General features: G+C 44.6%; 49 protein-coding genes and 1 tRNA gene (2 of these 50 only partly in view). 19 read left to right on the top strand and 31 right to left on the bottom strand.

The features are described 5' to 3' along the window. From K7A41_RS19360 to K7A41_RS19330, 7 genes are all read right to left on the bottom strand, one after another. Positions 1–330 carry the 5' portion of a molybdenum cofactor biosynthesis protein MoaE gene (locus tag K7A41_RS19360; protein ID WP_265715002.1) on the bottom strand. It extends 111 nt beyond the left edge of the window, so only the first 330 of its 441 coding nucleotides appear in the window; its start codon is at positions 328–330; the stop codon falls past the left edge of the window. Further along, positions 323–1,429: a HesA/MoeB/ThiF family protein gene (locus K7A41_RS19355; RefSeq protein WP_265715001.1), complete on the bottom strand. Its 1,107-nt coding sequence runs from the start codon at positions 1,427–1,429 to the stop codon at positions 323–325. Before K7A41_RS19355 ends, K7A41_RS19360 begins: the two co-directional genes overlap by 8 nt. A 3-nt stretch (positions 1,430–1,432) precedes the next feature. After that, a complete protein-coding gene (locus K7A41_RS19350; protein ID WP_265715000.1) occupies positions 1,433–1,660 on the bottom strand; it encodes a MoaD/ThiS family protein in 228 nt (75 codons plus the stop codon). A 110-nt stretch (positions 1,661–1,770) separates the two neighbouring features. Continuing rightward, a complete protein-coding gene (locus K7A41_RS19345; protein ID WP_265714999.1) occupies positions 1,771–2,505 on the bottom strand; it encodes a sulfite exporter TauE/SafE family protein in 735 nt (244 codons plus the stop codon). A gap of 5 nt (positions 2,506–2,510) precedes the next feature. After that, a complete protein-coding gene (gene glp / locus K7A41_RS19340; protein WP_265714998.1) occupies positions 2,511–4,280 on the bottom strand; it encodes a gephyrin-like molybdotransferase Glp in 1,770 nt (589 codons plus the stop codon). After that, positions 4,277–5,257, bottom strand: coding sequence for a GTP 3',8-cyclase MoaA (gene moaA / locus K7A41_RS19335; protein WP_265714997.1), 981 nt, complete (start codon positions 5,255–5,257; stop codon positions 4,277–4,279). The genes glp and moaA overlap by 4 nt, the downstream gene beginning before the upstream one ends. A gap of 3 nt (positions 5,258–5,260) precedes the next feature. After that, complete coding sequence (locus K7A41_RS19330) at positions 5,261–6,397, bottom strand: XdhC family protein (protein ID WP_265714996.1); 1,137 nt, start codon at positions 6,395–6,397, stop codon at positions 5,261–5,263. 204 nt (positions 6,398–6,601) lie between these two features. Here K7A41_RS19330 and K7A41_RS19325 point away from each other — a divergent pair, with 204 nt between their 5' ends. From K7A41_RS19325 to K7A41_RS19305, 5 genes are all read left to right on the top strand, one after another. Further along, positions 6,602–7,072 (top strand): (2Fe-2S)-binding protein, encoded by a 471-nt coding sequence (locus tag K7A41_RS19325; RefSeq protein WP_265714995.1) that lies wholly within the window; start codon positions 6,602–6,604, stop codon positions 7,070–7,072. 25 nt (positions 7,073–7,097) lie between these two features. Next, complete coding sequence (locus K7A41_RS19320; RefSeq protein WP_265714994.1) at positions 7,098–9,389, top strand: xanthine dehydrogenase family protein molybdopterin-binding subunit; 2,292 nt, start codon at positions 7,098–7,100, stop codon at positions 9,387–9,389. A gap of 96 nt (positions 9,390–9,485) precedes the next feature. Further along, a complete protein-coding gene (gene fdhD, locus K7A41_RS19315; RefSeq protein WP_265714993.1) occupies positions 9,486–10,361 on the top strand; it encodes a formate dehydrogenase accessory sulfurtransferase FdhD in 876 nt (291 codons plus the stop codon). A 147-nt stretch (positions 10,362–10,508) separates the two neighbouring features. After that, positions 10,509–10,859 (top strand): DUF7009 family protein, encoded by a 351-nt coding sequence (locus K7A41_RS19310; RefSeq protein WP_265714992.1) that lies wholly within the window; start codon positions 10,509–10,511, stop codon positions 10,857–10,859. A 39-nt stretch (positions 10,860–10,898) separates the two neighbouring features. After that, complete coding sequence (locus tag K7A41_RS19305; RefSeq protein WP_265714991.1) at positions 10,899–13,301, top strand: FdhF/YdeP family oxidoreductase; 2,403 nt, start codon at positions 10,899–10,901, stop codon at positions 13,299–13,301. Here K7A41_RS19305 and K7A41_RS19300 read toward each other — a convergent pair. The 7 genes from K7A41_RS19300 to K7A41_RS19270 all read right to left on the bottom strand — a co-directional run bounded on the left by K7A41_RS19300 (position 13,289) and on the right by K7A41_RS19270 (position 24,403). Next, a complete protein-coding gene (locus tag K7A41_RS19300) occupies positions 13,289–13,894 on the bottom strand; it encodes an NTP transferase domain-containing protein (protein ID WP_265714990.1) in 606 nt (201 codons plus the stop codon). The two genes, K7A41_RS19305 and K7A41_RS19300, sit on opposite strands and share 13 nt — an antisense overlap. A 125-nt stretch (positions 13,895–14,019) precedes the next feature. Then, the gene (locus K7A41_RS19295; protein WP_265714988.1) at positions 14,020–15,507 is read right to left on the bottom strand and encodes a rubredoxin domain-containing protein; all 1,488 of its coding nucleotides are present in this window, start codon (positions 15,505–15,507) and stop codon (positions 14,020–14,022) included. Next, positions 15,497–19,018: a nitrate reductase gene (locus K7A41_RS19290; RefSeq protein ID WP_265714987.1), complete on the bottom strand. Its 3,522-nt coding sequence runs from the start codon at positions 19,016–19,018 to the stop codon at positions 15,497–15,499. The genes K7A41_RS19295 and K7A41_RS19290 overlap by 11 nt, the downstream gene beginning before the upstream one ends. Positions 19,019–19,028: 10 nt before the next feature. After that, on the bottom strand, positions 19,029–20,339 hold the full coding sequence (locus K7A41_RS19285; protein ID WP_265714985.1) for a NarK family nitrate/nitrite MFS transporter: 1,311 nt from the start codon (positions 20,337–20,339) through the stop codon (positions 19,029–19,031). A gap of 546 nt (positions 20,340–20,885) precedes the next feature. Continuing rightward, entirely contained in the window at positions 20,886–22,472 is a 1,587-nt protein-coding gene (locus K7A41_RS19280) for a discoidin domain-containing protein (RefSeq protein WP_265714984.1), read from the bottom strand. Positions 22,473–22,815: 343 nt separating this feature from the next. Then, complete coding sequence (locus tag K7A41_RS19275; RefSeq protein ID WP_028070819.1) at positions 22,816–23,259, bottom strand: VOC family protein; 444 nt, start codon at positions 23,257–23,259, stop codon at positions 22,816–22,818. A 334-nt stretch (positions 23,260–23,593) separates the two neighbouring features. Beyond that, complete coding sequence (locus K7A41_RS19270; protein WP_265714982.1) at positions 23,594–24,403, bottom strand: class I SAM-dependent methyltransferase; 810 nt, start codon at positions 24,401–24,403, stop codon at positions 23,594–23,596. Between the two features lie 361 nt (positions 24,404–24,764). Here K7A41_RS19270 and K7A41_RS19265 point away from each other — a divergent pair, with 361 nt between their 5' ends. Together K7A41_RS19265 and K7A41_RS19260 are read left to right on the top strand one after the other, a co-directional pair. After that, the gene (locus K7A41_RS19265; RefSeq protein ID WP_265714981.1) at positions 24,765–25,124 is read left to right on the top strand and encodes a response regulator; all 360 of its coding nucleotides are present in this window, start codon (positions 24,765–24,767) and stop codon (positions 25,122–25,124) included. A gap of 686 nt (positions 25,125–25,810) precedes the next feature. Continuing rightward, entirely contained in the window at positions 25,811–26,344 is a 534-nt protein-coding gene (locus K7A41_RS19260; protein WP_265714980.1) for a hypothetical protein, read from the top strand. Positions 26,345–26,547: 203 nt separating this feature from the next. Here K7A41_RS19260 and K7A41_RS19255 read toward each other — a convergent pair. Together K7A41_RS19255 and K7A41_RS19250 are read right to left on the bottom strand one after the other, a co-directional pair. Further along, positions 26,548–26,620: transfer RNA gene (locus K7A41_RS19255), tRNA-Lys, on the bottom strand. Between the two features lie 131 nt (positions 26,621–26,751). Next, the gene (locus K7A41_RS19250; RefSeq protein ID WP_265714979.1) at positions 26,752–28,671 is read right to left on the bottom strand and encodes an ABC-F family ATP-binding cassette domain-containing protein; all 1,920 of its coding nucleotides are present in this window, start codon (positions 28,669–28,671) and stop codon (positions 26,752–26,754) included. Between the two features lie 60 nt (positions 28,672–28,731). On the opposite strand from K7A41_RS19250, the gene K7A41_RS19245 reads away from it, so the two are divergent. Next, positions 28,732–29,766 carry a quinone-dependent dihydroorotate dehydrogenase gene (locus K7A41_RS19245; RefSeq protein ID WP_265714978.1) on the top strand — a complete coding sequence of 345 codons (1,035 nt, stop codon included), beginning with the start codon at positions 28,732–28,734 and terminating at the stop codon, positions 29,764–29,766. Continuing rightward, a complete protein-coding gene (locus tag K7A41_RS19240) occupies positions 29,766–30,545 on the top strand; it encodes a TIGR02757 family protein (protein WP_265714977.1) in 780 nt (259 codons plus the stop codon). Before K7A41_RS19245 ends, K7A41_RS19240 begins: the two co-directional genes overlap by 1 nt. 51 nt (positions 30,546–30,596) lie before the next feature. Here K7A41_RS19240 and gap read toward each other — a convergent pair whose 3' ends face one another. The 6 genes from gap to K7A41_RS19210 all read right to left on the bottom strand — a co-directional run bounded on the left by gap (position 30,597) and on the right by K7A41_RS19210 (position 38,349). Next, positions 30,597–31,604, bottom strand: a complete 1,008-nt coding sequence (gene gap / locus K7A41_RS19235; RefSeq protein WP_265714976.1) for a type I glyceraldehyde-3-phosphate dehydrogenase — start codon at positions 31,602–31,604, stop codon at positions 30,597–30,599. A gap of 5 nt (positions 31,605–31,609) precedes the next feature. Continuing rightward, the gene (locus K7A41_RS19230) at positions 31,610–32,230 is read right to left on the bottom strand and encodes a redoxin domain-containing protein (protein ID WP_265714975.1); all 621 of its coding nucleotides are present in this window, start codon (positions 32,228–32,230) and stop codon (positions 31,610–31,612) included. 203 nt (positions 32,231–32,433) lie between these two features. Further along, entirely contained in the window at positions 32,434–33,528 is a 1,095-nt protein-coding gene (locus K7A41_RS19225; protein ID WP_051606741.1) for an AI-2E family transporter, read from the bottom strand. Positions 33,529–33,822: 294 nt separating this feature from the next. Next, positions 33,823–34,017 carry a hypothetical protein gene (locus K7A41_RS19220; protein ID WP_265714974.1) on the bottom strand — a complete coding sequence of 65 codons (195 nt, stop codon included), beginning with the start codon at positions 34,015–34,017 and terminating at the stop codon, positions 33,823–33,825. Between the two features lie 83 nt (positions 34,018–34,100). Then, positions 34,101–37,139 carry an AAA family ATPase gene (locus K7A41_RS19215; protein WP_265714973.1) on the bottom strand — a complete coding sequence of 1,013 codons (3,039 nt, stop codon included), beginning with the start codon at positions 37,137–37,139 and terminating at the stop codon, positions 34,101–34,103. Between the two features lie 4 nt (positions 37,140–37,143). Further along, positions 37,144–38,349, bottom strand: coding sequence for a metallophosphoesterase family protein (locus K7A41_RS19210; RefSeq protein ID WP_265714972.1), 1,206 nt, complete (start codon positions 38,347–38,349; stop codon positions 37,144–37,146). Between the two features lie 275 nt (positions 38,350–38,624). Between K7A41_RS19210 and K7A41_RS19205 the strand changes: the two genes are divergently transcribed. Further along, on the top strand, positions 38,625–39,284 hold the full coding sequence (locus K7A41_RS19205; RefSeq protein ID WP_265714971.1) for a prolyl oligopeptidase family serine peptidase: 660 nt from the start codon (positions 38,625–38,627) through the stop codon (positions 39,282–39,284). Between the two features lie 84 nt (positions 39,285–39,368). On the opposite strand, the gene K7A41_RS19200 is transcribed toward K7A41_RS19205, so the two are convergent. Beyond that, positions 39,369–40,127 carry a murein L,D-transpeptidase catalytic domain family protein gene (locus tag K7A41_RS19200; RefSeq protein WP_265714970.1) on the bottom strand — a complete coding sequence of 253 codons (759 nt, stop codon included), beginning with the start codon at positions 40,125–40,127 and terminating at the stop codon, positions 39,369–39,371. A gap of 81 nt (positions 40,128–40,208) precedes the next feature. Further along, entirely contained in the window at positions 40,209–41,228 is a 1,020-nt protein-coding gene (locus K7A41_RS19195) for a L,D-transpeptidase (RefSeq protein WP_265714969.1), read from the bottom strand. A gap of 102 nt (positions 41,229–41,330) precedes the next feature. Between K7A41_RS19195 and K7A41_RS19190 the strand changes: the two genes are divergently transcribed. Both K7A41_RS19190 and K7A41_RS19185 read left to right on the top strand, forming a co-directional pair. Continuing rightward, positions 41,331–41,738, top strand: a complete 408-nt coding sequence (locus tag K7A41_RS19190) for an NUDIX hydrolase (protein ID WP_282636671.1) — start codon at positions 41,331–41,333, stop codon at positions 41,736–41,738. Positions 41,739–41,807: 69 nt separating this feature from the next. Beyond that, entirely contained in the window at positions 41,808–43,175 is a 1,368-nt protein-coding gene (locus K7A41_RS19185) for an OmpA family protein (RefSeq protein ID WP_265714968.1), read from the top strand. Between the two features lie 232 nt (positions 43,176–43,407). On the opposite strand, the gene K7A41_RS19180 is transcribed toward K7A41_RS19185, so the two are convergent. Further along, the gene (locus K7A41_RS19180) at positions 43,408–44,460 is read right to left on the bottom strand and encodes an outer membrane beta-barrel protein (protein WP_265714967.1); all 1,053 of its coding nucleotides are present in this window, start codon (positions 44,458–44,460) and stop codon (positions 43,408–43,410) included. A gap of 257 nt (positions 44,461–44,717) precedes the next feature. Between K7A41_RS19180 and K7A41_RS19175 the strand changes: the two genes are divergently transcribed. Further along, positions 44,718–46,022, top strand: coding sequence for an ammonium transporter (locus K7A41_RS19175; RefSeq protein WP_028069487.1), 1,305 nt, complete (start codon positions 44,718–44,720; stop codon positions 46,020–46,022). A gap of 168 nt (positions 46,023–46,190) precedes the next feature. Next, positions 46,191–46,496, top strand: a complete 306-nt coding sequence (locus K7A41_RS19170; protein ID WP_265714966.1) for a hypothetical protein — start codon at positions 46,191–46,193, stop codon at positions 46,494–46,496. A 15-nt stretch (positions 46,497–46,511) separates the two neighbouring features. Here the strand turns inward: K7A41_RS19170 and K7A41_RS19165 are convergent, their stop codons facing one another. Beyond that, positions 46,512–47,048: a lipocalin family protein gene (locus K7A41_RS19165; RefSeq protein ID WP_265714965.1), complete on the bottom strand. Its 537-nt coding sequence runs from the start codon at positions 47,046–47,048 to the stop codon at positions 46,512–46,514. A gap of 97 nt (positions 47,049–47,145) precedes the next feature. Here K7A41_RS19165 and K7A41_RS19160 point away from each other — a divergent pair, with 97 nt between their 5' ends. The 3 genes from K7A41_RS19160 to K7A41_RS19150 all read left to right on the top strand — a co-directional run bounded on the left by K7A41_RS19160 (position 47,146) and on the right by K7A41_RS19150 (position 50,490). Continuing rightward, a complete protein-coding gene (locus tag K7A41_RS19160) occupies positions 47,146–47,607 on the top strand; it encodes a DUF4268 domain-containing protein (protein WP_265714964.1) in 462 nt (153 codons plus the stop codon). Between the two features lie 17 nt (positions 47,608–47,624). Beyond that, positions 47,625–48,419: a S1/P1 nuclease gene (locus K7A41_RS19155; RefSeq protein WP_265714963.1), complete on the top strand. Its 795-nt coding sequence runs from the start codon at positions 47,625–47,627 to the stop codon at positions 48,417–48,419. A gap of 283 nt (positions 48,420–48,702) precedes the next feature. Further along, positions 48,703–50,490, top strand: a complete 1,788-nt coding sequence (locus tag K7A41_RS19150; RefSeq protein ID WP_265714962.1) for an ABC transporter ATP-binding protein — start codon at positions 48,703–48,705, stop codon at positions 50,488–50,490. A 24-nt stretch (positions 50,491–50,514) separates the two neighbouring features. On the opposite strand, the gene K7A41_RS19145 is transcribed toward K7A41_RS19150, so the two are convergent. Beyond that, positions 50,515–51,453, bottom strand: coding sequence for a multidrug resistance efflux transporter family protein (locus tag K7A41_RS19145; RefSeq protein ID WP_265714961.1), 939 nt, complete (start codon positions 51,451–51,453; stop codon positions 50,515–50,517). 160 nt (positions 51,454–51,613) lie between these two features. On the opposite strand from K7A41_RS19145, the gene fabV reads away from it, so the two are divergent. Beyond that, positions 51,614–52,816 carry an enoyl-ACP reductase FabV gene (gene fabV, locus K7A41_RS19140; protein ID WP_265714960.1) on the top strand — a complete coding sequence of 401 codons (1,203 nt, stop codon included), beginning with the start codon at positions 51,614–51,616 and terminating at the stop codon, positions 52,814–52,816. 133 nt (positions 52,817–52,949) lie between these two features. Here fabV and K7A41_RS19135 read toward each other — a convergent pair whose 3' ends face one another. Together K7A41_RS19135 and K7A41_RS19130 are read right to left on the bottom strand one after the other, a co-directional pair. Then, positions 52,950–54,134 carry an MFS transporter gene (locus tag K7A41_RS19135; RefSeq protein WP_265714959.1) on the bottom strand — a complete coding sequence of 395 codons (1,185 nt, stop codon included), beginning with the start codon at positions 54,132–54,134 and terminating at the stop codon, positions 52,950–52,952. A 52-nt stretch (positions 54,135–54,186) separates the two neighbouring features. After that, on the bottom strand, positions 54,187–54,438 hold the full coding sequence (locus K7A41_RS19130) for a hypothetical protein (protein WP_265714958.1): 252 nt from the start codon (positions 54,436–54,438) through the stop codon (positions 54,187–54,189). Positions 54,439–54,590: 152 nt separating this feature from the next. Here K7A41_RS19130 and K7A41_RS19125 point away from each other — a divergent pair, with 152 nt between their 5' ends. Beyond that, positions 54,591–55,001 (top strand): OsmC family protein, encoded by a 411-nt coding sequence (locus K7A41_RS19125; protein WP_265714957.1) that lies wholly within the window; start codon positions 54,591–54,593, stop codon positions 54,999–55,001. 664 nt (positions 55,002–55,665) lie between these two features. Here the strand turns inward: K7A41_RS19125 and K7A41_RS19120 are convergent. Further along, entirely contained in the window at positions 55,666–56,838 is a 1,173-nt protein-coding gene (locus tag K7A41_RS19120) for a tetratricopeptide repeat protein (protein ID WP_028069497.1), read from the bottom strand. Positions 56,839–56,840: 2 nt separating this feature from the next. Beyond that, positions 56,841–57,671: the 3' portion of a tetratricopeptide repeat protein gene (locus K7A41_RS19115; RefSeq protein WP_265714956.1), read on the bottom strand. Its footprint extends 270 nt past the window's final position; only the last 831 of its 1,101 coding nucleotides appear in the window; the start codon falls outside the window, past its right edge — the gene reads right to left on this strand; its stop codon occupies positions 56,841–56,843.

Raw genomic sequence — 57,671 nt, 5'->3', positions numbered from 1 at the left:
TTTGCGCCGCGTCGAGGAAGTGAATACAAAGAAACAGATTTCGCCGGCATGAACGATACCCTCGCTGTGGTAGACATGCATGCAGCTAAGATCATACTTTGCAAAGATCTGTGAACGGATGCTGTCCATTTGTTGCAGTGCCAGTTCTTTATTGTTGGTATATTCGATCGAGCGGACTGTTTTTCCCGCCACCTCGTCGGCCCTGATCTGTCCCAGAAACAGGCTATGGGCGCCAATATCGGTTCTGGATCCGTGTTTGGTAATTGTATCGGCGATTACCGTTGCGGGAATGGCACCCTGAATAAATATGTCGCTTTTTGTTTTATGCATGGAAATAAAGTTTAAGGTGGTCAATGCCACCCTCCAAATTAAAAATCTGATGGTCTTGGTGATCTTGTGCTGCGACAAACTGCGCCGCGGCCAAGCTCCTTTTTCCGCTTTGACAGATAAAGACTAACTTGGGCCGGACTAGTCTGTCAAGCTGCCTGGGCAGCTCAGCAAGCGGTATGCGGATATGATCGACGGGCAGCTCAGGTACCTCAACAGCTTCGCGTACGTCAATAAGCAGGACATCCTCTGCATGCCAGTGGCTAACAAGTTGTTCCGCCCTAAGACTTTGGACCTGTTGGTCAATTGCTGTGCAAAAATGATCGTACTTAAATTTTTCCAGGCCCTCCAATGTCGTCGGATAGCTATTGTCGTCTGGCAAATCGTTAGGGATCGTAACTGTGTAAGAACTATTGTCAAGGATATTAATTGTCATGAGCTGATTGCTTAATACAGTGCCGATGCCCGTCAGCAGTTTGATGGCTTCGGTCGCCTGCAGGGTACCGATGAGTCCGGGTAAAACACCGAGTACACCGGCAGTATTGCAGTCGGGCGCTTCCAAGGGATCGGGTGGGCTAGGGAAGAGATGCCTATAGGTAGCTTTCAACCCATTATCATCAGCGACGTTGAATACGGCGAGTTGCCCCTCATATTGGTATATCGCACCGAAAATAAGTGGTTTGTCTAGCAAGCGACAGGCGTCGCAAAGCAGGTAACGTGTAGCAAAATTGTCTGTACAGTCGATCACAATGTCATAAGGCCCCAGCAGCGACGCGGCATTCTGCGGCTGCAACATATAGCTATAGGTATAGATCGTCACATCAGGGTTTTGCCGGCGCAGTTTTGCTGCGGCCACCTCCGCCTTTGGATGTCCGACGTTGTCGCTGTCATACAGCACTTGCCGGTGCAGGTTACTGATATCGACCGAATCGTGGTCAACAATGCCTAATGTGCCAATCCCCGATGCGACGAGATATTGTAGAGCAGGGCAACCCAGCCCGCCGGCACCGACGACCAGTACCGCTGCTTGCTGTAGCTTCATCTGGGCCACTTTGCCGAAACCCTTGAGTGCGTAATGTCTTGAATAGCGATCGTCCGTCATTTGTTATCCTCCTGAATAGGGTGGCATCAATGCAACAATGTCATCGGCCGCCAAAGCTGTTGTTTCTTTAACCAATATATTATTGACAGCGATCAACAGACTGCGGTTGGCTAGTGCCGGCTGCTGCGCTCTCAACGTAGCTACTAAATCAGCCGTGTCCACAGCTGTTATATAAAATTCTTTTTCCAATAGCTCTGTCAGTGAACCAAATGTTTTTACTTTCACTTTCATGGGTGTACTCATTTTATTTTAATTTGCGCCGGTATATATTATCTTAACCACATAGGGCTACGTTGATAAATAAAAGCGCGTTGTCGTATATGTTGCTCTTTTGTTATGCTTTAAGCCTTCGTAAACAGTAATTTATATGCTGCAACCAGAAGCACAGTTGCAAGTACATATTTTAGTGCATCCTGTTTTAATTTCTTCGATCCTAGATAGGCGCCCAGCAGTCCGCCTAAAAATGCAACGCCTACGTATAGCCACATGTGGGCGTTGAATGCGATACCCCGCGTCAGCATACCACTCAGACCTGACAATGAATTTACGAAAATAAATGCAGCACTGATAGCAGCAGTTTGTTTTTGATCGGTCCATTTTAACAAAATGAGCAAGGGCGACAGGATAATGCCACCACCTATTCCGATCATACCAGAAAGCAATCCTACAACAGCTCCGATGATTATTGAGCCTGTAGTGTTGTGTGGTTTCAGTTCGTCCGCTGCGGGACTTTTGAAGAAAAAAAAGCGGAAGACCGGAAAAAGCAGAAGGGCGCCCAGCAGGCGTTTGTAAAGCTGGTCCTCCAAGGTAATCATGCCACCGATAAATGCCATGGGTACCGAAGCCGCAGCCACTATCAAAAACAAGTTTCGCCTGAAATAATGCCCTCTATAATACTGAATAAAAGAAGTCAGCGAAACAAAAAGATTAAGTACAAGTGCGGTAGGCTTCATCTCCTGTGGAGCAATTCCATAGAGCGCCATGATGGCTAAATATCCGCTAGCCCCGCCATGTCCGACTGCGGCATAAAGAAAGGCAAGAATAAACAGAAAAACATAAAAAAAATCAAACGGCATAGCTACTACGTTAGAAGGTATATAAGGACTTCGTCACCAGTTTGGCATCCTGTCGAGCTTTCATCCAGAATCAATAGACAATTGGCCTGTGCGTATGACTGCAGCCGATACGATTCTTGGGCATGCAAAGGCTTTACCGACTGGCCATCATAAGTTGCTTTCAGAAAATGCGTGAGCCCCGGCTTTTTGGCGTAGGCTTGCGCGGCGTAGGTTTTTATGATACGGTTGCGGTGTGGAAGCTGCATGATCTGTTCGAGGGCGGGAGCTACATACAGGTAAAAGCAGGTGAGTGCTGACGAAGGATTGCCGGGTAGTCCAAACACAAGCTTGGTATCTTTGGTGCCAAAAAATAAAGGCTTGCCCGGTTTCTGCCGTATACGATGGAAGCGTTGCCTGACACCACAGGCCTTAGCTGTGTCGACAACATAGTCGTAGTCACCGACACTCACACCTCCGACCAAAAGAACGATATCTGCATGAGCGAGCGCATTGTTGAGCGTTGTCTTCAGGGCCTCCCGGTCATCTTTGACATGTTGCATATGGACCTGCTGTATTCCAAGCTGCCTTAAGGCAGCGCCCAGCTGAAAAGAGTTGGACTCGTATACCTCGCCATAATGTAAGGGGCTTCCCAAGGGTTTGAGTTCATCGCCTGTAAGGAGGATATGGACCTTGGGCGCAGCAAAAATATCAACTTCAGTACAGCCTATACCGGCAAGATAGCCAATCGCAGCAGGGCTCAGAAAGGTGCCTGGAAGCATGGCAGTTGTGCCCGCTTCAACTTCGGAACCCTGGGGCCGCACATGGTCTGCGAAGCGGAGTGTGTCGTCTTTAATGACAATATGGTTATTTTGTAGCCGCTCTACTTTCTCCTGCATCACGACAGTATCAGCGCCATCGGGTACTGGTGCTCCGGTATAGATACGCATCGCCTGTTCGGGTAAAAGTGTTTTCATCGTCTTGCTGCCTGCAGGGATTTTATCCATCACCGGCAGTGTTTTAAACCGGTCCGCATAGCGGATGGCGTAGCCGTCCATGGAAGATTGAGGGAAGCCCGGTATCGGTTGTGTGGCAGTCACGCTTTGTGCCAGTGTGTAGCCAAGGGCTTGCTGGATCGAAACATGCTGTTGGCGTGCTGTTGGTAAAAAATGATTTATAATCGCCGTGGCTTGCTCCACAGAAATCAGCTGATGAGGCAGATCAAAGTAATCCTGCGCAGTGTCGATGTCGAATTTCGCTGCATCGAAATCGAAGACAATTCGGTCATCAGGATATTGGCTGGCAATTTTCTTTGCGCCCTCATGTCCTTCTAATGCGATCAGTTGTCGAAAATACTTTTTGTCAAATAATGTCGGTGGCCCCCAGGTGCCGTCGAATCCAGTTACAACTATTCCTTTGCCGCTTTGGTCGGCGAGGTTATCCAAGGCTAGGAATACATGCTGATCAACGAAAGGCTGGTCGCAGAGGCTGATGATGCACCGGTCGATCCCGGGATGTATGGTCAGAAGCTTTTGTAGACCTGTGCGGATAGAGGACGAGAGGCCGCTTTGCCAGTAGGGATTGATGCTTATGCTTATGGGCAGATGGGCGACGGCGGTCCGTACAAGATCTTGGAAAGCACCGACAACGATACAGACGGCAGCATCCGGAACGTCGAGAGCGGCCATACTGATCCGTTTAATTAAGCTGCTTCCTTCAAATTCAAGTAACTGTTTGGGTCTTCCGAGACGGGACGAGCTGCCCGCTGCCAATATGATTATGCCTGTTTTTGTTTTCATCCGCCAATAGTGATCATACTGCGATTTTGTAAGAAATCGGTTTCTATCTGTTCAAAGTTTTCCGCCAGTTGTCCACCCAGAGCCTGTGCTTTGGATAGAATATTTTGCTGTATCAAAGGGAGGACATCCCCGCCAGTCCGTAATGTGGAGAGGAGGTCTGTCTCTCCAGCAGAGAAGAGGCAGTTTTTTAATTTTCCATCAGCCGTGAGCCGTATCCGGTTGCAACCGGCACAAAAAGGGGCTGTCATCGTACTGATGATTGCGATACGCCCGAGGTGGCCAGGGATCGAAAACGCTTTGGCTGTGTCATGCGGTCTGGCCGTTACAGGCTGTATTGTGTACGCTTGTTGCACCGTATTCACGATATCGTCATAGGTAAGCACCTGATTGCTGCTCCATTTATTACCGCTAAACGGCATGAATTCAATAAAACGGATTTCCACTGGTTTGCTTTTGGTAAGTGCCACAAAGTCCAGGATTTCGTCATCGTTGATGCCTTTCATGACAACCACGTTAATTTTCGTGATGACGTTGTATTTTAGCAGGAGGTCGATGTTTGCGCGTACCCTTTCAAAATAATTCCTTCTGGTGATCTTTATGAAGCGCTCTGGACGCAAAGTATCCAGACTGATGTTGACGCTTTTAAATCCGGCGCTTACGATTTCCCCGAGCATGTCATCAATCCTGATGCCGTTAGTGGTCATATGCAGTTCAACGGGAAGCTGGGATAGCATGGCAATGATTGCGGGGGCGTCTCGCCGTACCAGAGGTTCACCTCCCGTGAGACGGATTTTGCTTACGCCGTGAGCCACAAAAAGCCTGGCCAGCTGCTCGATTTCGTCCACCTGCATGAGCTGTGCATGAGGTGTAAAAGCATAATCTTCCTCAGGCATGCAATAAAAGCAACGGAGGTTGCAGTTATCTGTCAACGATATACGCAGGTAAGTATGGGATCGTCCGTATTTGTCTGTGAGCATAGGCTAAAGTATTAAAGGGCTAGCAGCATGAATTTTTGTCGGTAAGTACTTTAACGGAGTGCCAGGCCTGCCGCTAAGTACAGCTTTGATTTCCGCGAGGACCGCAATTGCTATTTCGGCCGCGTTTTCGGCACCAATATCGAGTCCAACAGGCCCATGAATCCGCCTCCTATCACTTTCGGTCAGCACCAGGCCTAACTGCTCAAGATCCTTGAACATGCGTTCCAATTTTATTTTTGGCCCCAAAGAGCCAATATAAGCGGTATTGGTGGGAATGAGCTGGCTGAGTACCTGCAGATCGTATTGATAGTTGTGCGTCATAAGAACAAAAACGGTCCAGGGATCTATTTGAATTTTCGGAATGACATGGTCCGCAGGAGTCACGATTATTTGCTTTGCCGCCGGAAAGCGTTGTTCGCTGGCATGTGTTGCACGTCCATCCACCACGGTGATCTCCCAGCCCAGGATGTCGGCAGTCTCTACGAGAGGCTGTGCGTCGTTGCCGGCACCCACCACAACGAGATGGACTGTAGGGGCCAGGTATTCGACAAGCGCTTTACATTCCATTTTCTGATGTTTGTAGGATGTTAGGACAGACTGTCGTTTTGATTTAGCAAGCGCGATGGCTTCCGACAGCCTAGGATCGACAGCGTCATCTGAGGGCGCGGACTGTGCGCTGCCACAAGCATCTGTCAACAGCATGCTACCTAATTGAAGTTGGCGTCGGTCCTCCGAAAAACAAGTCACCAATATGGCTTCGCGGCGATGTTGCAAGACGTTTTCCAATAAGGTTATCGGATGCATGGATTTGGTGAAATCAATGTATTCAAACAAGATATGGACAATGCCATTGCAGCCCAGCTGTAGGCCGATCGCATTACCTTCATCGCTGCTGGTATCATAGGTCACCAGACGATTTTGGCGCTGCTGTATGGCTAACAGTGCTTTTTTTAGAGCGTCGCCTTCTAGGCAGCCTCCGCTTATGGCGCCGGTCATGCGCCCATCTGCTGTTACCAGCATCCTTGCTCCGGCCCGCCGATAAGAAGAGCCTTCGACTTTGACAACCGTCGCCAGCGCCATTTCCATGTGTTGGGCTGATGCTTGCTCTGCGGCGAAAATAATGTCTTTGATCTCTTTCATGTTCTTAGGGTGCTGCTGCAGATAGCCTCTACCAAATTTAGTGATTTATGCGTTAAAATACATCAAATCTGTAATAATGGTAAAAAATACAGTGAAATATATAATTATTTACTTAATTTAATTACTGATTTTGCAGATGAAAAGACTGAGCCAGTGTTTGTAGATGAGAGACTGCAGATAATAGGCAATAAAAAATTAACAATTATGGCAAAATACTCAATTCAGGTAAATGGGAAGAAGCACGAGGTCGATGTGCTTGACGACATGCCGTTATTATGGGTGCTACGGGATATCATGAATCTCAAAGGAACTAAATTCGGCTGTGGAAAAGCGCTCTGCGGCGCGTGTACAGTACATCTCAATGATACTGCAATACGGTCGTGCTCTTTTCCGATTTCAGCGGTGGGTGAAGGTAAGATCACCACTATAGAAGGATTGTCTGCGGATGGAGACCATCCGTTGCAGGAAGCGTGGGAAAAATATGTGGTGCCCCAATGCGGATATTGCCAGACTGGACAAATTATGAACGCGGCCGCATTGCTGAAAAAGAATGCCAAACCTTCGGAACAGGAGATCGAGGAAGCGATGAAGGGCAACCTGTGTCGATGTGGTACGTACAATAGAATCAAAGCGGCTATCTTGGACGCGGCCGGTACACCGGTAACTACCGGTTAGTCTTTCATTATAATGCATGCAAATCATGAAAATATTAGCTCCTTTTCAGAAAAAAAAGACCACAACGGTCGCGTCTGAAGTTTTTGGTGTCTCCAGAAGAGATTTTATAAAAGCTAGCGGCCTGCTGACTGGAGGTCTGCTGCTGGGTGTCAGTTTTTTTAGCTGCGATGATAAAGGGAAAAAAGTCGCTACCGTGGCTCCGAATGTGTATCTAAGTATTGGCTCAGATGGTAAGGTCACCATCATTGCACATCGCTCGGAAATGGGGCAGGGTATACGTACGTCACTGCCATTGATTGTGGCCGATGAACTGGGCGCCGACTGGAGCAAGGTCGAAATTGTTCAGGCCGAAGGCGATGAGAAGAAATATGGTAACCAGAATACCGACGGTTCGTTTTCCGTGCGGATGTTTTATAAACCTATGCGTGAAGCCGGTGCTATAGCGCGCCTCCTATTGATCCGCGCAGCGGCAAAGGAATGGCAGGTAGGCGTAGAGGAATGTGACACCCAGAAAGGGCAGGTCGTCCATTCGCCTTCAGGTAAAAAGAAAAGTTTTGGAGAATTGGTAGAAATCGCACAGTCGCTGCCCGTGCCGAAAGTAAGTGAAGTGAGGCTTAAGGATAAAAAGCAGCTCACGATGGTCGGAAAAGAGACACCGATTATTGACCTACATAATATCGTTACTGGGAAGGCTGTGTTTGGCATAGATGCCGAGGTTGAGGGAATGAAAATTGCGGTCATCAAACGCTGTCCAGTCGTCGGTGGTACAGTTAAATCCTTCGATGACAGCAAAGCGCGGAATGTGCCCGGAGTCCTTAAAGTGGTCGTTATCAAAGGCGCAGGCCTGCCGGCTACCTTAAAAAAGCCATTAAGTGGAGTTGCTGTCATTGCTGAAAATACCTGGGCGGCTATCAAAGCCCGGGATCTGCTCGAGGTGGAATGGGATCTGGGGCCAAATGCGGACTATGACTCTGCCAGACAGATTGAAGAGCTCAGACAGGAGATGGCCAAAGAGGGTACCATCCGACGTCAACGGGGCGACTTTAAGGCGGCGAAGGCTGGTGCAAAAAAGGTTATCGATCACACATACGTTGCGCCCTATCTGGCGCACGCCACCATTGAACCGCCTTGTGCCCTCGCAGTTGTGAAAAATGGAAGCTGTGAAATCTGGGCCTGTACCCAAAATCCACAGGGTGCACGCGACGCGGTCGCTGAAGAGATCGGTATTCCTGTTGAGAAGGTAAAAATGAATGTTACCTTGCTGGGCGGAGGCTTTGGCCGGAAATCCAAACCCGATTTTATTCTGGAGGCAGCGATTCTTGCCAAAGAATCCGGGTTTCCGGTGAAAGTGCAGTGGACGAGGGAAGATGATATCCGGCATGATTATTACCATGCGCTTAGCGTACAGCGTATTGTTGCCACTATAGACAGTCAGAACAAGTTAAGCGGATGGTCGCACCATATTGCCAACCCTTCGATTTCGGCGACGGACGACATGAAGGTCGTGCAGCCAAGCGACGGGGAATTGATGTTGGGTGCTTCCGATTTTCCGTATGATGTGCCTGCCATTAGTCTCGAAACACACGACGCGAAGGCCCATTTGCGCATTGGCTGGTTACGGTCTGTTCGCAATATTCCTCAGGTTTTTGCCATTGCGACCATGATGGACGAAGTCGCGGAAGCGCGGGGGATGGATCCCATTGCTAATGCACTGGAACTTTTGGGAGAAGACCGTCATATTACCTTTGATCAGGAACTGGTCAAAACAACATATCCTAATTATGGTGAGAACATTGCGGATTATCCCTGGGATACGGGGCGTATGAAGAGGGTGATTGAACGGGTGGCTAAAGAATCTGGTTGGGGCAGATCGTTGCCGAAGGGCAGCGCACTTGGCTTCGCAGCCCACAAAAGCTTCCTGACGTATGTGGCCTGCGTGGTGGAGGTGCAGGTAGATGCTAATCAGAATATAAGTATTCCGAATGTTTATTACGCTGTCGATTGCGGTTTGCCAGTGAATGTCGACAGGATTAAATCACAATTTGAAGGCGGGGCGCAGTTTTCTGCCAGTCTGGCGCTTAAAAGTACCATTTCCGTTAAGCAGGGTCAGGTCGAGCAAAGTAATTTTGACGGTTATCAGATCGTCCGGATGCCTGAGTCGCCTAAGCAGATCCATGTATACATTATGGAAAGTGATGCCAAACCGACGGGAGTGGGCGAACCGCCAGTTCCGCCTTTTACTCCCGCATTATGCAATGCAATCTATGTGGCTACAGGTAAGCGGATCCATACATTGCCAATAGATCTGAAGGCCTGATGACTAACAAACAAGAGCTGATCATGAATTGGCTCTTGTTTGTTTTTGCGCTTTTCGGGCCTAAAAACGTTACTTTTAAATAAACCAAAAGCTTTTATGGAAACCAGGGCATTGGAGAATAAGGCGATTCAACAAGTTAAACTTGTCAGGTTTAGAGACGGTTCAAGTTGTTCAGATGATGATGATGTGTCAGTGGAAGAGCCGCTGGAAATCAGCATCTCTGCATTTGAGGAGGGGAGCAGTACGATCAAGAACATTTCTGTGACCATGCGCACACCGGGTCATGATACCGAACTGGCTGCCGGCTTTCTGTTCACCGAGGGAATTATTGACAGGGCCAGCCATATCCGACGAATACAACATGTGGTAGGTACCTGTGATCGCAATAGTAGCAATCGGATTCTTGTCGAACTAAGTCCGGGGGTCGTCCCGCGTCTACATAATGCTGACCGCAATTTTTACACGACGTCGAGCTGCGGCGTGTGCGGGAAGGGATCCATTGAAGCGATCAAGACGGTCAGCATCTTTCGTTGCCAAGCGAATGAGCCCATAGAGATAGCGTTGGACACCTTGTACCTGTTGTCAGAAAGACTTCGGAGCAGCCAAAACAATTTTTCCGCAACCGGCGGTATTCATGCAGCGGCTATTTTTGATCTGCAGGGTAGGTTGGTTGCCTTACGTGAGGACGTCGGCCGGCACAACGCACTGGACAAGCTCATTGGATATGCCCTGTTGGAGGAGATGCTGCCATTGAAGTGCCATATACTTCTGTTGAGCGGCAGGGCGAGTTTCGAACTGATTCAGAAGGCTGCAATGGCCGGCGCTAAACTTGTTGTGGCGATTGGAGCGCCTTCCAGCCTGGCCATATCAACAGCAGCGGAGTTTAATATCACGCTGCTTGGGTTTTTGCGTGGTCATAGTTTTAATATTTATCATGCGGGAGACTATTTCACATTAAAGGACCCGGAGTAAATCTTATCGTCAGAAGCTAATAGCATGTCCGGCGCTTGTGCTGCTATATGATACAAGTTAAAACGATGTGTACAGTCTGAAGGATGTGGTTTACCTAACAGCGGATGGTAATAAAGGACAGATGATATAAAAAAAATAAGTTTCATAATGAAAATAAGAATCAAAGACAACTCCGTCCGGCTTCGCCTTACGCAATCTGAGATTGCTAAACTGGGAAATACCGGAATGGTTGAAAGCACGACTGCTTTTGTTGGCAGACCGTTTATATATGCTGTTCAGAGGACCATCGGTGGGCAGCTTGATGTCGCGTTTGTGGATAACAGAATTGTACTCAGTATTCCGGCAAGCATGATTCATGAATTGGTGACGACCCAGAGAGTGGGTTTTGAAGGTATGGCGGGGTCGGTGAAATTGCTCGTGGAAAAGGACTTTGCGTGCCTGGATAATACTGTGGAAGATCAGAGTGATAATTATCCGAATCCAAACCTACAATGCTGATCTGCTAGAACTAGTACCTACATTCAATATTTGACGGTTATGGAAGAGAACAATAAAAATCGGACGGATATGCAGAATTTGGATCAGCAGCCCAATGCGGAGAATCCATTTAAACTCTTAAACCTAAAACTTGGTCCCGTAGAAAAATGGGCTGCTGGTGTTCCGGCGGTAGTGGCTGCATTTTCGGACCTGATTGAAGAAAAAACAGTATTCCGGGGCACGAAAGCACTTTTCAGTATGAATCAGGCGGGTGGCTTTGATTGTCCGAGCTGCGCCTGGCCTGATCCGGACGACGAGCGTTCGCCGCTGGGCGAATATTGTGAAAATGGGGCCAAGGCGCTTGCGGAAGAGGCAACGACCAAACGTGTGACGCCCGACTTCTTTAAAAATAATTCCGTGTATGACTTAGCCAAGCTCACAGACTATGAAATTGGCAAAATGGGCAGACTTACAGATCCAGTGTATCTGGCAGAAGGGGCAACACATTATCAGCCGATTTCCTGGGATGAAGCTTTTCATAAGATTGCTGCGCATCTCAATGCTTTGGGATCGCCTAACGAGGCTGCGTTTTATACCTCCGGCCGGACGAGCAATGAAGCATCCTTTGTCTACCAGCTCTTTGCAAAGGAATTTGGGACCAACAATATGCCCGACTGCTCCAATATGTGCCATGAAACGTCGGGATCGGCACTCCGGCCGACGATTGGGATTGGCAAAGGAACGGTAAAGCTGGATGACTTTTATGAAAGCGAGGTCATCGTTATTATCGGTCAGAATCCGGGTACCAATGCGCCACGGATGATGAGTGCGCTGGAGAAAGCCAAAAAACATGGCGCTAAGATCATTGCGATCAATCCCTTGCCCGAAGCCGGTCTCATGGGCTTTCATAACCCGCAGCAGCTCAATGGAATCTTTGGTAGGGGGATAAGTCTTGCGGATCTTTATCTTCCCGTCAGGATCAATGGAGATATGGCCTTGTTAAAAGCACTGGAGATGTTATTGTTAAAACTCGAAAGTGAAAACCCCGGAGCTGTTGTTCATGCTGATTTTATCAAGCATAAGACAACTGGGTATGAAGAGTTTTTAATGCAATTTAGCAGCGGGCGGTATGATCTTGCGCAGCTGAGCGAGCTCAGTGGCGTAGCTGTTGAATCCATTCAGAAAGCGGCCGAGCTGCTGGCTTTTAACAAGAAGATAATTTTCTGCTGGGGAATGGGATTGACGCAGCAGCCCAATGGTGTAGATATGATCCGGGAGATTTTGAATATTTTGCTGTTAAAAGGCAGTATCGGCATTAAAGGTGGAGGTGTTTGTCCAGTCAGAGGGCACAGCAATGTACAGGGCAACCGGACCATGCTGATCGACGAGAAGCCAACTGCGGAGCAGCTGGACCGCTTGCAGCAATACTTCGGATTTGATCCACCGAGGGAGCATGGTTATGATGTGGTCAGGGCAATTAAAGCCATGCATGCAGAGCAGGTCAAATTGCTGTTTTGTATGGGTGGTAATTTTCTGTCGGCAACACCGGATACCAGCTATACGGCCAATGCTCTTCGGAAACTTAATTTATTAGTCTGTGTGTCAACCAAGTTGAATCGGGGGCATCTCATCCATGGCAAGGAAGCACTGATTTTGCCCACATATGGACGCAGTGATAAGGATATTGTGAATGGTGAGGTGCAGATCGTTAGTACGGAAAATTCCATGGGCGTTGTGCAATCTTCGAAGGGAGTGCTTGATGCTGTCTCCAACAATTTGCTCAATGAGACACAGATTGTATGCCGTATGGCAATGGCGACATTGGGCGCGCGCAGTGTTGTGGATTGGAAGCGATTTCACGACAGTTATGATGCGGTGCGCGATGCCATTGAACGGTGCATACCGGGGTTCGAAAACTACAACGTCAGGGTCCGCCAGAAGGAGGGTTTTTATTTGCCCAATGCTGCCCGTGATCAGCAGGTGTTTGCAGGACAATTTGGCGGACGGGCTCCGTTTACACAGACTGAGTTGCCGGTAAACAAGCTTGAAGAAGATGAATATATGATGGCGACGACAAGGACTCACGATCAGTTCAATACGACGATTTATGGATTGGATGACCGTTATAGAGGTATTAAAAACGAACGGCGTGTGGTGCTTATGAATCAACGAGATATAGACAAAGCTGGTTTTAAGGTTGGCGATAAAGTTGATCTATTTAATTATGATGATGATATAGAACGTATAGCGCCATTATTTGTGATTGTGCCTTATCAGATTCCGGAGAAAAATGCAGTCACCTATTTTCCCGAAACAAATGTGCTCGTGTCGGTCAACAATGTGGTCAAGGAAAGCAATATGCCAGCTTCAAAATATGTGAAAATTAAGATCAAAAGACACGACCCGCAGATTTATCATAAGGTGGATGAAACGTTATATCTAGCAGCGAATCAGCGTCCCTGACGGGTAGCGGCGATCAGGGGTACCTGTTTTGCTTCTTGCGGTGTATTGACATTGAACAGTATTGTCGGATCGGCTGGTGTAAGCATTTGTACGGGCATGTTGTCGAGTGCTTGTCGGAGGGCGTAATTGCCTGCTGTCGCAACTTCCTGTAGGGTTCGATAGCTTCGCGGTTCCCAGATAGCTATCAGCGGCTCAGGCAGTCCATTTATTGGGTTTCGGAATGCCGTCACCATTTTGCTGCTGTCACGATGTGCGATGAGCTGTTTCAATGCCTGTTCATTTACAAAGGGTAGATCACAGGCCAGTACCAGCCAAGCGGAATGGGTATCGGATTCAAATGCACTTAAAATACCTCCCATAGGTCCTATATCCAGATGTGCATCAGGTAGCGCAGGAAAAGGTTGCTGCCCCAGTTCGGCGCATTGTTCGGGACGACAGGAAAAACAGACTTGAGCACAATAAGGGGCCAGCAAATCTGCTAAGTACTCACGCTGCAACTTGTCATGCCAGACCATTTTCTCTTTTGGGGTTCCCATACGCCGGCTCTTTCCGCCGATGAGTATAAGGCCATTTAAAGAAGCTGATTTTTCCATATTGATACCATGTTTACTTCATTTTTTTTCTTCACGCTGCCGTAGGTATGCACGCGAAAATGCGATACTATTCCATCAAAACGAAATTTAAGCAATTTTACTGAATTTGCGTGTGAATTAGCATCTTATTTAACAATCGAAACAGCTTGGAAATCATTTATGCTGGCGTCACATACGCTACAGCAATAATGGGGTGGGAGATCGCCAAACGCCGTTTGTGCCGGAATATTTTGTGTACTGTCGCCCCATTGAGGGTCGTAAATCGTCTTACAATAAGGACATTGATGCAGTTCTGTTGGCAGGCTCTGCTCTTCAGCTGGCGGCTCCGGAAGGGCTGTCGGCCGCAATGATGTCAGCTGTCCCTGTAGTTGATAAAAGTCTTCGCATAAAGCCAAGATAACATGAATAAGGTTATCGCGGTCCACGCGTTTTCGGTAGGTAATGAGGTCTTTTGAATTGGGGTTGAAATTACGTGTATGCTGTACCTGAAACCAGGAGCGCTTTCCCCGGGACATCATAAAGCGGAGAATGACGGAACCCCAGATACCACTTTTGGAATGCATTTTTACACCGAAACAAAGTTTATAAGTACGTGTGTCCAGCCAGTTCATCTGATGGACAAGCTCCTGCTTTAAGACGAGTCCGAGCGAATCGTAATCCTCTGTCTGCCAGTTTAGTTCGTTGAGCGCATGACGGAGATTGATTCGATGTTTGTCTAATACGGCATCCCAATCGGGTCGGGTGTTGTGCTGTATATCTTTGATGATGATTGATTTCCATGGTGTGCTATACACCTGGCCGATCCTATGTTTTAAGCATACATGACAGATGTCCTTTAAGAGTGCAATGGAGAATGTTTCGGAGCGGCGATACATTCCGAGCCAGAGGCGATCGTGATAGTGATTAAATCCCTCGTAATAAGGTAATTTAAACGCTGGTTCTATGAAAGCATTTGTGATCGGTTGAAACAGAAATTTTCTCGAGACCAAGGCAAGTTGCTCCAGATGTTGTCCAAGCTGCTGTCCTGCAGCTGTATTGTCGACCCGGATGTCGGTCAGCAAAGGTTCCAGAAAATGGCAGAGCTCGGCTATATCATCCGTATTTACTAATGAAGACCAGTTGTGGAAAATATTTGAACCGGGAAATCGTATATGTAAGTACCAGTAGCTGCTGATGTCCGCTGTGATAAAATTTAGATTACCTGTATAGTAAGGCACGAGTGACTGTGTGCAGTCGACGATATTGATTTTAAGTTTAGGGACAAATTCAAAACTGTCAAGTATATCCTTATATACCCCTTCACGGATCCAGGTGGACTGACTAAAGATGCCGTCCGCCACGTAGGAACTCACGATATTCGGACAGCTGTCGCCGTTGATTTCGTATGTCAGTTCCTGATTGAGCAGTACATATTCAAGATCTTCCAGCTGTGTTTGCGAGACATAAAAATAAATCTGCTGGCGGCTGCCAAATCTGAGTTCATGAATTCCGATCTGCTCGAGTGGCTCAAGAAGGCCTGCCAGCTCGCCTGTGGAAATGGCGCCGCCAGGAAAATTGACTTTAACAAAAAGGTCGTCTGAAGGGGCTTTCCCTGTATGTATATTACTGGGCATAAGTTTCCGTTTCTTTTGAATAATCTGTTTGATACTGTTCTAGAATGCGTTTTACTTCGGGTTTGCAGGAACCACAGCCGCTGCCAGCTCCTGTCGCTTCGCATAGCTGGGCCATTTCAGTGCACCCGCTTTCCATTCTTTTCTTCAGATTACCTTCGCCTACCTGACTACAAGAACAGATGAGTCTGCCGACAACAGGTTCTCTAGATTCACCGCTTCTTAGGAGCTGGAGACGTTTTTCGCTGAGCTCAATTTTATTCGCAATCAGATTTTTGAATTCCAGAAATTCATTTTTATCGCCAATTAAAATGGCCCCGACCAGTTTGTCCTGATGGATGATACATTTCTTATAATATCGTTTCGCTTTATCAATAAAGATGATTTCTTCGTAGCTTTCATTAGGCGCTTCCGACAGGCCGATACTACATAAATCAAAACCCTGTATTTTGATGATATTCATCAATAAACTGCCTTTGTAATAACGGCTAATGTCACCTTGATGGTAGTGAGCAACCACTGCGGCCTGTTCTTCAGCAGCAGCTGTGATACCGTAACTGGCGCCTTCAAATTCGGCAATTTCGCCAATAGCATAAATCGAAGGGTCGCTTGTCTTCATATAGTGATCTACGACCACGCCACGTTGGCACAGCAAACCTGCGTCTTTCGCAAGCTCGATATTTGGTGTGGTTCCGATAGCAAAGAGCAGAGCATCGCATTTGATTTGCCGGCCACTTTTTAATTCAATCTTAGTCAGCTTATGTCGGCCATAATAGAGCTGTACCTCATCGTTGTAAAATATGTCGCAACCTTGATCGATCATCTCCTCGTGTAACAGCTGGCTTCCTATGGGGTCCAGCTGCCTATTGAGGAAGCGGGACACACGTTGTACAATGGTGACTTTGATGCCTATTTCACGTAGTGACGCCGCCATCTCCAGACCTAATAATCCGCCGCCTACAATGACGGCTTGTCCCTGTTTGGGTAGATATTTCTTCAATTGATCCGCATCAGTACGGCGTCTCATAGTGAAAATACCGGGTAGTTTTGGGACGTGTTTGGGCAGCGTGGGACGGCTTCCGGTAGCCAGGATCAAGATGTCGTAATGTGTCTTTGTGCCCCTGGAATCCAGGACATATTTCTGCATACGATCTATGGATGTAACCTGTACGTTACGGATATGACGGATGTGGTATTTCTGCTCTTCCTCTGCGTCCATTTTGACGAGCTGTTGCCATTTAAATTCTCCGCTGATATAGTGAGGAAGCATGACGCGGTTATAAAATGGGGTATCTTCGTTGCTAAACACGATGATCTCATCGGTTTGATTCAGTTGGCGATACTCACGTACGAAGCCATGAGCCGCAGCGCCGGCGCCTATTATGACAATGCGCTCTTTTTTCTTGATGTGCTTTTGGACGCTGACGGCGCAGAATTTGAAATCTGGTTCCTTCGAAATAGGGTCCACGAGATCGCTGGTAATATTGTTGGCGCGATTGAGGTCTGAACCCAATAATTTGCCCCAGTGCATGGGCATAAATACCACTCCGGGCTTGATGGTATTGCTGATGCGGGCTTTGACGCGTACATCGCCCCGCCGGGACCGTACGTTGACCAGCTGTCCTTCTTTTAGCTCCAGGGTATGGGCGTCGGCTGGGTGGATCTCTAAGAAGGCCTCAGAAATATGCTGGTTCAGCTTGCTGACTTTTCCGGTCTTCGTCATGGTATGCCATTGATCACGGATTCTTCCGGTAGTGAGTATCAGGGGAAAGTTATTGTCCGGCATTTCGCTGGGGCAATCATCCGGTGGGTTATGCAATACGGCACGTCGGTGCGGAGTATAAAATTCTTTGTTTTGAAACAAGCGCGGTGTTCCGGTTTTCAGTTTCCGGTCGAAAGGCCATTGCACCGTGTTGAGCTGATCGATAAGCTCATAGGTCAGTCCGTTGATGTGGATATTGGTTCCGGCGGTCAGCTGGGTATGTTCTTTGTAGATATCCTCCATTGTGTTGTATGAAAAGCCTTTGAAGCCCATCTTTTGTGCAAATTTCGATAGAATGACGGCATCGGGCAGTGCATCACCGGGAGGTTCGACTGCTTTCTGGAGGTGGCTTATTCTACGCTCGGAATTGGTCATTGTGCCTTCTTTTTCTGCCCATGCAGCTGCCGGCAGGACAATATCCGCGTATGACAAGGTCTGAGGTTTGTTTGAAATTTCCTGTACAACCACGAATTTGGCATTCTCAAGCGCCTTTTCGGCTAGACGTACATTGGGCAGGCTGGTCAATGGGTTGGTACAGAGTATCCATATTGCTTTTAAGCGGCCATCAGCCAAGGCTTCAAACATCTCGGTCGCGGTGTACCCTGGTTTATTGCTGATTGTGGTGCCCGACCAGAAGTTTTGCAATTCATGCCGATGCTCGATGTTCTCGAGATCGCGATGAGCAGGCAATAGGTTGGCCAGTCCGCCGACTTCTCTTCCCCCCATGGCGTTGGGCTGGCCTGTCAGGGAGAAGGGGCCGCATCCGGGTTTTCCGATTTGGCCGGTGATCAAGTTAAGGTTGATTAAACTTAGATTCTTATTTACTCCTGCAGCACTCTGGTTGAGGCCCATCGTCCACATGCTCAGAAAACGTTTAGACGTTCCGATAAATTGTGCTGCGAGCTGAATGTCGGTGGCGGGAACACCGCATATAGAAGCGGATTCGGTTAACGAGCGTTGGAAAGCCCGTTGTCTATATTCGTTATAGCCTTCTGTATGGTCGTGGATGAAGTCGCTGTCGATGTAGCCCTGTTCAATCAGCAACCGTCCGATCGCGTAGTTTAAAACGATGTCTGTGCCGGGGTTGATCTGAAGGTGCAGGTCGGCCACGGCGCAGGAATCCGTTATCCGTGGGTCGACGATGATAATTTTTGTATTCGGATGCTGGGCTTTGTGGGTTTCGACGCGGCGCCATAAAATAGGGTGACACCATGCAGGATTGGCTCCCTCAATCAAGAAGCAGTCTGCAAGCTCAATGTCGTCATAACAGATCGGTACACTGTCCTCACCGAGCACTTTTTTATACGCAGCTACGGCACTACTCATACATAAGCGCGAATTTGTATCGATATTGTTGGTTCCTATAAAGCCTTTTACCAGTTTGTTAAGAACGTAATATTCTTCCGTCAGGCACTGTCCGGAGGCATAGAATGCTACGGAGTCGGGGCCATATTTATCGATAAGCGTGCTGAATACGGCGGCAGCGCGGTCGAGCGCCTCGTCCCAGGATACTGGCTGCAGTGGGCTTGATCGGTGGTGGCGCATTTGCGGATAAAGGAGGCGATCAGTGCGGTCATTTACCGTGTATTGCAGATTCATGCCTTTGCTGCACAGTTTTCCGTGGTTGACGGGGTGGTCGGGATCACCCACAACGGTGACCGAATGGTCTTTTTCGACCGCAATTTTTACTCCGCAGCCAACACCACAATAGCAACAGGTGCTCCGAAGAGTGTTTTTTTGTTCCTTGTTCATGTGCAGAAATCTAGTTTTGAACTTCCAGAGTGGCTATTTGCGGTGCCCGCGCCGCTCTCGGTACAAAGCGGACAAGAAGCACTGTAAGACCAATGAATATAACACCTATGCCTATATATTGGAAGGCATCTGCATAGCTTAAAGTTTCGGATTTGAACAGGAAGCCTACAAGCATAGCACCTATATTGCCTCCTGCACCCACGATTCCGCTTACGGTGCCGATATTTTCTTTGTTGATAAATGGGACGATTCCATACGTGCAGCCGTTTGCCATTTTGAGAAACAATGCGAAGAGCAGCATCGTCACAATGGCGAGGGCCAAGGTTCCGGAATTCGCAAAAAGACTAATCCCCAGACCCTCCAATAGCAGCAAGGTCCCAAGTAATATTGCTTTACCACGTATACCATAGTTGTTGCCCACTTTATCGCTGACGATGCCTCCCAAAGCGCGTGCAAAAATATTCATGCCGCCAAAAATACTTGCGAGAGCCCCTGCCATGATGATCCCCGTGCCAAAGCGGTCGATGAAGAATGTTGCAGCCACGTTATCAACTGTAATTTCGATTCCGAAGCAGGCTGCGTATGCTAGTGTAAGGATCCATACCCGATAATCTTTTAAAAGGGTTAGAAGAGATCCTTTCGGCCGGGCCGCCGTCTCCCTGTCTTTTTGCAGCTCTTTGAAATTGCCTTGTGGCGTGTCTTTCGTGTATCGGTAATATATAAGTGCCATGATAAGCAAAATAGTGCCCGGTACAAGCATAGCCAAGCGCCAGGAGTCCAAGTGACTGACAAGGCCCATTCCAGCAAATGCCGCTGCGATTAATGGCATAATCAGGTTGGTAACACCGCCGCCGAGATTACCCCATCCGCCGGTGACTGCATTGGCAGTTCCAATTATATTAGGAGCAAACATCATCGACGTATGGAATTGTGTCACGACAAATGATGCCCCGATAATTCCGATGAAAAATCTATATAGGAGAAAAGACTCGTAACTGTTGCTCAGGCCAATAAGCATTACCGGCAAGGCGCCAGTAACCAAAAGTAAGGTGTAGGTGATCCTTGGTCCAAATCTGTCACACATCTTTCCTACAAAAAGCCTGGCGATGATGGTTGCGGAAACCGAGGCGATGATAATATTGCCAATTTCGTTCTTGCTCAGTCCTAGCTGTTCCCGGACAAGCGGCATCAATGGGGCGACGCCAAACCAGCCAAAAAAACAAAAGAAAAATGTGATCCAAGTGATATGGAACGTTCGCATTTGGATGCCTTTGAAAGAAAAAATACTTAGATGATCGAGTGGTTTAGGTTGTTCTTTCATGATGTTGAGGTTTTTTTTTGTTGATTTTTTTGTAATTTATCAGTAGCACATGGGGTTTTGTCTTGTTGTTTGTTATTTTATTTAGTAATATTTAATAATGTGCCATAAATATAGAGTAAAAATATGATATATGTCATATTTTTTTTGTTTAATATGTCTTATGTTGAATATAATGTTGTTTTTTTAGTACTATTTTATTGGTAATTGTATTATTTTATTTGTTTTATGTGTTTTTTTTGGTTTATTTCAACATTTTTATGGATTATTTTGAGTTTTTTGTGATTAAAAAAGTTTTATGTTTGAATAAATTTAGTGTTTGTTCTATTTTTTATTTTTTTTATTGGTGTATTTGTATTGTTTTGGCTATTTTTTGAAGATATAGTATGTAACTGTGTTCTTGAGTTTTTATTTTTCACTTTTCTGTAGTAATAAATAGGTTGAATCGTCCAATCTGTGGTAGCAGGAAATCAATGTATATGAAGGGTGGATAAAGAAAGAAAGATACCTGAAGCTATCCAATGTCACTAGCTTCAGGTATTTGTCAGGTTAATTTGAGTAAACTCCGAAGTCTGCGAGGTGCGAATAGAAGAAATCGCCCCAAGAACTGATCGATTCAATTTTCAGATAGCGGGTATTAAATGCTGTATCAAGGTCGGCATTGATCCAAGAGCCTGAAACTTTGCTGAGCTGTGTTGATTTTAATAACGTCCAGACCGTACCGTTCGTACTTGAATAAATGTTAATATCTTTCATCGCGCCATTTAAATTGTCGCGATTGCGAAAGGCCAACCCTTTTATTGTACGCATAGCACCCATATCGACGGCGAAGTAATGTGGTTGCGGAGTTTGGGTTGATGACCATGGGGTATGCCAAATGGTACTTCTGTTCATGTCGAGCACATTGCTTGCTGAAGCGCCCGGTTCATTACTGTCGCTGCCCAGAATTGACCAGCCTGCTGTCGAGAGCAGCTTATGCGTCACGACTTTCGAAAGATCGGGAATGCTATTGACAAAATTGTAGGAATACCCCAATGTCGAACGCTTGCCATTGATATGCATAAACCCGATACGCATTTCATAATTGCCTGTAAGGTCGTAAAAGTCTGCAAGTGGGCATTCGAATCTGAAGCTATCTTGCCCAATGATTTTCGTGGCCCATTGTACGGCATCGTAATCATTGTTGCCTCCAAAAGGTTCTCGATCGTGCCATACGACGATGTCCTGCACAGGCTTGGTGGTAGTGAACTTGCCTGAAACGATGATCCGATTGTTGCTAAAGCTCGATGTTAGCGAAGTGATTTCGGCCGTAGCGGCGCCATACCAATCGCTTCTCATGACTGTGCTGAACACTTGGCTGTTGTTAAATGTGGCTGCCGTGGTGGCGGTTAAGGAGGTCGTTGAAATACCATAAGTGGAGTTGCCCGATCCCATCAATGCCGTGCCAAGGCTAGGTGCCAATGTTTTGTTCATCCGGTTGTGGCTGGCATTGAGTCCATGGCCGAGTTCGTGGATCATGCCACCAATCCACACGGTTGCCTTCCATCCGATGTCGCCGCCGATTCCGAGGTTTTTAGCATCTAGATTGACATAATCCAGTGCATAGCAGGTTGTTCCTGTGCCATAAAACGGAGGGCCGCCCGGATTGGCTGGATCGGTATTATAGGTCGGGATAATAATGAGAATATGCTCACTTTTCTTTGCTTGAGGATTTTGTGAAAAATAGGCGTCAACCTCGGTTTTGACAGCACCACTACCGCCTGAGTAGGGATATGTACTCTTACCAAATTTTCCTGCAATGTAGTGAATATTGATCAGTGTATCATTGACGAGATCGAGTCCAAAAGACTTGCGTCCAAATCCTTCCCGGTTCATATTGCTGGCGAACATTTCTTGCGCATCCAGCAGGATACGGCTAATTCGTTTTCGGAAGTTGGGAATTGAATCGACATCATTAGGTACGAAATAAACGACATTTAACTTGTACGGGTTTTCGCGCCATTCATTAGAGAGGTTGGTAACAGAGGCCTTGGTCTTGAGAGTTGGCTGTCCTTCCTCGGCGGGCGCCAGAGACTTGCTACAGGAGGCGGTACCCAGTGCGAGTACTGCAATCATTACATTTAAAAGTTTTCTCATAACGGTTTATTATATTGTTGAAATTGAATATACCGCTGGCAGTTAAAAGAAAGTGAAAAAAAAACTAAATAGCTCGTGTGTTTATTAAGTCAATCGATTGATAAATGAGTTTGTAAAATTGTTTTGTAACTTTTCTACATTTATTTTAAGTGAAATGATATAGATGGAGGAGCTGCAAGGAGTATTTCGGCCAAATCCTACATGAGACAGCATCAACGAGTTGATCGTGTCGATTCTTTACAAATTATGGTAGGAAAATATAGATATAACAACAATAAGGCTGCAAAAACGTAGCCCTATTGTCATTGTACTGCTGTCTTCGGCAGACCGTTCTTGGTTGCGGCTAGCCCATTCTCTTGTTGCCTTCGAAGTGGATCATCCAGGCGATGCCAAATTTATCCTGAAAGGAGGCGAATAATTCAGCAAAAAACTGTTCACCTAAGGGCATTTCAATATTCTGGGCATCAACGGATAGTTTGTCATATAACTCCTTGGCTTCTTGAGCTGAATGTGCATCCAGCATTAAATAGCTACCTGTGCCAAAAGTAGCTTTCTGTCCGAAGCTTTCTACACAGTCTGATCCCATCAACATTACGGAGTCATTAATCTTTAATGCTGTATGCATGATCTTGTTTTTGTCCGCGTCAGCAATGGGGTGCTCAGGGTCCGCAGGCATGTCGCCAAAGCGATGAACGCCAATTAATGGGGAATTAAATACAGTTGTATAAAATTCAAATGCTTCGGCGCAGTTGCCGTTGAAATTTAGGTATGCGTGTAATAGTGCCATGATGTTATAATTTTAGTTTTAACACTCAAAGATAGAATTGGCTATTGACAATAGTTTGTCAATAGTACTTTAACGATCTGTAGTATCCCCAAAAGTGCGAATACTTCGGATCTATTGGTGATTAAACAGGCTACCAAAAGAATTGTTCTGCTCTTGATCGAAATGTTACAGGCAATTCGATCCGCTTCTGCAGCTTGGCTATCGAAGTGGATCGGACTGAAGGTGGAATGTAGCCCATAAGTAGAGCTGATTCATATGCCATGTCTGATACTACAGAAGACATCGTATGTGACAGGCGGTGCCGAAAGTTTGTTAGACAGGAGGGAGTTGGGCTCTATACTGTTGCTACGAGGAACACTTCACCGCTGGCAGGCAGCAGGTTGTCGATTCGATTTTTGAAGTATTTGTCCCTCATATCCGCTGTTGAAACGGTTTGGATTTCTTTAAGCCCCGCTTCTTCAGCGAGCATCACAACTTCGTCCGGAGAGAAGAAACTGACGAAGGGGGTGCCCGATGCCGCAGCCCCTTTGTTGGCAATTTCTTGCATAGGCTGATCTTCTATGTCCAACAGTTCCAGTGGCAGATAAAATGCTATAGCGATTTTAGAACCCGGCGCAAGTTGTGCTATTTTATGAAGAGTCTGCGTAATCGCATCTTTAGTAAGATAAAGGGTGACGCCGGTACAGGAGACAAAGGTCTTTTGACTCTTATCAAAACCTTTCTTTAGCAGTTCGTCCCACCAGGAGGAAACTTCAAAATCAACTGGTACGAAGTGAAGTTTGTCCGAAATACCGTAACCGTTTTCGATTAATTTTTGTTGCTTCCAGTTTAGGGTATCGGGTTGATCAATCTCGTATATATCCACCTTTGCGCTCAGTTCTTCGTTTCTCTGTGCGAAGCTATCTAAGCCGGCACCGAGCAGAATATACTGTTTTACGCCATCTTCAATCTGCTCTTTGGCGATATCCTCTATAAATCGTGAGCGTGCAACGATGGAGGCGCGCAGCCGCTTGGTAAATTTCATATCGGGGCGTTCCCGCCAATCATCTACAGGGGAAATCAGAGTGAGCCCTACAGTATCTTTCAGTATATGGGGCTCAGCATCGATCTCAGTATGTAGGGCCCGCCAAAGAGCGGTTCTCACTGCAGTGTTGTCTGGTTGTTTTACCTGTTGTGTTTCCATCTTATCAAAGCATCAAATTGTAGCAAGCAGTCATTTGGAAGGTAACCATATCTGGCAACCACTTGTATCAGTTAAGCAAATTTAGAAATTTTCGGGCTGATATCTACATGTCCGCATATGATTGTTCTGTTTGTGTATTTGGCTTCGGTTACCGTTGATATCTTCGGTGACAAAATTTGAATCAAGCAAATAGAATATTTTAGTGTTTCTATAAAATAGATATAGCCAAAGCCAATAGGTTGGTGTAAAACTTAATCAGAACTTTTACTAAAATGGATTACTATTGTTTTAATTTTTATAAATTTATGTCAAAAACTGCAAGATGAAGAAAAAAGTGGTGCTGATTCAGGACAACGAGGATATCCTGAATATTATGGATGAGGTGCTGGAAGATGAAGGTTTTCAAGTGGTTTCTTCGCTGACACCAGAACCTGTCGACCGCATAGATGAAATCGATCCGGATGTTGTCGTGGTTGACGATCATATTAAGGGCCGGAAAAAAGGATCGGAAGTCATAAAAGAGCTCAAGGCTGACCCTGAAACCGAAGATCTTTCGTCTGTACTGACATCGACTTCATGTGATATTGCTAAAACAGCAAAAGAATGTCAGGCCGATGATTACATAGAAAAACCGTTTGATCTTGACCATATGATCGATGTGGTGAAAAAAAATGCAGAATAGGATTGTTTTGGTATACGAAAGGAGGTAAATTGCAAGATTACCCTTCTTTTGTATAGCAAGTAGATCATATACTCTTACCTAATGATGTGATTTTCCAATTGTTTTCAAACGAATTTCCAATTCCAATAGTAAGCTGAACAATGAAGAACAAAATGATGCAAACAAGGTTAAGGATCATATCACTTGAATTTGTGAGCGAACATTATCTTCAGCTTAAAGTTGTGTCGGGCAGCCAACCTTGTGGCGCCGTTGATCTCATTTCTGAAAAAATCAATTTCAATATTGTGGGCAGACATTTCTTTAAAGGGATCGAAACTATTAAGAATATTCAATCGGAATATAAAGGAAACATATTAGTTTTTACGTTTAAAAATAAAAAGCGTTTATCGTTTAATTGTGATAGAACAACGTTTACAAAAATCCATGCATACATAAATGCTTTTCAGTAGTAGACCATGAAAATCCAGAAAAATTTTGTTGAAGTCAAAATTGATGGGGCGGTTCTCTGGATAACAGGCGAAGCAATGATGTCTAAGTCGCCACACGAACTAACCAAACATATATTATAAAAAAAATTGGATTATAGACTATGTAAATGAAAAGAATTACCGTCAGAAAAGTTGATTGGAGGATTTTTGTAATTAATCTTATTGCCGTAGTGGTTCCGCTGTATTTTATTGTTTCATATGCCAATACAGACTGTATTTATCATATGTGCTCTTTCTATTGTAGGGGGAATTAATTTTTTAATTGTAAAAAGCGGAACTCATCTCATTGATATTATTTTAAAGGATGATGAAATTCAAATTCTTACTGGGGATAAAGAGATCTATCGTTCAAAATATGCGGATATTAAAAGCTATAATACTTATTATTTCATTAATAAAAGAGGGGGGTATATAGTAAGGCTTAATGATAGAACACAATCCTTTTGTTCGCTTTTGACCTGGGTTGACTTTGGGAAAATAACGGCTGCCGACTGGAAGGATTATAATACCATAAAAGATACATTCAGTACGAAATTTCCTGATAAAAAGAAAATGACCGGAGTATATTATCTCTTAAAGATTTTATCAGCAACACCTTATGTTTTTTTTGGGAATAGCGGTTTTGTCTCTAATTGGGATATTCACATATTTTATTTTTTACCTAAAATAATGGAAAAAAATCAATTTCCACATCAACGGCAAATATTTTGTTCAGAATACCATCGGGAGTAGGTAGAGTTTAAACGTAAAAAAAACGGTTAACACTTTAGCCAGTCGTCACGCTCAATCACTCTTCATGGTGTCCAAAAGTAAGCCTTTTAAGATAGACACCATATGGTATAATTTTGTATGTCATTTCGATGAATGAATATTAGTGCAGAACTGCAAAAAAGATATCAAATAAACTAAAAAAGCGTGATAAAGCACGCTTTTTGTGATCCCGCTGGGACTCGAACCCAGGACCCATACATTAAAAGTGTATTGCTCTACCAGCTGAGCTACGGAATCCTCCTTCTTTCTTGAACTGCTGTTCCTTGTTTGAAGTGACGCAAAAGTAGGGTTTTAATCCTGCCTATGCAAGTAATTGAGTCTATTAATCGCTTCGTTAACCTTAAAAAGCTGATTTTAAGCTTGAAAAATTAACGTTCTTCCAGTTCCATAATTTCGTCAGCAAGTTGTTCCCACTGTTTCTGGAATTGTGCCAATTCAGCCTTTGCCGAATTATAGGCCCGAGTGATTTCCTGTAGCTTAATGGCATCTGAGTAAACGGCCTCATCCGCCAGCTTCAATTCGAGTTCTTTGACGACCGCCTCCCGATCTTCGACCTTTTGCTCCAAAGCGGCCAATTCCTTATTCTTTTTGCTGAGCAAGCGTGTTTTATCTTCTGTGGGCTCTTGTTTTTCTTTCTTGGGTTTGACTTCCTCCCTGATTTTTTTTTCGGCTTTGACCGGAGATGCTATCGCACGTCTCGCTGCCCATTCTTCATATTCCTGATAAGTACCCGGATACTCTTTGATCTGTTTATCTTCAATATACCAAATTTTGTTTGCGACATTATCCAGGAAATAACGGTCGTGGGAAACGACAATAAAGGTTCCTTCAAACTGCTGAAGTGCCTGTATCAATATATTGACCGACTGCATGTCCAGGTGGTTCGTTGGCTCATCGAGCGCCAGAAAATTTGCGTCAGCTGTCAGGGCTTTCGCCAGCGCAACCCGGGATTTCTCTCCTCCGGATAAAACTTTGATCTTCTTGAAGACATCGTCACCGGTGAACAGGAAACAACCTAAAATGGACCGCAATTCGGTTTCAGTATGTTTTGGCGCAAAAGCCTGAAGTTCTGCGAGGATAGAATTCTCCAGGTGTAATGCTTCCAGCTGGTGTTGCGCAAAGAAGGTCTGTGATACATTATGGCCATGCTCTGCTTTTCCGTCAAACTGATCGTCAGTTCCAGCAACAATGCGCAATAATGTAGATTTACCTTTTCCGTTGGCCCCGATCAATGCAATTTTATCGCCTTTTTCAATAATGGCAGACGTATTTTTCAATATTTCCAGGTTTGGATAGGACTTAGAAATATTATCCAATGTGACCACGTGGCGGCCTGAGGGTTTTGAAAACTTGAAGCTAAAGTTGACTGTTGGATTATCGTCATCTACATCTTCGATCCTTTCCATTCGGTCCAATGCCTTGATCCTGGATTGCGCCATTTTTGCTTTGGACGCCTTGGCGCGAAAACGTTCGATCAGCCGCTCTTCTTGCTTGATTTTGGCCTGCTGATTTTTAAACTGATTGGCCTGCAGTTCATTTCTGAGCTCCTTTTCCTCGAGATAATAGCTGTAATTACCCGAATAGAGTGTTAGTTTTCCTTTGCGGGATTCTACCGTTTTTTTGATGATCCGGTCAAGGAAATACCTATCGTGGGACACGATGACGATGGCGCCGTCAAATGCCTGTAAGTAGCTTTCAAGCCATTTGATTGAAGGCAGATCCATATGGTTGGTAGGCTCGTCCAACAGCAGGATATCAGGTGCCTGCAATAGGATTCGCGCAAGCATAACACGCATGCGCCAGCCACCTGAGAAGGTCGCAAGGGGGCGTTTTTGTTCTTCCTCCGAGAAACCCAGACCAGCAAGTATTTCGTGGGCTTTGAATTCCAGATTGTATCCGTCCAAGGCTTCAAATTCCAGCTGTTTATCACTTAGTTTGTTCAGAATTTCATCGGAATAATCGGTCTCCAGCTTACGAAGTAAGTCTTCGATCTCAGTATGTAACTGATTCTGGCGCTCAAATGCTTCCATCGCGACATGCAAAATGCTTTTGTCAGAATGGTAAGACAATAGGTCCTGATTGAGATAGCCGATCTTGAGATCTTTGGCCATGGAAATTGTGCCGGAAGTAGGGATGTACTGTCCAACGATCAGCCGCAATAACGTCGATTTGCCTGCTCCATTGGCCCCGATTAAACCGACTTTGTCGCCCGGCTTGATATGCCAGTTGGCCTCATCATAAAGTGCACGAGATCCTATTTCAAACGTTAAATTATTTATTGATATCATTTCAACTGCAAAAGTACAAAAGTAATGAATATTTCTTCTTGTTTGAGTAACTTTGCGATTATGTATAAATTAGTCAAACCTATATTCTTTACCATGAATCCCGAAACGGCGCATCACAAGGTGACCAGCGGGTTGAATGTTTTCTCAAAAATCTGGGGTGCAAAGCAGCTGCTGAACGCATTCTTCACAGTCGAAGATCCCCGTCTGGAACGTGAAGTTTTCGGCCTAAGGTTTAAAAATCCTGTAGGCTTGGCTGCTGGCTTTGATAAAAATGCTGAGTATATTTCGGATATGGCTAATTTAGGATTTGGTTTTATCGAAATAGGTACCGTAACACCAAAACCCCAGCCCGGAAATGATAAACCGCGTATGTTTCGTCTCGTATCAGACGAAGCCTTGATCAACCGGATGGGCTTCAATAACCAAGGGGCGGACGTTGCCGCCAACAGATTAAAAAATCTGAAAGACCGGAAGGGGCTTCTGATCGGCGGCAATATCGGGAAGAATAAGGTCACACCAAATGAAGAAGCGGTGAACGACTATATTTATTGTTTCAATGCGCTATTTGATCAAGTAGATTATTTTGTTGTCAACGTTAGTTCTCCAAATACTCCAGGCTTGCGTGATTTACAGGAAAAAGAGCCGCTCAAAAACATCTTAAAGACTTTGCAGGAGTTAAACAATACAAAAATTGCACCTAAGCCTATTTTGCTTAAAATTGCGCCGGATCTAACTGATAGTCAGCTCGATGATATCGTTGAAATTATGTTGGAGACAAAGATTGCAGGTGTAATTGCCACCAATACTACAATCTCCAGGGACGGGCTGAAAAGCCCGGTAGCGTTGACGCAGGAAGCGGGTGGCGTTAGTGGACGGCCACTAACCAAGCGTTCTACGGAAGTTATCCGTTATTTGAGCGACAAATCCAATAGGGCTTTTCCAATCATCGGAGTCGGCGGAATCCATTCGGCGAAAGATGCCATTGAAAAACTGGAGGCGGGCGCTAGCCTCATACAGGTTTATACAGGATTTATTTATGAAGGGCCCGGACTGGTCGCCAATATCTGTAAAGGAATATTGCAGGCAGGACGATAATGACAGCAGATTTTAACCTGAAGGATTTTTTGGATAAGAAGGTGGAGCAATACAACCAACCTGCTTTTATCCCCAATGATCCCATATGTATTCCGCATCAGTTTTCCCGCAGACAGGATATCGAAATCATGGGCTTTTTGGCTTCGATTATGGCTTGGGGCCAGCGAAAAACCATTATCAACAAATGCAATGAGTTGGTGGGACGCATGGACGGCGCACCTTACGACTTTGTGATCAATCATCAAGAGCAGGACCTGAAAACGCTGCTCGGTTTCCGGCACCGTACGTTTAATGATACTGACATTCTGTATTTTATCGCATTCTTTAAAGCCCATTATAGCCGTTTTGACTCGCTGGAGGACGCTTTTTTGGTAGGACAGGAGACAAGTATCGAAATTAATCTTGAACAGGCACTTAACTCCTTTAAAGATTATTTCTTTTCTCTGCCTGATTATCCGCTGCGCACGCGTAAACATATCAGCAGTCCTGCACAGAAGTCTACAGTCAAGCGTATCAATATGTTCTTGCGCTGGATGGTACGGAAGGACAAAAACGGTGTGGATTTTGGTTTGTGGAACCGTCTTTCACCGAAGGATCTGATCTGTCCATGTGACGTACATGTAGAACGCGTTGCCCGCAAATTTGGGCTGATCACCCTGGATAAGGTGAACTGGAAGACCGCATTGGAACTGACTGAGAATCTGCGGCTGCTCGATAGGGATGACCCGGTGAAGTATGATTTTGCACTCTTCGGTCTGGGGGTAGAAAAAGAACTGTAAGGTATAAGACATTCATAAAAAAATCCCGTATGACGGCATACGGGATTTTTGTTATCGTATTTCGTCAATCTTCATCAGTAAATCCACCAAGCGGTTGGAGTAACCAAATTCGTTATCGTACCAGCCTACAACTTTTACGAGCCCGCCGACAATTGAAGTCAGCTGTGCATCAAAAATACAGGAGTAAGGATTGTTGATGATATCTACAGAAACAATCGGATCCTCTGTATAATAAAGCACTTGCTTCAATTCATTTTCTGAAGCAGTCTTAAAAGCTTTATTAATCTCTTCGACGCTAGTTTCCTTCTCCAGGGTACAGGTAAAATCTGTCAACGATCCATTTAATACCGGGACCCGGATACCGGCTCCTCCGAGTTTGTTTTGTAAATGTGGAAAGACGTTGGTAATCGCCTTTGCCGCACCTGTGGTTGTCGGAATAATAGCTGCGGATGCAGCACGCGCGCGGCGTAAATCTTTATGTGGAGCATCATGTAGATTCTGATCTCCGGTCATCGAGTGAACTGTGGTGATGTACCCGTCTTTTATTGTCCAATGGTCGTCTAGTATTTTGACCAGCGGTGCGACATTGTTGGTCGTACATGAGGCATTGGAAAGAATAGGCGCGGAGAGGTCTATTTCCTGATCGTTGATACCAAGGACAACTGTAGGAATGTCCCTATCTGTCGGTGGGGCTGAGATGATGACCTGTTTCGCTCCCGCATCGAGGTGACGGGACGCTTTTTCCCGACCCGTGAAATGACCTGTCGATTCGATAACGACATCGATATTCAGGGACTTCCAGGGAAGTAGAGCCGGATCCCTTTCGTTAAGGACCAGAATGGCTTGTCCGTCCACGATAATGTGATTGTCATCATGGCTGACATCACCAGAAAAAGGGCCGTGTACGGAATCGTATTTAAATAAATGGGCCAAGGTCTCTGTATCGGTCAGGTCGTTGATAGCCACTACACGTAGCTGGTCCGACGCTTTCCGTAGCGAAATGTTGCGCAGCGTGTTTCTGCCTATCCGGCCAAATCCGTTTATCGCGATGTTGAGCATGGCGGCTATTTATGAAACTGAGCGATTGCTTCGTTAATATTTTTTTCCCCTTCCCAGTGTGCTTTCAGTTTTCCGTCAGCACCATAAACATAGTTGGCCGGAAACTGTGATGGCACATGGATGCTCTGAATGAATGTTTGATCTTTGTCAATCAGCACTTCTACGTTTGACGATTTGGATAATTTTGGAGCAAAGGAGTCGAAAAAGCCTAATACCAATGCCGGATCGTTCATGGAGATGTAGAAGATATTGATGTCTTTGAGGCGCTCGATATTTTTCTCCAGTTCAGCAGCTTCATGCTGGCAATGGCTACATCCGGGATCGAATAGGATAAATACGGTGTTTTTATCTTTCGCCAGATTTTCGTTGGTCACCCGTATGCCTGAGCGGAGCTGATAGAAAGCAAAGTTAGGGAGAATCGCTGCCGGGCCCGAGGACGGCGTTGGCGAAGTCTGTCCATGGTCATGGTCTGCGTGGTCGTGTCCGGTATGGTCATGATCTCCCGAACTACTTTCCTGCGCCGTACCAGACGCAGTATCCTGCTTTTGGCTTCCCGCGTTGTTACATGAATAAAGCATACCCGCCGTAAGCGCAGCGGTTAATCCTAAAATTATTTTTTTGTTCATAGACTACGTTTTGTTTTCATCCGTTTCGGGATTTAATTTTTATCAGCCTTGCATCAGTATTCTCCTGCGAAAAGCCGTTCCTTAGCTTGGCCGTTGGAAGTTCAAAACTATAAAAAAAATAGAATTAAGCGGTAAGCAATCTTCAGTTATGACAGTTTGCTGGTTATCTTTACGGCAAATAGCCTTATGGAGGCGTGCACTGTTTATTTCGTGCTGTCGATAATGTCCGGCGGGCTGGTCGGTTCTGTCAAGGAGGTGGACTGTATGATTTCCGGTGTCCCCCGTCCAAATTCGATGCTATATACCTTAAGCAGTACACCGACACAGGATAGGATTAGGGGGCCGAATATTAAGCCCAGCATACCAAATAGATTTAATCCCAGCAGCACGCCAAAAACGGTGATCAGCGGGTGTACATCGCCCAGCTTCTTCAATATGGTAAAACGAAGTACGTTGTCAATACTTCCGATGATAATAATTCCATACAAAGCCAGACCGATCGCGTTCCCTGACTGACCGTTGGCCAGCAAAAATACTGCGGCGGGAATATACACGACCATAGTTCCCAATATGGGGATAATGGTAGATACCGCGGTCAAAATGCCAAGAAAGATAGGGTTCTCCAGACCAAAAAACCAGTAACCAATTCCTGCGACTACCCCTTGACACATTGCCAGGATCGGAATGCCTATTGCGTTTGACTTCACCATCATGTCAAACTCCTGCCATAGTTCGGCTTTGCTGGTCGTAGAAAATGGAATGGCCCTGTAAATAGTTTGCTCAAGCTGCTTACTGCTGACCAACATAAAGTATAGCACGAATAGCGCAACCAGTGTGTTAACACCTACTTCTGCAACCGAATTGAGGATATTGGGAATAAATTTGGCCGCACGCTGCAGCGCACCCATTAATGCCGAATCAGACAGGTCGATATTACTGAGGTAAGGGTTGTCTTTAAAATAGGTCTTTATGGAATCAAATTTCTGTATGATTTCATCTTTGTTATTAATGACATCGGTCACCTGGGGGACCATATAGTTGATCAGTAGGTAAAGTGGGCCGACCAGAAAGATAAGCGTTAGCAGGATAAGCAGCAGACTTGCCAGCGATTTGTTCCATTTGCGCTCTTCGGTGAGTTTAAAATTAACTTTGCGAAACAAAATGTATAAGGTCACTGCGCCAAGAAAGCCCGGAAGATAATAGAATAAACTGGTGAATATCAATATGCAGATCAGCAGGATGATAATGATGAGCATAATCTGATTGATCGAATTGTTGTTTATTTGTTTGTACTTCATCTGTTTATATCACTATGAGGTTGTTGTGTGTTTTATCGTATGACAATATTTTTATAGAAAAGTTTTATATTGTTAAATTAAACTTCCTTTTTTATAATTTCAATGACTTTTTAATATTCTTTTTGTCTTTAGGCAAAGTTTCCAGCTGACATCAATCATATGGCCACTTGTATATCTGTACCTTGCTGCTTCCAGTTGTGAAAATGGGCCATAGGATAGGCAATCCCGGAGAGAGGTAGGGGATGAACGGAGTAATAGCCTCATGTGTTTAAAATCACTTTGCGCCGGCCGATTTTAATTCTGATTCTGCGGCATAAGAATCTCTTTAAGGATATGGAGTATATCGTATTGTTTGACTAATAATGTCGAATGCGTACGTATTCCCTCTACATTGCCTTTATCAGGACCTGAGCCAACGACCGTTTTGCTCGTCTTATGAAAAAATGGATGAGACCCTTTCCCTTTTCGATTGTTTGAAAATAAGCCCATAATCTTCGTTTTTTGGTTATAGAGGCGACTGTATCGGAGACCGCCTCTATAACTAAAATACAAAATAACTTTTACATGATCAACTAATTAATATAAATCTGGCTGCCATGCTCTTCGTCTTTTTCAATGGAAAGTGAAATCGGGATACGCTCTTTCAATTCTTCTACGTGGGAGATGATGCCGACTATGCGGTTTTCCCTCCGAAGCTCCAGCAAGGTTTCGAAGACAATATTGACAGAGGCAATGTCTTGGGTACCAAATCCCTCGTCAATAAAAAAGAAGTTTTTACTGGCCCGTGTGTTGGACTGTACGCTTTCTGCCAGTGCCAGAGCGAGACTTAGGGAGACCTGAAAGGCTTGGCCTCCGGACAGGGTTTTTACGCTACGGCTTTTGCCTTCATTCAGATAGTCGATAATTTCAAAATCATTGTTATCATTGATCTGCAAGCTGAGCTGATTGCGGGTCATACGGTGAAAACGGATGTTGGCGTGATCACATAGCTGTCGTAGGTAGATAGAAGATACATATTGGACGAAACCTGCTCCCTTGAATAAATTAAACAGCTGTTTTAAATTATCATTACGCAAGCTTAATTTGGCCTGTTGTTGTAGCAAAACTTTCTTTTTTTCAAGAGCCGCTTCCAGCTGGAGGAGTTCTTGCCCGGACCGTGCAACCTGTTCGGTGAGCAACTTCAATTGTTGCAGGGCCTCCCCGGCGGCTGTTTGCTGCCGCTGAAACAAGTCGTCATCATAAACTTGGTCCGCCAGCTTTTTCTCCAGCTGACTGATTTGTGCTCTCGTTGTCTCCACTTGGATCTGAAACTGTTCGAGTTCTGCTCGGATCTTCTGAACGGGCAGTTCTTCTGCAAGTAGCGCTTTGATTTCTTCGATACTTTCGAAAGCTGAGCTCTGAAGCAGCAGCTGGATATTATTCGCTAATTGTTGCCTTTCGTCATTGATTTTGGTCAGCTGGTCACTGAGCGCCAGCATACGGCTATTTTGTGCAGCAAGTTCACTATTGACCGCGTTTAATCTGTTGGACAATGCTGTATAATCCTGCTCTAAACGCAAATTGGAAGCCTTTAACTGTTCATACTCATTTTTTACCGTCGCCTGCTCTCTGGATCGGTAATCTGACCAGGACAGCAACTTTAAGTTATCCAGATTTTGACTGATCTGTGCCTGTTTTTTCGCCTCATCGACTTCAAATTCACTTAATTTTTTGTTGTATTTTTCCAGCTTTTCTTCAATGTCTGCTAAGTTCTGCTGTTGCTTGACAAGCAGTTCTTCGGCATTGGTGATCTGGTTTTCTATTGCTGCAAGCTGTTGTTTTTTAGCTAAATACCCAGCGTAGTCTTCACTCTTATAATTCGGCCAGATAAATTGCTTCAAATGATCAGATTTGCTGTTATGGACAAGCTGCAGTTTGCGCTGAATTTCCGTAGATTGCTCCTCTAAAGCCTGTAGACGGAACAGCAGTTTACCGGCCTGAAATTTTTGTTCGATCTTCAGCTTGATCAGTGCATTGATTTCCGTAGTCAAGCGATTGTTTTCATTAAGCTCTTCGGTAATATCGTCGCCAATAGCCACAGCAGGGTGATCAAGCGAACCGCATAGGGGACAAGGGAATCCATCAGCTAGGTCTGAGGCAAACTGGGTTAGTCTTTGTTGCAGTAATAAATGTGCTTTCTCGTCCTGCAGTTTGCTGGCTTTGGTTTCGAGTTCCATCAATACACGCTGATAATCAGCTTCCAGGTCTTCGCTATTGATCGGCAGGGCTTCCTGTTCCTCCCGCAGGACGCTTATTGAGGTCGCCAGCTCATGATATTGCTGGGTGAGTTCCACTTCCTGCTGCAGGATGTTCTGTTGTGTCGTATACCATTGACCCACCGCCATCAACTCGTCGACCGGGGGTCTGGACCTTTTCAGCTGATCAAGCATGGCTTCGGTCTCCTGAATCCTGGATTTCCATTGCAGCTGCGCTCGCTTGGCCTCCCGAACAAAACTCCGCCCTTTTTCCGCACGTTCTTTTAGTGTTTTAATTTCATCCGAAAAGACCAGCAGTTGTAGTATCAGCTCCAGGTCCAGTTCACTTGTGCGCCGTTGTGGCAAACTGTCGTACTGAGCTCTGAGTTCGGCAAGTCGATCGGATAACTCCTGTGTCTGTATTTGCGTTGCTTTCCATTTTGCCGTTGCGGCCTGTAGCTGCTGGTATTGCTCCTGATTTTCCTGATCTAACTTCTCTTTTGATTTAATCAGGTGAAAAAAAGTAGCATGTGCCGCTTCATAACGCATCACGTGTTTACGCAAATCTTCTTTTGCTGTACGTTGCGTGGAAAGTTCCTGAAATATATCTTTTATTCTCTCCAGTTCCAGAAAGTCTTCTTTTAGGTTTTTCAGGGTCTGATACTGCTCTTGAATAACTTTATTTTGCTGCTCGGCAGCCGCAAAGGCCTGCTGTTCTTCCTGTAATCGTGCGCGTGTTGTCTGGACATGTTCATCGGTGATACCTTCAAATCCCAGCAACTGACCATTGAGCTGATCCAGTTCGGACTGATTATTTTTATAAAGATGGGAGACCTTATCCTGCAGATCGAAGCGGTGAAGCTGGAAGATCTCTTTCATCATATCTGTACGTTCTTTAGCTCCCAGTTCTATGAATTCCTTAAACTGTCCCTGAGGAATTATAATTGTCCGTTTGAAATTCTCATAGCTCAATCCGATGACCGCTTGGACGTTGCTGCTTTCCAGCGGGATCCATTGTCCTTCGATCTGTTCGTATAAGACGACTGTCGGAGACTTGACATCCTCAAAATTTCTAGAATTGCGCTTAAATTCCCTTGTGACCTTGAATACACGATTTTCAAAGTTGACAAAGTCAAGCTCGATATAGGAGCGGTTGGATTTGAGATTCATCATATTATACGCGCGTTTGTCGCGCGCATTGAGTCTTTCAGTCTCACCATACAGGCCGTAGGTAATAGCTTCCAGTAAGGATGATTTACCCGAACCTACCGCACCAAAAATACCAAATAGGCCAGCCTCCGACAGTTCGCTAAAATCGATGGTCTGACGTTGTTGGTAAGAGTATAAGCCTTCTACAATTAACTTTAATGGAATCATGCAATTAAGAATTTAGTATTTCGCGGAAAAGGTCGAGGATGTCGTCGTTTGGTGCCTGATTGGCATTTTTCGATCTGAAGTAGTCCTTAAACAGCGTTGAAATATCCTCTGTGAGACGAATTTCTTTTGTGTCGGGGGCATTTGTTTCCTCCTGTTGTACCACAGGGATCAGATAAACGATGCCCGGATGGGTTTGATAGATCAGCCTGCGGTCTTCGGCTTTCAGGAAGGTAGTGGATCTCAAGGTGAGTTCCACCAGTGCATCCCGATTGTCGGATAGCCAGCCGACACATTCGGCAATATCGTCAAATGATTTCCGGATCAGTGGTTTTCCCTGTGTTAATGGGATGCGTTCGACCGTGACATTGGTGGCTGGTACGGCATTGATCATAACGACGTATTTGGTCTGCCCCGCTTCCGAAAAGCTATAACATAGTGGAGACGAGGCATAAACAGCGGGCTTGTCTACCGTGCCGATGTTTTTATACCCGTGGATATGACCTAAGGCCGTATACTGAATCTGCGGTGGGATGGACTCCGCATAAATCAGGTCGGCGTTGCCTATTTTAATCGGCTTTTCGCCATCAGGCTCCTCGAGTAGGGCCATGCCGTATTTATTCATATAGAGGTGAGCTGTCAGTATATTGACACCCTGGTCATCACAATAGGTTTCTGCCAACTGCTTCCAGTTGGCTGCCAGCGCTTTATTCAGCTGTACTTCTTTGTCTTCACCCAGATACTGCTTGAGACGGATTTCGTTGGCATATGCTGTATGAATGATTCGGATAGGATAGTCAAAGTGGTTGATCTGTAGTTCAATAAAACCCTTGTCCGAGCGCAGAACGGAAAAGCCTTCGGTGGTAAACGGAGCTACCATAGCTTGCGGGTGTCCGATCAATATGATACCTGATGCGCGCGCCAAAGGATCGGGGGCATCGATCTGGTTAGGTGAGTCATGGTTGCCCGCGATCGCGATGACGGGGCGCATGCCATTTTTCGCCAGCCTTTTGATGGTCCTGTAGAAGAGTTCAATGGCCTCAACGCCCGGGTTGAATGCGTCAAAAAGATCACCGGCGATAATAATGAGATCGGCATCCTGCTCGTCAGCTAGCCGAATGATTTCTTCCATCACTGCTATCTGCTCATCCATCCGCGAAAAGCTGTCCAGTCGTTTCCCTAAATGCCAGTCGGCGGTATGCAATATTTTCATGATGTCGATGATATTAGCGTCAATAATACAAACTAAGATAAATTTGATCTGATATGCAATAAAATTTGCAGATCAGACCAGTCTAACCCATCTTGAAGACGTCCTATCTGCGCTTTTGTCCATGGTATAACAGGTATGGGTAAAATGTTAAAAGTTGTTAAATGCGTTGTCTAAAAATCATTAAATTGTATTTTTAATGCTCCAAATTAAGCTAAATAATCGTAGACGAAATTAGTATTATGTATAAGTTTTATTTCTTTTTGTGCGTTTTAACTATGTTTTTCAGCTCGTTAGGCGCACAGGAAATACAGGCGATACGGGGCGTAACTGCGTATCCATTTCTACTGAAAAATGTCAATTCAGCTGAGAATCTGGAAAAACAGCCACTTTTCGTATTTCTTCATGGGAGGAGCTTGTCGGGGAGCAATCTCGACCGGGTAAAACACTATGGCGTTCTCTATGCTATAAACAAGGGGCAAGAGGTTCCCGGTATCGTTGTGGCTCCCCAGTCGCGAGGAGGCTGGGATCCGGACAAGGTGATCGAAATAGTGGATTATGCCATTGAGCATTATAATGCTGACCCGGACCGCATTTATGTCTGCGGTATGAGCATGGGAGGTTACGGCACCATGGATGTGGCGGGAAAATATCCTGAACGAATTGCTGCGGCTGTGGCTATCTGTGGCGGCGGATCCAGTCAGTATGCGGTCAACTTAACACAGGTGCCTATCTGGCTACATCATGGCACTGCTGACCGGGCGGTCCCTATTTCTGAATCGCGTAAGATCATGAATGCAATAAAGAAAGCAGATCCGGATGCTGAGGTTAGTCTGAATGTCATCAAAGGTGGTACACATGGTAGTGTGGAACGTCTATTTCACGATGATGCGATTTATAATTGGATGTTAAAATTCAGAAAAAAACATAAGTCTTAATGCGCTGAGGTGGGATGAAAATTTAGTGCTATGAGGCTGGCCGTAAAAAAATCCTGATGATTCGTTCATCAGGATTTTTTTATGCTATCCTTCATCTGCATGGACTGCCTGTTTCCTTTGATAATGCGCCATCAAAATGTTTGGCTGATGAATCAGACGGCTCTTGGCCAAATATTCATCGTTATCTGCATAGATAAACAACAGTGTCCCGTCCTTGATAGTATTGATGATGGGGCCGGCATATTCTCTGGGCACTGCCGGACAACCGTAGCTTTTACCCAGTCTGCCAAGGCTTGCAATGGTGCCTGTACTACAGTAATCTGCACCGTGCATCACTACGTAGCGTGCTTTGGCATTGTCATTTATCCCTTCTTCCAGACCATTTAATACCAAAGAGTAGCCATTTTCACCATTATAAGTATTCTCTGTCACAAAAAAGCCTAAAGAACTTTTTAGCGATTCCTGCTGATTTGAAAAATCGACGGCATAATTTTCGCCGCTGTTCTTACCGTGCGATACCAAGGTATGGAACAGCATCTTTTTGTTTTTTAAATCGAGTACAACGAGCCTTTTTTCGGTAGAAGCCAAGGAAAAATCGATGACTGTCATAATATCTTTATTATGTGCTGGAATTTCCTTTCTGCCTTCCATTGCCTGTCGGAATGCCTCATATTTTAATACAGGGCTTAGGTTCATTTCGTCATATAGCGAATCTACTTCTGTTCGCTGACGTTCGACATTGACATGATAAATATTGGTTTGTTGATCTGTTGTTTTTAACTCTTCTTTTGAAGACAAGGCTGTATTGAGTGCCATCAAAAGAAACATAAACGTATTTCCCATTCTCCTCCCTTTTCTGTGTAGATGTTTACAAAAATAATATTAAAATTAATACATATTTGATTTACAGAATGTTAAATAGTGTTAATCAATAACAATTACGAGCGAAGAGAGGTCTTTTGACCTTTTATAGACAAATTGGGCGTGTGACGAGGCGTTTCTAACACACATATGGGATTTGGGCGTCGTTCCCAGACTCTCACTGTATTCGATGATGCGGCCATTCGGGTCATTGACCGGAACACCGTGGATGTAGGCACCTGCGGTAAAACGGGTTGCGTATGGGGCGAAACCGCCGTAGGTACGCGTGCCATCTTCGAAATAGAACATCTTGGACTTGTGTTGCTGGACGACAAATAGTCCCGTGGGAGTTTCTTGGGCGTGAGGGGGCTTGTGGCGACCTGTGGTGGCCGGGTTCATGCTGCGTATCAGCCATTCCTTGCCTACCTTTTCCAATGTGCATATGTTTTGGTTGCTTACATCGACGATATTGATGACGTTGAATTGTACACTGTCATTTATCAGGCGAAGGTATCTTTTGGGGACGGTGTATTTTCCCTCAAAAGATACACCGGCAATAGGTACTCTTGCTAGGGTATCCGCACCCACAACCTGCACCAGCCAGCCGTCACGTCCATAGCGTACGAGTTGGTCTGTTGTGACATCATATAGAGGTGCGGCTTGATACCGCTCGACGTTGAAACTGTCTGAAACCCGTTTGTAAGAATCACGTTTAAAGTTCTTTATTGTCGGTGCTTCACCCTTCTCATTCTGATAATTTTGTAGTACCCCATATCGGGAAGGATGGCGTTGAAAATTTTCCACAAAAGCCAGCTGTGTTTTTATTTTATCCCACTGAAAGCTCCTGATGGTATCCTTATACGGGTAAGTGTCTTCGAGGCTGTACTTTTCGTAAAGCAGATCTTTTTTGATGATAATATCATCGGCAGTGACCATTTTAGGTTTTTCTGGCTGTTTGACGACGGGAGCTTCGTTGGAATGCTTGATAGGCTGCTCTTTGTGCACTGCGTTTTTGTGTTCCTGCTGGCAGCCCAGTGTCAGCAATAATAGGTTAAGTATAAGAGTTGCTAATCCTGGCTTCATATATGGATAATATATTTCTAATTTGTTCTTTAAATATAAGAATAAAACATATTTTTTAAATGTTTTGGTAAAAAGTTAGTTTTGTCTCTTCAAGTGAAAGATATGAACAAGATCGTGATCTGTTCGGCGATGATATTGTCGCCGGCAGGCAATATGTTGATGGTGCGTAAGCGGGGTTCGGCTTATTTCCAGCTGCCGGGTGGGAAAATTGCAGCTGGTGAATCAGACATCGCTGCACTTACAAGGGAGCTAAAAGAAGAGCTGGGGCTGGATGTAGAGGTGACAGCGCTACGTTTCATCGGCAATCATGTGACACAGGCCGTGAACGAGCCGGATACGCTGGTCGAGGGGCATATTTATGCCCTGACATTGGGAATGGAGACTGTCTTTCGACCTCAGGCAGAGCTGGAAGAGGTCGTGTGGATAAGTAAGGAACATTGGCAAGTTTATCGGTTGGCTCATCTGGCAGCTGAGTTCGTTGTTCCGAAGTGGCTGTCGGGTGTCTTTTGATCAATTAGATTCTGGTTATGAACAATTTAAGTTTTTGTTTGTTGATTGTTTGAATCAATAAACAAAATTATGGAAAATCAGCTTTTAAAAGGAGCAAAGGACTATTTTAATGAGGAGGTTCTGAACCGCCTTAGTCAGCATCTGCATCAGGATAAGGAACAGGTAAAACAGGGTGTGGACGCTGTTGTGCCAGCCTTGTTCTTAGGTCTAGGTCAACAGGCGGAAAGCGGCGGTATTGCAGGTATTCTAGATCGTGCGAAACAGCATTTTGCGGGATTTGACTTCGATAATCTCTTTGGAGGCAATTCGTCTGCTACGCAAGAAACTGAAGTGCCTGCCGCGGAGTCGGGCGGCATGCTCAGTTCTATATTTGGCGGCGGGCTCGAAACGGTATTGAGCAGCTTGGGAGGCTATCTCGGCTTTAGCGGTTCGGCCATACAGCAGCTGATGCAGGTGTCGCTTCCTGCTGTCTTTTCCAGTCTGACGAATAAAGGGCAGAATTGGGGCCCTAGCGCCATAACCCAGCATTTGCGGGAAAATAAAGCGTCGTTTGCCGCTGCTGTGCCGGCCGGTCTGGGCCTAGGGGCATTTGGGAAGTTATTTGATGGTGGAGTCTTTTCGGCTTCCGATGAACCCGTGTCCAACATCGGGGCAGGGGCAACAGCAGGCGATTCTGGCAGTATATCTGGAGGGGCTGGCAGAATAGATCCCGCAACAGAATTGGGCGCGCACAAGGAACCGCTGTCTCTGCCGAGGTCGGATGACGCAAAAGCGGCAATGACGACGGCAAATTCCTCGGGCGGTGGCTGGTGGAAGATCGTGGTTGCGTTGATCGTTGTGGCTTTGTTATGGTTTTTATTTGGCAAAGGTTGCAGTGGTGGCAAAAAGGATGGCGCAACAGATACCAGCACGAATCAGGTGCAGCTTGATTCGGGAGCGGTCGCCGGCACGAATACATCTATGCCTGCGCGCCAGCAGCTTGATGTGGATTTGCCGGATGGCAGTAAGTTAACCGCTTTTAAAGGTGGTATCGAAGACCGTCTGGTGCAGTTTCTGAAATCCGATTATATGGCCCTGGGTGAAGATTCCTTAAAGAATACTTGGTTTGATTTTGACAATCTCAATTTTGAAACCGGAACCGCAAAGGTTTTACCTGAGAGCGAGGTGCAGCTCCGCAATTTGGTTGCCATCCTCAAGTCTTTTCCCGCTGCGCATGTCAAAATCGGTGGGTATACCGACAGGACGGGCAATGAGGAATATAATAAAAAACTGTCGTTGGACCGTGCCAACGCTGTAAAAGATTATCTTGATAAATCGGGACTTGCTAAACAGGTTGTCGGGGCGGAAGGATATGGTTCGCAATTTGCAAAGTATCCTGCAGACGCTCCTGAAGCAGACCGGATATTGGACCGGCACGTTTCGGTCAGTGTACGGTAACGTTTTTGGATCTGCTGCACAGGCAGCAAGATACGTCGTGCTGCCGTACAGGCTGAATGCCCTGCGGTGGACTGTTGTGCGATTTTAGGCCCCAACAAAAAGGGAGCGGTATCCGCCTGATGGCCGGATGCCGCTCCTTTTTTTTATTACTGACTCCAGGCGCTGTACTGTATGTGCTATTTTATCTTGAACAAATAGCAGCTGGGTATATACTTGCGTCGGTAAGTGTGATTTAGAAGCTATACACACAGGCTAATAAAAATTGGCCAGCAGATTTGGTCGGAGAAAGATCATTTTTAATAAATTTTTCCCGGTTGCTTCTGTCTATCCGTACTTCCGGAATAAATTTAAACCCGTGATAATTATATTCTGCAGTGAGTGTCGTTGCTAACATATTGGCGCTTTCAATACCATTGGCTTCCTCTTTATGGGTCTGGAAAAACTCTTCACGAAGTCCCAGTCCGAAGTGCTCAGAGAAATGGTAGCGTGGATAAAGCGCTACGCCGGTATAGCCACCATCATCCATTTTTTTGTAATGAGTGGCATTCAGGCCTAAATAAAATTTAGGCGTAAAGTCGTAATTGCCTACAAAATCAACAAGAGTTCCCGAGCTATAGTTTGATTTGCCGCCGGCTGAAGATCCTGTCAGGAAGTTGAGGTAAAAGCTACCTTTCTCGTTTGGTCTGTACGTTAACTGGGAACCTACATGAGAAACGCCGTTCATGTCCTGATAGACATTCCAGTCATTAAAAATACCGACCATTAGCGCAAACTTATCGGAGAAGCTATAGGTCGCTTTCAATCCGGCATCCTGGAAGGGGCCGGCGCCAAATAGATAGGAGGTGGAGTAATGAAAATTATATGTTGGAGAGATAACTTCAAATCCCACGAATGTACCCATAAAACCAGCTGTAAGATTGAGTTTGTCTGTAAGATTATATCCTACGTACAGATTCTGGATATGGAAACTGTTTTTATCATCTCCGGGCTGGCCATCGCCATTCATAATGGACCGGTATTGTCCGCGTGGGCCAAAAGAAAGTTCACCAACAAAAGAAGCTTTCTTGAAACTCTTTTTTAAGGCTAGATCAACCATTCCAATAGACACGGAATTGTTGTCTTCAGTAAAATAGGTATTGATGTTTGGTTTGTTCTGGAAGTCATATTTCCAGTAAGTATCTACTGATCCTGATATTTCTAACGGTTTTTCTTTGTTATCTTCTTGTGATTTTAGAGTTTTTACAGAAAATATCAATAAAAATAGAATTAGGTAGGTGTTTTTCATGTCGTTTTTGGTTTAAGTTTGATGTTTTTAATTTTTTTGTGTTTTAAAATGGCTGTTTTTAGGGTTTTTGGTTGGTTTTTGTATTTGTTTTTGTGAAATTATGTAAAAAAAATAACAAAAAATAATTTTTGATACTATTTTTTTAATAAAAAGAGTTTATATTTGTCAAAACAATAAATGAGAAAGGGTTTTTGTTTTGTTTTTGTATTTTTTTAACAACTTTATTGATGTATTAATAAGCTAATCAGTTTAAACAAATGAAAAAAATTATTCCACTTTTGGTTCTTGTACTTTTGGGTGTATTAGGACTTTTATTTCCCTCCATAGATTTGACTGCACTTGAGAAAGTGGAGTTTGATACAGGAGATACCGCATGGCTGCTGACTTCGTCGGCATTGGTGCTGATCATGACGCCGGGACTGGCATTTTTTTACGGTGGTATGGTGAGCAAAAAGAATGTTATTTCGACCATGATGCAAAGTTTTATCTGCATGTGTCTGATGACTATTCTCTGGGTTATTTTCGGTTTCAGTTTGGCGTTTGGTGAAGATATTGGCGGTATTATCGGTAATCCCGCGACTTTTTTTATGATGAAAGGCACGCTTGGGGAGGTCGCATGGGGCGCTTTACCAACAATTCCGTTGGTGTTGTTTGCTATGTTCCAGCTGAAATTCGCGATTATTACGCCTGCGCTGATTACCGGTGCTTTTGCTGAACGGATTCGTTTCAATTCATATATGTTATTTATTATTCTATTCGGAATTTTTATATATATGCCGCTAGCACATGCGACCTGGCATCCAGAAGGTATATTGGCAAAATTTGGCGTACTCGATTTTGCCGGGGGCACTGTAGTCCATATGTCCGCTGGTTGGGCAGCGTTGGCTGCGGCTATCTATTTAAAAGGCCGTAAGACGCAAACACATAATCCGGCGCGTATTACCTATGTTATTCTAGGCACAGCATTATTGTGGTTTGGCTGGTTTGGATTCAACGCAGGGTCAGCAGGAGGAGCCAATAGTCTGGCGGCTTATGCCTTTGCGACGACGACGACGGCTTCAGCGATGGCGGCCATGGCCTGGATATTTGTGGATATCATCCGAGGCAAAAAACCATCCGCAATGGGCGCATGTATTGGCGCTGTCGTTGGACTTGTTGCCATTACACCGGCAGCTGGTTTTGTTAGTATACCGCATGCGATGGTCATTGGTTTAATTGCCGCGCTGGTCAGCAACCTGGTTGTCTATTTGCGCAGTAAAACCAGCATAGATGATACACTGGATGTGTTTCCATGTCATGGTGTAGGGGGGATGGTCGGTATGATACTGACTGGGGTGTTTGCGCATCACAATGTCAATCCGATTGTAGCCGACAATGGTCTATTCTTTGGTGAAACAAAGCTGTTTATCGTTCACACGGTAGCGCTATTTGCGGTGTCCTTCTTTGCCTTTGTAGGGTCTTTGATCCTTCTGAAGGTGACGGATCTCATTTCGCCTTTACGTGTTGAGGAAACAGAGGAAGAGCTGGGTCTTGATGTAACTCAGCACGCTGAAGCGCTCTAATACCGTTCTTTTTTGAATAAGCAATCCCAAACAAAGCGTTGAAACTGCTTTGTTTGGGATTTTTTTTGCATTTTTGCTCTGTTTGGTTGTTCGTCACAAGGCCTGGAAATACATCGCCCTGCAGTCTGAACACATTTTGGCCGAAAGGTTTTATAACGAACTTTATTGATGAAAGATGCTATAAAAGAAACACTGCGTTCTGATTTTGAGAAAATGATGCGCCATTCACTACAGAAGAGTGGCGAATTTGGTTTCCACATATTCGGCGATTATGCTGTATCTGTTCTCAACTTTTATGTCGGCAGTTCGATTTTGTTGCCCGAAGATAAACTTGAGGCGGCTTTATTTCTGGCAAATTTGTACAATGCCGGCGTCAGAAACCGCATTAGCCAAAAGGACCTCCACGAGATTGCTGAGGTTGTGGCCGGGGATCCAACATTGAATTATCAGGTGATTGCTCCAATTTTCGACTAGCGTTTTGTCCAGACATTACTGTTTTGTCCACACAAGCTTACCGGTTTCGTATCCGCATTGCAATGCATACGTTAAGAATTCATTTTTGATCTTATCCGGGATTTCGGTATCTCTTCCTAAAATCCACATATAATCGAGGGTGTCGCCGAAAATAAGAGCGTATTTGTAATCTGGAGTTATTCTGACAATGTTATATCCGCTATAAAATGGGCCGAAGAAAGATACCTTCAGGGCACCTTTTTGTGGCCCATTGACAAACTTTGCTTTGCCGAGAGATTGCTTCCAGCGTTCTTTTTCTTCGGAATACCCTTGATTGTTGACACGGATGCTTCCGTCCTTATTTTTACTGTATTCGGCCGTGACCTGACTGAGGCCTCTTTCCCATCGGAAGTCAAGACGGGCTATCTCATACCATTTTCCGAGATATTTATCGAGGTTAAAAGGCTCGACGACATCAGGACGTGATACGACGGGTTTCAATGCATTGTAGGCCACAGTGCCAAGCGCCACCGCACCAAGCAAGAGTAAAGACTTTTTCTTATCTAAGTTCATTTTTTTTATCCTTTGTTGGTAAAACAACAATTTAAATAGCGTTATGGTTTAGGCATCCCAAGCTATTTTCTTAATTTTGTGACTTAAAAATAGAAATGTGTACTCTAGAGACGAAGTAAAGCAGATAAAACAACTATTCTGGACTAAGTTTGGCCAATTTATGGTTTTGCACCCGTCAGCGGACGGGGAGAAAGTGAACTGGGTTAACTACAAAACCGGAATTAAGCACTTGTACTTCAGAATGGATGCTGACAAAAACGAGGCGAAGATTGCGATCAGCTGGTCGCAGCCTGATGCTGGAATCCGCGCTTTAATGGCGGAGCAATTTATGCAATTCAAGGCTGTGCTCCACGCGATTCTCGGAGAAGAATGGACATGGGAAATGGATAGCCATGATGAATATGGCAGACCGGTATGTCAGATTTACACGGTACTGGAAGGACACAGTATTTTCGATGAATCAGAATGGGGCACACTGATCTCATTTTTTAAATCGAGAATTATAGCGCTGGATGAATTTTGGTCGGACGCAAAATATGCTTTCAATATTTTCAAATAATTATAATAGATAGAACAATGAAAAAAATGATTAAGGGGATGCTTGCTCTCGTGTTGTGTTTTCAGCTTTCATCGGTATTCGCCTGGGGGACGATCGGGCACCGTGTCGTGGCCGAAATAGCTGAACGCCATTTGAATAAAAAAGCAAAGAAGAAGATTGGAAAAATCATTGGACAGCAGAAATTGGCTTATTGGGCGAATTGGGGCGATTTCATTAAATCAGACCCAAGGCCAGAATTTAAAAAGCTTGGCAATTCTCATTTTATAAATTTACATGCAAACTTGCCCTGGGCCGAGTTCCAGTTGGGCTTGGATAATTCTGCAGATGAAAATTTGTATAAGACAGCTATCCGTTTGGAGAAATCTTTCGCAGATAAAACAATCTCCATGGAACAGCAAAAACAGAATCTCTACTTCCTGATCCATATTTTAGGGGATGCACATCAGCCCATGCATGTCAGTAGGGCAGAAGATCAGGGCGGAAATAAAATTGAAGTAAGCTGGTTCGGAAAGAAATCGAATATCCATCGTGTTTGGGATAGCGATTTGGTGGACAATGAGAAATACAGCTATACGGAATACGCGACGGTGCTTGACGTCAGAAGCAAAGAGGAGAACAAAGAGCTTGCGGCGGGAGAACTGTCCAACTGGCTGTACGAGTCTAACCAGCTTGCTGAGAAAATTTATGCGGATGTAGCCAATAATGCTAACTTATCGTACTCCTATGTTTACCAGAACAAGGATGTTATGGAGCAATGTTTGTTGAAGGGCGGGCTGCGGCTTGCTAAGGTGCTTAATCGTATTTTTGGATAACCTTGCCTCCGATATCATCAGGACTTGGCCGTGTCAGAAATTTTTGATACGGCCTTTTTTCTGCGGTTCCATTTTTTTTTATACTCTTTCCTTAGCCTTCGGCGTGCCAAGTGAGCTCTACGGGATAAGAACCCTCTGACTTTGTTTTGGCGCGTCAGTGCTTGTGAAGGCTTGAAGGATTTTGCTTATTGTGGCTTACGGCCGATAAAATTCTATAATTTCTATTTACCTTTAAACCAAGTGTGGGCTTTATTTGTTTCACTTTTATAATCGCCGGTGTTTCATGACTATTCTACAGCTGTTTAAAAAAATAATTCCTTTTGCCCGTCCGTACCGCAGATTGATCATTTACACCCTACTGTTGACTGTCGTTGGGTCATTTGCCGCACAGATCAATGCATTTATTCTCCGCTACACAGTGGATTCGATCAACGCGCTGATGATCGCCAAGGAACCATTGTCCAAAGGGCTGTATATTGTCGGTATCATCAGTTTTGTGCTGATGCTTAAAGAGGTAGTCTATGCCTTAGTGCAGTTTGGACAGAAATTTTATGGCGAGAAATTACGGATTTATATTGCGCGGGATTTTTCACAGGCGATTGTCAGCCGCGTCCTGAGCTATAAACTTGCATTTTATACCTCTTCGGACAACGAAAGCGGAAAGCTGGCGACGCGAATCGATGCGGGCATTAGTTCATTGACCCGCTTGGTCCAAAATTTCTTTATTGATATTCTACCGCTATTTGCCAATGCGATCATTGCGTTGGCTTGCATGTTTTATGCCAATGTCTATGTCGGTCTAGTGGGGCTGGCGGTGATCCCGTTATATCTTTACATCAGCCAGTCACAGGCAACAAAACTTTCGGGTTTTAGGCGGCAGATGCGAAACTACCGTGAATCAAAAAACAATCGTATCATTAGTTTGATTGATTCTATTTTGGTTATCAAGTCGTTTGTCCGCGAACCTGAAGAGGCTGCCCGGCACGAAAAGATTCAGTTTGAAATGACGGAAAATCAGATGCAGACCCGTAAAACGAGTTTCCTATATGATAGCATCAAAAATTTTGTCGAACAAATTGCAGTAGTCATCATTATCGTATTGACAGCCTATCTGGTATTGTCAGCACAGATGAGTATTGGCGCGATCATGTTTCATATTATGCTGTTTAATAACGTGTCGGCACCGATTCGGCAATTGCACCGCATTTATGACGAAGTAAACGATGCGCTGATCTACTCTGAATCCTTTTTTGAGATTTTGGAAGCGGATGAACAGATCGAATCGAGAGGCACTTACCGTCCAGTACGCATTAAGGGGAATCTGGAATTGAAAAATGTATCTTTTGCATATCCCAATGGTACATTGGCTTTGAAAAATGTGAATTTTTCGATACGGCCCAACGAAATTACGGCTTTGGTAGGCCTCAGTGGAGCGGGTAAGAGTACAGTGATCAATTTGCTGGACAAATTTTATGAGCCTTCGCGCGGACAGATAATTCTGGACGGCGTGGACCTGGCCGATTATGACACGGCATATCTGCGCGAACATGTCGGCATGGTACTACAACGTAATCATATCTTTAAAGGGACGATATACGAGAACATCGCCTACGGTAAAATAGGGAGTTCAAAAGAAGAAATTGTCGAGGCAGCCAAGAAAGCCTATATTCATCAACAGATTATGGAATTACCAAAAGGATATAAGTCGGATGCTCAGCTACTATCGGGGGGACAGCAGCAGCGTATTGCCATTGCGCGCCTGTTTTTGAAAAATCCTCCCATTATCTTCTTGGACGAACCTACGGCTAATCTGGATGCTATTGCTACTGAACAGATCAAAAACAGTCTGGATGCCATTAAAAGGGACCGTACGGTCATCATTGTTTCACATAGCATATCGCAAATTATCGATTCGAATATGATTGTAGTGATGGAGAGGGGGCGGGTCGTTGAGCAGGGCAAGCATGAGGATCTCTATGCTCGCAAAGGCACGTATTACGCTATATTTTCTGCGATGGCAAATAGTTTGAACCTCGGTAAGATCAGCAAGACACTTTCCTTCGACAAATGATCCGTCGGCACACACTTGGCAGCTTCAGCCTGACCGGCTATGGAGAATCATTCCGGCGACTACCAGAACAATACCTGCGCAGGAATATATATTGGGGAATGCGGCATGTAGCAGGATAATCTCCCCACAAAGGGTAAAAATTACTTCCGCGGCCTGCGTTGCCTCGACGGCGGCAAGCGCCTTGTGGTCGGTATGCACCATATCTGTAGCGGTGAAAAATAGCAAGGTGGCAACAATACCTGAGAATAGGGCAACCATGGCTGTCTGAAAAAGTTGCTGATTCGTCGGCCAGCCACTTTCAACATATGCAAAAGAACTCAATATAATCCAAAAGGGCATACTACAGAGCGTCATGCCCAGTGTGCGCTGGAAAGCATCCAGCCTGTTGCCTGTTATGTTCATCATTTGGCGGTTGCCCAGAGGATAGGCTATGGCTCCGACCAATACTGGAATGCTTCCGAGTAATATTGAACGCAGAGAAGTACGCTGGGCTTCGGTAATCTGCATGAGAAGAATGCCTATAAATATTATAAGCGAAAAGAGAAGCGACCCTTTGGATATGGCCCTTCGTTGCCCTTTCTTTTCCAGTAAGGGGCCTATAAACATACCGGCAATAATCGTAAATTCGAAGGTGCTTGCAACCAGCCAGGAGGGGCCATAACTTGCTCCAAATGTCAGGGTGGCATAGAATAGTCCGAAACCTACTGTACTCCAAAGTAGCCATTTTCCGACATTGGCTTTTATTTCATTCAAAAGGCCAGACAGATTGCCTCTCAAACAGACTATAATGAATAATACCGGCAGCATCCAGATAAAACGGAGCGCAGCCGTCCACTGCCAGCTGCCACCTGATACAGCCATAATACGGTTGAGCACAAAGGTGCTGGCGAAGAAAAAGGCCGCAAGGATACCTAAGAAAAGTGCTGTACGTTTACTTTTTTTAGTTGTAAATTGGAATGGCATAAATAAATAGGACGTATGTTTATTTGCTTCTGTGAAAGTAAGCAAATGCATGTTCATTTCGAAATGAAACAAAAAGTAATTGATTTTTATGGCGATTTTCTCATTTAAAATTCCTTATTTTGCCTAATCAATAAAACAAGTAGTAAGAAAATTAATCAAGATGATTATACAACCAAGAACTAGAGGTTTTATTTGTTTAACCTCGCATCCACAAGGGGCTGCGCAAAACATTAAAAATCAAATTGAATACGTGAAATCAAAGGGTGAGATCGCGAACGGGCCAAAAAAAGTATTGGTTATCGGTGCTTCTACAGGCTTTGGTATTGCATCCCGGATTTCTGCAGCATTTGGTTCTGGAGCTGCTACAATCGGTGTGTTTTTTGAGAAGCCTGCAGCAGAAGGCAAACCCGGAACTGCCGGTTGGTATAATTCAGCTGCATTTGAAAAAGAAGCTCATGACGCTGGATTATATGCTAAAAGCATTAATGGTGATGCATTTTCAGATGAGATCAAACAGCAGACGATTGATCTGATCAAAAAAGATTTAGGACAAGTAGATTTAGTGGTTTACAGTTTGGCATCTCCACGTCGTACACACCCGAAAACTGGTGTGGCGCATGCGTCTGTGCTAAAACCAATCAAGGAGCCTTTTACCAATAAGACAGTAGATTTTCATACAGGTATTGTGTCAGATATTACAATTCAACCTGTTGAAAACGAAGGAGATATTGCTAATACCGTAGCTGTCATGGGTGGAGAAGACTGGAAGTTCTGGATCGAAGATTTAAAAGCTGCAGGTGTTCTTGCAGAAGGGGTGAAGACAGTAGCTTATTCGTATATTGGTCCTGAACTGACTTATCCAATCTACCGTAACGGAACAATAGGTCGCGCAAAAGATGATCTGGAGGCTACTGTTCCTGCAATTAACGACATATTAAACGATATTCATGGTGTCGCTTATGTATCTGTGAATAAGGCGCTGGTTACGCAATCAAGCTCAGCGATCCCTGTAGTACCCTTGTATATTTCACTTTTGTATAAAGTGATGAAAGAAAAGGGAATTCACGAGGGCACGATTGAACAGATGCAACGTCTGTTTGCAGAGCGTTTATATACCGCCGACGGTAAGGTATTACTCGATGATAAAGGCCGTATCCGTGTGGACGACCTGGAAATGCGTGCGGATGTTCAGGCCGAGGTCGCGGCGCTGTGGGAGAAAGCCACAACTGAAAATCTCGCTGAGATCTCGGATATTGAAGGTTACCGAAACGAATTTTTCAATCTATTCGGATTCAACTTTGACGGCATCGATTACAACGCTGATACCAATGAAATGGTATCGGTACCCAGTATTGCGGATTAGTTGACTGCAATCTTTGGAGCATGCGGCTTTTAGCGCTGCTTCCATAGTTTCATATACATGAATAAATAAGCCGCTTGGATGCAAATTCAAGCGGCTTTACGTTTTTTAGAGATCCTTATGATAAGTAAAGATGTCAGGCGAGTTTTGTTCTTTTATGATAATATAAATTTCCCACTACGGCAAAACCGATGGCGACCATAATGGCACTGAAAGGGTAGATACTGGTCATCCCAATATTATTGGCAACGAAGCCAATCAGCGGTCCGGTAATTCCCAGCGAAATGTCAATAAATAGCCCATAGGCCGCCAGCGCTGAACCTTGTTGACTGCCGTCTACTCTTTTAATGGCCTCTACACCCAAAGCGGGGAAGACAAGCGAAAAACCCAATCCTGTCAACGCAGCTCCCGCCAGCGTCCAAATTGGATGTAAGGCAAGAGCGATGACAAGTAAGCCCAAGGCTTCCACGAAAAGGCTTACTAATGCTATGCGCAGGCCTCCAAATTGGTCTATGGCCTTATTGAACACGAGCCGCGTCAGAATAAAGAAAATGCCAAATACTGTTAAACATACGGCTCCATTTTGCCAGTTGAAATACTCATAGTAAAGCGTCATAAAGGTCGAAATGCTGCCAAAACCGAGACCACCCAAAGCCAAACAGGCTCCGAACGGAGCGACAGTCAAAAGTACACGTTTGAAACTGACTGGAGCAGTTTTCTTAAACGCCACGCGGTAAGGTTTTTTGGATTTACTGTAAAAGTAACCGAGGACTCCGACAGCAAATGTGAGTATGGCCAGCGATTGGTAGTTCACATGTTCAGCCATGAATACGCCCAGTGGTGCACCCAGGGCGAGGGCGCCATAACTGGCGATACCATTAAAGGAAATGGCTTTGGCTGCATGTTCATCTCCCAGATCCAATAAAGCCCAGTTGATCGGGCTGGCACCGACAAGGCCTTCGCCGATACCCGTAAATAGCCGCGTCACCAACAATAGACCCAGACTTAGGAACGGTTGGGATCTGAAAAGAAAAACCAGAAGAAGAAAAATACCTGAAAGCGCAAAAAATAACATACTGCGCAATACAGATACCTTAGGACCTTTGGTATCCACAATTTTTCCAGCGTAACCGCGAAGTAAAAAGGTCGCTATATATTGTACACTGATGACCAGCCCAGCAATTATCGTATTGAATCCTAAGATTTGGTGGATGAAGATGGGCAAGGTTGCAAGTGATAGGCCGATCGTGAAGTAACCGAGAAAAGTTAAAGAAACGTAGCCTAAAATCTTTTTATTGACCTCCCGTAAAGAAACTGTCATTTTAAAAATTTTAGGCAAAAATACGTCTTTGAGCTTGTTTTCAAAAATAAAATCAATAGACTACTGTCTCTTTAATCTCACAATTCTTCTCGAGCCACTCCTGATCAAATTGTTTTGGAGACAGCTTTTTCCCCTGATAAATATAATAAACCTTTTCGGATTCTCCTTTTACCGGAGGACCGGGAATTTTGTTGATGATTTTTTCATCAGGACAATCCTGTATGAGTACCTGACGGTTGCCCTGCTGGGTTTTACAAGCGGAGAAAATTGCAACAAAGACACAAAGAAAGGAAAGTTTATTCATGAGTTTAGTTTTATACCCTGATAAACGTTGTTTCATCTAGAAATGCGACATAAACTATAGTACGAATGCAACTTTTTGTGCTTTGTGTTGTTTTATAGTAGGCGATGCCCTTAAAGCGGATTACAACAAACATTTGAATAAATACAATACTCATGAGAAGAAAAGCAACAGCCTTATGGAATGGCAATCTAAAAGAAGGAAAAGGAAACCTGACGACAGACAGTACAGTCCTGAACGAGACACAGTATTCTTTTTCAACCCGATTTGAAGATGGTGTCGGTACAAATCCTGAGGAATTACTGGCGGCCGCACATGCCGGTTGCTTCACCATGCAATTGAGCGCATTTTTAACAGAAGCTGGATTTGTTCCAGATGAACTCAAAACTGTATCCACTATTGTTTTTGAAAACGGAGCGATCGTACGTTCTGAGTTGGAGCTGACGGCAAAAGTACCATCCATTGACAATACCAAATTTCAGGAACTCGCTCAAAAGGCAAAAGACAATTGTCCAGTGAGTAAAGCCTTTAGTTTCGAAAAGACCTTACAGGCAACGTTGCTATAGCTAGTGTCGCTTGTTCATTTGGAGGCCTGACGGTCTTAAAAGGGGTAAAATTCCGCCAAAATGCATCATGCTGAGAACTGCGTTTGGCAGTATTTTACCTCTTAAAATTTATTGGTATACAATAATATTATATTAGAAAATCTGATTTAAAGGCCGATTTTAGATGTCCCAAATTCTAGGCTGAATTCAAGGGAAAAATCTTTCGCACTGATGTAATCCTAAATTCCTTCAAAGAGTTTTGGCGTTCCCCTAAGGTAAAGGTTTGCCGCATTGATGTAATCCCAAATTCCCTTAAAGAGTTTTGGCGTTCCCTTAAGGTAAAAGTCTGCCGCATTTACGTAATCCTAAATTCCCTTAAAAAGTTTTGGCATTACCTTCTGGGAAAAGTCTGTTGCGTTGAAGCAATCCAAAATTCCTTTAAAGAGTTTCAGCGTTCCCTTAAGGTAAAAGTCTGCCCCAGTGATGTAATCCTAAATTCCCTTAGAGAGTTTTGGTGTTGCCTTGAGGGAAAAGTCTGCCGCATTAATGTAATCCTAAATTCCCTTAAAGAGTTTTTGGTATTCCTTCAGGGAAAGGTTTGCCTCCTATGATGAAAAAGCGTAGGGTTCAAGGAAAATAAAAAATCCCCAGAGATCCGGGGATTTTTATATTATACTGATTTTTATTATTCGACCTCTTTAATTTTTGCGTTAATTTCAGCAGTCTTCGCTTCGTCCTGCATGAAGACATAGTAGTTTTTCAAATTGGTCAAAGCATCGACATTCTTTGGCTGTAGCGCTACCGCTTTTTCCAAATAAGGTAATACAGGCTTTAATTCGGCCTTAATTTTGTCCACTTCGGCATTGTATTGTGCTTGGGTAAGCTTTCTGTTGTTGTTTACCTCGTTCAGCTTTTCACGTGTTTTATTCATTAGCGTGATTGCCAGATTGGTGTTGGCTTCGAAGAAATTAGGATCGGCTTCCAGTGCTTTCTTATAAGCAGCGATTGCGGCTTCGTCATTTTTCGCAGCTGATTGCGCTATTCCTAAATAATAGTTTAAATTCTTATTGCCCGGATCTTTAGCTAATTGGGATGTAATGGCATCGATGGTTTCTTTTTCGTGACCGGTAATTAAATTCAGCTCGATATTCTGCGTCATCGCTGCATTGTCATCCGGATAAGCTTCAGCGGCTTTTTTTGCATACTCTAAAGCGGAGGCTGTATCCTGTACCGACAGGTATAGTTTAGGCAGATCGACCATAATTGTTTTATGGGAAGAGAAATCCTTTCTCGGAATCAACTCTTTATAACGTTCGATTGCGTTCTTGTAATCTTTATTGGATAAGGCTGCTACACCGCTATAATAAGTAACCAAGGTGTCTCCGGGTAGAAAGGTCAATGCCTTTGTGAATGAGTTGTATGAATCAGCATATTTCTGTGCCTGATATTCCTCCGCGCCAATATTAAAGTTGTACTGCCCGAGAATTTGTTCAGCCACGGTAATATTAGCTTTATTGGCACCGTCAGTATCCAGTTGCTTGGCTTTCGCAATTCCATCTTCAGCTAATTTTGCCAATTCGGCAGATTTGTCTATTGTGGATAGGTTGGCATTGACCAAAGCATATACTGTCCATGCTTCCGCATTATCTTTTGTTTTTTCGTGGACAACAGCAGCATCAATAGCTTCTTTTGCTGACTTGAGGTTTGGTAAGCCTAGTTGGGCGGTACCAGCTTCTTTCAGCTCCTGAAATTTGGCCAGACCACTTTTTGCTTTTTTAACGTTACCTGACTGCGCAAAAGAAACTGATGTAGAAACAGTTCCGATCGCTGCTAATAATAATAGAGATTTTAAATTCATATCTATTTAACTGTTAATTGATTCAATAATAAATTTACTCTGTCCAGTTGAGACGCATCGTCAATAAGTGTATAGTATTTTGCCAAAGCCCTAAGGGCATTAACATCATATGGTTTTACTTCGTTTGCCTTCAAAAGGTATTCAATTGTAAGATCCTGGATATCTTGGTTTGTCGGATCTTTCAATAATGTCTCCAGATTAATTAAACCTAATGCCAGATTAGACTCGTAGTTATTGGGATCTAGCCTCAGCACGTTATTATAATATTCCTTAGCTTTTTTTAGATCATTGGCATTTTGGTATGAATAACCAGCAATATAGTTTAATTCAATGTTTTCAGGTTCCAGGCGGATCGCATCAGCAATTACGTTCAGGATCGCATCATAGGAGCCATTCGCCGTATACACATCGATCAACCGAAAGAGCAACTGTTTATTCTCCGGAAATACTGAATGTCCTTTTTCTAAAACGCTTAGAACATCTTGTTTAGTACCTCCCAAACTATAAATTTGTGCTAACTCTAAAAAGTAGTTTGGCTTTGGATTCTCGCCTTTAATAAGTTCATCGTAATACCTGATCGAATTCAAATAATCTTTATTCTTGCCAGCAAGCACAGCAAGATTGTATTTAAGGTCAGCATTCTTAAATCCCAATGAATCTATGCGCAGGTAGGCTTGATAAGCCTTGTCAAATTTTTGCTCCTTTAGCGCCAGACCAGCCTGATAGGAGATAGCCCCTGCAAGATTCTGCCGGATGTAATCCATTTCTGCCGGAAAGTTACGCCGTGCTTTTTTTGCGTCCAGCAGTTTCAGTGATTTGATGGACACATCGAT

This window comes from Sphingobacterium sp. InxBP1 (genome assembly GCF_026191775.1).
GTDB classification, from domain to species: domain Bacteria; phylum Bacteroidota; class Bacteroidia; order Sphingobacteriales; family Sphingobacteriaceae; genus Sphingobacterium; species Sphingobacterium thalpophilum.
Note: the sequence above shows the minus strand (reverse complement) of the source record. Positions and strands in the feature narration are given on the sequence as shown.

Excerpts from the sequence above, each read along its gene's own strand:
- K7A41_RS19355 (WP_265715001.1), bottom strand. The coding sequence starts at position 1,429 with ATGACGGACGATCGCTATTCAAGACATTACGCACTCAAGGGTTTCGGC.
- K7A41_RS19350 (WP_265715000.1), bottom strand. The coding sequence starts at position 1,660 with ATGAAAGTGAAAGTAAAAACATTTGGTTCACTGACAGAGCTATTGGAA.
- K7A41_RS19345 (WP_265714999.1), bottom strand. The coding sequence starts at position 2,505 with ATGCCGTTTGATTTTTTTTATGTTTTTCTGTTTATTCTTGCCTTTCTT.
- glp (WP_265714998.1), bottom strand. The coding sequence starts at position 4,280 with ATGAAAACAAAAACAGGCATAATCATATTGGCAGCGGGCAGCTCGTCC.
- moaA (WP_265714997.1), bottom strand. The coding sequence starts at position 5,257 with ATGCTCACAGACAAATACGGACGATCCCATACTTACCTGCGTATATCG.
- K7A41_RS19330 (WP_265714996.1), bottom strand. The coding sequence starts at position 6,397 with ATGAAAGAGATCAAAGACATTATTTTCGCCGCAGAGCAAGCATCAGCC.
- K7A41_RS19325 (WP_265714995.1), top strand. The coding sequence starts at position 6,602 with ATGGCAAAATACTCAATTCAGGTAAATGGGAAGAAGCACGAGGTCGAT.
- K7A41_RS19320 (WP_265714994.1), top strand. The coding sequence starts at position 7,098 with ATGAAAATATTAGCTCCTTTTCAGAAAAAAAAGACCACAACGGTCGCG.
- fdhD (WP_265714993.1), top strand. The coding sequence starts at position 9,486 with ATGGAAACCAGGGCATTGGAGAATAAGGCGATTCAACAAGTTAAACTT.
- K7A41_RS19310 (WP_265714992.1), top strand. The coding sequence starts at position 10,509 with ATGAAAATAAGAATCAAAGACAACTCCGTCCGGCTTCGCCTTACGCAA.
- K7A41_RS19305 (WP_265714991.1), top strand. The coding sequence starts at position 10,899 with ATGGAAGAGAACAATAAAAATCGGACGGATATGCAGAATTTGGATCAG.
- K7A41_RS19300 (WP_265714990.1), bottom strand. The coding sequence starts at position 13,894 with ATGGAAAAATCAGCTTCTTTAAATGGCCTTATACTCATCGGCGGAAAG.
- K7A41_RS19295 (WP_265714988.1), bottom strand. The coding sequence starts at position 15,507 with ATGCCCAGTAATATACATACAGGGAAAGCCCCTTCAGACGACCTTTTT.
- K7A41_RS19290 (WP_265714987.1), bottom strand. The coding sequence starts at position 19,018 with ATGAACAAGGAACAAAAAAACACTCTTCGGAGCACCTGTTGCTATTGT.
- K7A41_RS19285 (WP_265714985.1), bottom strand. The coding sequence starts at position 20,339 with ATGAAAGAACAACCTAAACCACTCGATCATCTAAGTATTTTTTCTTTC.
- K7A41_RS19280 (WP_265714984.1), bottom strand. The coding sequence starts at position 22,472 with ATGAGAAAACTTTTAAATGTAATGATTGCAGTACTCGCACTGGGTACC.
- K7A41_RS19275 (WP_028070819.1), bottom strand. The coding sequence starts at position 23,259 with ATGGCACTATTACACGCATACCTAAATTTCAACGGCAACTGCGCCGAA.
- K7A41_RS19265 (WP_265714981.1), top strand. The coding sequence starts at position 24,765 with ATGAAGAAAAAAGTGGTGCTGATTCAGGACAACGAGGATATCCTGAAT.
- K7A41_RS19260 (WP_265714980.1), top strand. The coding sequence starts at position 25,811 with ATGCCAATACAGACTGTATTTATCATATGTGCTCTTTCTATTGTAGGG.
- K7A41_RS19250 (WP_265714979.1), bottom strand. The coding sequence starts at position 28,671 with ATGATATCAATAAATAATTTAACGTTTGAAATAGGATCTCGTGCACTT.
- K7A41_RS19245 (WP_265714978.1), top strand. The coding sequence starts at position 28,732 with ATGTATAAATTAGTCAAACCTATATTCTTTACCATGAATCCCGAAACG.
- K7A41_RS19240 (WP_265714977.1), top strand. The coding sequence starts at position 29,766 with ATGACAGCAGATTTTAACCTGAAGGATTTTTTGGATAAGAAGGTGGAG.
- gap (WP_265714976.1), bottom strand. The coding sequence starts at position 31,604 with ATGCTCAACATCGCGATAAACGGATTTGGCCGGATAGGCAGAAACACG.
- K7A41_RS19230 (WP_265714975.1), bottom strand. The coding sequence starts at position 32,230 with ATGAACAAAAAAATAATTTTAGGATTAACCGCTGCGCTTACGGCGGGT.
- K7A41_RS19225 (WP_051606741.1), bottom strand. The coding sequence starts at position 33,528 with ATGAAGTACAAACAAATAAACAACAATTCGATCAATCAGATTATGCTC.
- K7A41_RS19220 (WP_265714974.1), bottom strand. The coding sequence starts at position 34,017 with ATGGGCTTATTTTCAAACAATCGAAAAGGGAAAGGGTCTCATCCATTT.
- K7A41_RS19215 (WP_265714973.1), bottom strand. The coding sequence starts at position 37,139 with ATGATTCCATTAAAGTTAATTGTAGAAGGCTTATACTCTTACCAACAA.
- K7A41_RS19210 (WP_265714972.1), bottom strand. The coding sequence starts at position 38,349 with ATGAAAATATTGCATACCGCCGACTGGCATTTAGGGAAACGACTGGAC.
- K7A41_RS19205 (WP_265714971.1), top strand. The coding sequence starts at position 38,625 with ATGTTTTTCAGCTCGTTAGGCGCACAGGAAATACAGGCGATACGGGGC.
- K7A41_RS19200 (WP_265714970.1), bottom strand. The coding sequence starts at position 40,127 with ATGGGAAATACGTTTATGTTTCTTTTGATGGCACTCAATACAGCCTTG.
- K7A41_RS19195 (WP_265714969.1), bottom strand. The coding sequence starts at position 41,228 with ATGAAGCCAGGATTAGCAACTCTTATACTTAACCTATTATTGCTGACA.
- K7A41_RS19190 (WP_282636671.1), top strand. The coding sequence starts at position 41,331 with ATGAACAAGATCGTGATCTGTTCGGCGATGATATTGTCGCCGGCAGGC.
- K7A41_RS19185 (WP_265714968.1), top strand. The coding sequence starts at position 41,808 with ATGGAAAATCAGCTTTTAAAAGGAGCAAAGGACTATTTTAATGAGGAG.
- K7A41_RS19180 (WP_265714967.1), bottom strand. The coding sequence starts at position 44,460 with ATGAAAAACACCTACCTAATTCTATTTTTATTGATATTTTCTGTAAAA.
- K7A41_RS19175 (WP_028069487.1), top strand. The coding sequence starts at position 44,718 with ATGAAAAAAATTATTCCACTTTTGGTTCTTGTACTTTTGGGTGTATTA.
- K7A41_RS19170 (WP_265714966.1), top strand. The coding sequence starts at position 46,191 with ATGAAAGATGCTATAAAAGAAACACTGCGTTCTGATTTTGAGAAAATG.
- K7A41_RS19165 (WP_265714965.1), bottom strand. The coding sequence starts at position 47,048 with ATGAACTTAGATAAGAAAAAGTCTTTACTCTTGCTTGGTGCGGTGGCG.
- K7A41_RS19155 (WP_265714963.1), top strand. The coding sequence starts at position 47,625 with ATGAAAAAAATGATTAAGGGGATGCTTGCTCTCGTGTTGTGTTTTCAG.
- K7A41_RS19150 (WP_265714962.1), top strand. The coding sequence starts at position 48,703 with ATGACTATTCTACAGCTGTTTAAAAAAATAATTCCTTTTGCCCGTCCG.
- K7A41_RS19145 (WP_265714961.1), bottom strand. The coding sequence starts at position 51,453 with ATGCCATTCCAATTTACAACTAAAAAAAGTAAACGTACAGCACTTTTC.
- fabV (WP_265714960.1), top strand. The coding sequence starts at position 51,614 with ATGATTATACAACCAAGAACTAGAGGTTTTATTTGTTTAACCTCGCAT.
- K7A41_RS19135 (WP_265714959.1), bottom strand. The coding sequence starts at position 54,134 with ATGACAGTTTCTTTACGGGAGGTCAATAAAAAGATTTTAGGCTACGTT.
- K7A41_RS19130 (WP_265714958.1), bottom strand. The coding sequence starts at position 54,438 with ATGAATAAACTTTCCTTTCTTTGTGTCTTTGTTGCAATTTTCTCCGCT.
- K7A41_RS19125 (WP_265714957.1), top strand. The coding sequence starts at position 54,591 with ATGAGAAGAAAAGCAACAGCCTTATGGAATGGCAATCTAAAAGAAGGA.
- K7A41_RS19120 (WP_028069497.1), bottom strand. The coding sequence starts at position 56,838 with ATGAATTTAAAATCTCTATTATTATTAGCAGCGATCGGAACTGTTTCT.